53 protein-coding genes (2 of these 53 cut by a window edge) are annotated in these 55649 nt (G+C 69.1%); 21 read left to right on the top strand and 32 right to left on the bottom strand.

Annotated features, from left to right (window positions below):
* Positions 1-1460, top strand: the 3' portion of a protein-coding gene (locus QTI68_RS03225) for a cation:proton antiporter (RefSeq protein WP_286519634.1). The gene continues 526 nt to the left of window position 1, outside the view; the window shows 1460 of its 1986 coding nt (coding positions 527-1986); its start codon lies beyond the left edge, outside the window; the stop codon is at positions 1458-1460.
* A gap of 12 nt (positions 1461-1472) precedes the next feature.
* Here QTI68_RS03225 and QTI68_RS03220 read toward each other — a convergent pair whose 3' ends face one another.
* From QTI68_RS03220 to rpmH, 7 genes are all read right to left on the bottom strand, one after another.
* Positions 1473-2405: a hypothetical protein gene (locus QTI68_RS03220; protein ID WP_286519633.1), complete on the bottom strand. Its 933-nt coding sequence runs from the start codon at positions 2403-2405 to the stop codon at positions 1473-1475.
* A 7-nt stretch (positions 2406-2412) separates the two neighbouring features.
* Positions 2413-2880, bottom strand: coding sequence for a Crp/Fnr family transcriptional regulator (locus QTI68_RS03215; protein WP_286519632.1), 468 nt, complete (start codon positions 2878-2880; stop codon positions 2413-2415).
* A gap of 85 nt (positions 2881-2965) precedes the next feature.
* Positions 2966-4378: a tRNA uridine-5-carboxymethylaminomethyl(34) synthesis GTPase MnmE gene (gene mnmE / locus QTI68_RS03210; protein WP_286519630.1), complete on the bottom strand. Its 1413-nt coding sequence runs from the start codon at positions 4376-4378 to the stop codon at positions 2966-2968.
* Between the two features lie 62 nt (positions 4379-4440).
* Positions 4441-6225, bottom strand: coding sequence for a membrane protein insertase YidC (gene yidC, locus QTI68_RS03205; protein ID WP_286519629.1), 1785 nt, complete (start codon positions 6223-6225; stop codon positions 4441-4443).
* On the bottom strand, positions 6222-6512 hold the full coding sequence (gene yidD, locus QTI68_RS03200; RefSeq protein ID WP_286519627.1) for a membrane protein insertion efficiency factor YidD: 291 nt from the start codon (positions 6510-6512) through the stop codon (positions 6222-6224). Before yidD ends, yidC begins: the two co-directional genes overlap by 4 nt.
* Positions 6509-6895: a ribonuclease P protein component gene (locus tag QTI68_RS03195; RefSeq protein WP_286520209.1), complete on the bottom strand. Its 387-nt coding sequence runs from the start codon at positions 6893-6895 to the stop codon at positions 6509-6511. The genes yidD and QTI68_RS03195 overlap by 4 nt, the downstream gene beginning before the upstream one ends.
* A gap of 81 nt (positions 6896-6976) precedes the next feature.
* The gene (rpmH, locus tag QTI68_RS03190) at positions 6977-7111 is read right to left on the bottom strand and encodes a 50S ribosomal protein L34 (RefSeq protein WP_007834827.1); all 135 of its coding nucleotides are present in this window, start codon (positions 7109-7111) and stop codon (positions 6977-6979) included.
* Positions 7112-7448: 337 nt separating this feature from the next.
* Between rpmH and dnaA the strand changes: the two genes are divergently transcribed.
* From dnaA to gyrB, 3 genes are all read left to right on the top strand, one after another.
* A complete protein-coding gene (gene dnaA / locus QTI68_RS03185; protein WP_286519626.1) occupies positions 7449-8828 on the top strand; it encodes a chromosomal replication initiator protein DnaA in 1380 nt (459 codons plus the stop codon).
* Positions 8829-9096: 268 nt separating this feature from the next.
* Positions 9097-10203, top strand: coding sequence for a DNA polymerase III subunit beta (dnaN, locus tag QTI68_RS03180; RefSeq protein ID WP_286519625.1), 1107 nt, complete (start codon positions 9097-9099; stop codon positions 10201-10203).
* Between the two features lie 137 nt (positions 10204-10340).
* Positions 10341-12962, top strand: coding sequence for a DNA topoisomerase (ATP-hydrolyzing) subunit B (gyrB, locus tag QTI68_RS03175; RefSeq protein ID WP_286519624.1), 2622 nt, complete (start codon positions 10341-10343; stop codon positions 12960-12962).
* 4 nt (positions 12963-12966) lie between these two features.
* Here gyrB and QTI68_RS03170 read toward each other — a convergent pair whose 3' ends face one another.
* Positions 12967-14202, bottom strand: coding sequence for an MFS transporter (locus QTI68_RS03170; RefSeq protein ID WP_286519622.1), 1236 nt, complete (start codon positions 14200-14202; stop codon positions 12967-12969).
* Positions 14203-14446: 244 nt separating this feature from the next.
* On the opposite strand from QTI68_RS03170, the gene QTI68_RS03165 reads away from it, so the two are divergent.
* The 3 genes from QTI68_RS03165 to QTI68_RS03155 all read left to right on the top strand — a co-directional run bounded on the left by QTI68_RS03165 (position 14447) and on the right by QTI68_RS03155 (position 16841).
* The gene (locus QTI68_RS03165) at positions 14447-14941 is read left to right on the top strand and encodes a hypothetical protein (protein ID WP_286519621.1); all 495 of its coding nucleotides are present in this window, start codon (positions 14447-14449) and stop codon (positions 14939-14941) included.
* Positions 14942-15042: 101 nt separating this feature from the next.
* Complete coding sequence (locus tag QTI68_RS03160) at positions 15043-15501, top strand: hypothetical protein (RefSeq protein ID WP_286519619.1); 459 nt, start codon at positions 15043-15045, stop codon at positions 15499-15501.
* 161 nt (positions 15502-15662) lie between these two features.
* Positions 15663-16841, top strand: a complete 1179-nt coding sequence (locus tag QTI68_RS03155) for a metallophosphoesterase (protein ID WP_286519618.1) — start codon at positions 15663-15665, stop codon at positions 16839-16841.
* 3 nt (positions 16842-16844) lie between these two features.
* Here the strand turns inward: QTI68_RS03155 and QTI68_RS03150 are convergent, their stop codons facing one another.
* Positions 16845-17342: a polyhydroxyalkanoate granule-associated phasin gene (locus QTI68_RS03150; RefSeq protein ID WP_286519616.1), complete on the bottom strand. Its 498-nt coding sequence runs from the start codon at positions 17340-17342 to the stop codon at positions 16845-16847.
* Positions 17343-17556: 214 nt separating this feature from the next.
* Between QTI68_RS03150 and QTI68_RS03145 the strand changes: the two genes are divergently transcribed.
* Positions 17557-18057 carry an acyloxyacyl hydrolase gene (locus QTI68_RS03145; protein WP_286519615.1) on the top strand — a complete coding sequence of 167 codons (501 nt, stop codon included), beginning with the start codon at positions 17557-17559 and terminating at the stop codon, positions 18055-18057.
* Here QTI68_RS03145 and QTI68_RS03140 read toward each other — a convergent pair.
* From QTI68_RS03140 to QTI68_RS03125, 4 genes are all read right to left on the bottom strand, one after another.
* Entirely contained in the window at positions 17999-18733 is a 735-nt protein-coding gene (locus QTI68_RS03140) for a TIGR03915 family putative DNA repair protein (protein ID WP_286519614.1), read from the bottom strand. The genes QTI68_RS03145 and QTI68_RS03140 overlap by 59 nt on opposite strands.
* A gap of 95 nt (positions 18734-18828) precedes the next feature.
* Complete coding sequence (locus QTI68_RS03135; RefSeq protein ID WP_286519613.1) at positions 18829-19800, bottom strand: lysylphosphatidylglycerol synthase domain-containing protein; 972 nt, start codon at positions 19798-19800, stop codon at positions 18829-18831.
* Positions 19797-21056: a cardiolipin synthase ClsB gene (gene clsB / locus QTI68_RS03130; RefSeq protein WP_286519612.1), complete on the bottom strand. Its 1260-nt coding sequence runs from the start codon at positions 21054-21056 to the stop codon at positions 19797-19799. Before clsB ends, QTI68_RS03135 begins: the two co-directional genes overlap by 4 nt.
* On the bottom strand, positions 21053-21844 hold the full coding sequence (locus tag QTI68_RS03125) for an endonuclease/exonuclease/phosphatase family protein (protein WP_503011616.1): 792 nt from the start codon (positions 21842-21844) through the stop codon (positions 21053-21055). Before QTI68_RS03125 ends, clsB begins: the two co-directional genes overlap by 4 nt.
* Positions 21845-22045: 201 nt before the next feature.
* Between QTI68_RS03125 and QTI68_RS03120 the strand changes: the two genes are divergently transcribed.
* Entirely contained in the window at positions 22046-22477 is a 432-nt protein-coding gene (locus tag QTI68_RS03120; protein WP_286519610.1) for a serine/threonine protein kinase, read from the top strand.
* 61 nt (positions 22478-22538) lie between these two features.
* On the opposite strand, the gene QTI68_RS03115 is transcribed toward QTI68_RS03120, so the two are convergent.
* The 11 genes from QTI68_RS03115 to QTI68_RS03065 all read right to left on the bottom strand — a co-directional run bounded on the left by QTI68_RS03115 (position 22539) and on the right by QTI68_RS03065 (position 34196).
* Positions 22539-23102, bottom strand: a complete 564-nt coding sequence (locus tag QTI68_RS03115) for a Spy/CpxP family protein refolding chaperone (protein WP_286519609.1) — start codon at positions 23100-23102, stop codon at positions 22539-22541.
* A 149-nt stretch (positions 23103-23251) separates the two neighbouring features.
* Complete coding sequence (locus QTI68_RS03110) at positions 23252-24157, bottom strand: pirin family protein (RefSeq protein ID WP_286519608.1); 906 nt, start codon at positions 24155-24157, stop codon at positions 23252-23254.
* Between the two features lie 48 nt (positions 24158-24205).
* Entirely contained in the window at positions 24206-24937 is a 732-nt protein-coding gene (locus QTI68_RS03105; RefSeq protein WP_286519607.1) for an aspartate/glutamate racemase family protein, read from the bottom strand.
* 15 nt (positions 24938-24952) lie between these two features.
* Entirely contained in the window at positions 24953-25843 is an 891-nt protein-coding gene (locus QTI68_RS03100; protein ID WP_286519606.1) for an ABC transporter permease, read from the bottom strand.
* A gap of 1 nt (position 25844) precedes the next feature.
* Positions 25845-26762, bottom strand: coding sequence for an ABC transporter permease (locus QTI68_RS03095; RefSeq protein WP_286519605.1), 918 nt, complete (start codon positions 26760-26762; stop codon positions 25845-25847).
* A gap of 7 nt (positions 26763-26769) precedes the next feature.
* Complete coding sequence (locus QTI68_RS03090) at positions 26770-28041, bottom strand: ABC transporter substrate-binding protein (protein WP_286519604.1); 1272 nt, start codon at positions 28039-28041, stop codon at positions 26770-26772.
* A gap of 66 nt (positions 28042-28107) precedes the next feature.
* The gene (locus tag QTI68_RS03085) at positions 28108-29220 is read right to left on the bottom strand and encodes an ABC transporter ATP-binding protein (RefSeq protein ID WP_286519603.1); all 1113 of its coding nucleotides are present in this window, start codon (positions 29218-29220) and stop codon (positions 28108-28110) included.
* A gap of 88 nt (positions 29221-29308) precedes the next feature.
* A complete protein-coding gene (locus QTI68_RS03080) occupies positions 29309-30589 on the bottom strand; it encodes a biosynthetic peptidoglycan transglycosylase (protein WP_286519602.1) in 1281 nt (426 codons plus the stop codon).
* 7 nt (positions 30590-30596) lie between these two features.
* Positions 30597-31169 carry an exosortase Q subunit 2 gene (xrtQb, locus tag QTI68_RS03075; RefSeq protein WP_286519601.1) on the bottom strand — a complete coding sequence of 191 codons (573 nt, stop codon included), beginning with the start codon at positions 31167-31169 and terminating at the stop codon, positions 30597-30599.
* Entirely contained in the window at positions 31150-32037 is an 888-nt protein-coding gene (gene xrtQa, locus QTI68_RS03070; RefSeq protein ID WP_286519600.1) for an exosortase Q, read from the bottom strand. Before xrtQa ends, xrtQb begins: the two co-directional genes overlap by 20 nt.
* Before the next feature lie 92 nt (positions 32038-32129).
* Positions 32130-34196 carry a VIT and vWA domain-containing protein gene (locus QTI68_RS03065; RefSeq protein WP_286519599.1) on the bottom strand — a complete coding sequence of 689 codons (2067 nt, stop codon included), beginning with the start codon at positions 34194-34196 and terminating at the stop codon, positions 32130-32132.
* 205 nt (positions 34197-34401) lie between these two features.
* Between QTI68_RS03065 and QTI68_RS03060 the strand changes: the two genes are divergently transcribed.
* Positions 34402-36771: a penicillin-binding protein 1A gene (locus QTI68_RS03060; RefSeq protein WP_286519598.1), complete on the top strand. Its 2370-nt coding sequence runs from the start codon at positions 34402-34404 to the stop codon at positions 36769-36771.
* Positions 36772-37035: 264 nt separating this feature from the next.
* Here QTI68_RS03060 and argE read toward each other — a convergent pair whose 3' ends face one another.
* The 4 genes from argE to QTI68_RS03040 all read right to left on the bottom strand — a co-directional run bounded on the left by argE (position 37036) and on the right by QTI68_RS03040 (position 40351).
* Complete coding sequence (gene argE / locus QTI68_RS03055) at positions 37036-38217, bottom strand: acetylornithine deacetylase (protein WP_286519597.1); 1182 nt, start codon at positions 38215-38217, stop codon at positions 37036-37038.
* Between the two features lie 18 nt (positions 38218-38235).
* A complete protein-coding gene (locus QTI68_RS03050; RefSeq protein WP_286519596.1) occupies positions 38236-39195 on the bottom strand; it encodes a LysR substrate-binding domain-containing protein in 960 nt (319 codons plus the stop codon).
* 65 nt (positions 39196-39260) lie between these two features.
* Entirely contained in the window at positions 39261-39932 is a 672-nt protein-coding gene (locus QTI68_RS03045) for a DUF1028 domain-containing protein (RefSeq protein WP_286369673.1), read from the bottom strand.
* Positions 39933-39937: 5 nt separating this feature from the next.
* Positions 39938-40351 (bottom strand): RidA family protein, encoded by a 414-nt coding sequence (locus tag QTI68_RS03040; protein WP_286369672.1) that lies wholly within the window; start codon positions 40349-40351, stop codon positions 39938-39940.
* Positions 40352-40674: 323 nt separating this feature from the next.
* Here QTI68_RS03040 and QTI68_RS03035 point away from each other — a divergent pair, with 323 nt between their 5' ends.
* Genes QTI68_RS03035 through QTI68_RS03025 form a run of 3 tightly spaced genes read left to right on the top strand, consistent with a single transcriptional unit; the run spans position 40675 to position 43374 of the window.
* Positions 40675-41676, top strand: coding sequence for an ABC transporter substrate-binding protein (locus QTI68_RS03035; protein ID WP_286519595.1), 1002 nt, complete (start codon positions 40675-40677; stop codon positions 41674-41676).
* Between the two features lie 26 nt (positions 41677-41702).
* On the top strand, positions 41703-42551 hold the full coding sequence (locus QTI68_RS03030) for an ABC transporter permease (protein ID WP_286519594.1): 849 nt from the start codon (positions 41703-41705) through the stop codon (positions 42549-42551).
* 1 nt (position 42552) lies between these two features.
* The gene (locus QTI68_RS03025) at positions 42553-43374 is read left to right on the top strand and encodes an ABC transporter permease (RefSeq protein ID WP_286519592.1); all 822 of its coding nucleotides are present in this window, start codon (positions 42553-42555) and stop codon (positions 43372-43374) included.
* A gap of 13 nt (positions 43375-43387) precedes the next feature.
* On the opposite strand, the gene QTI68_RS03020 is transcribed toward QTI68_RS03025, so the two are convergent.
* A complete protein-coding gene (locus QTI68_RS03020; protein WP_286519591.1) occupies positions 43388-43774 on the bottom strand; it encodes a VOC family protein in 387 nt (128 codons plus the stop codon).
* A gap of 177 nt (positions 43775-43951) precedes the next feature.
* On the opposite strand from QTI68_RS03020, the gene QTI68_RS03015 reads away from it, so the two are divergent.
* Positions 43952-45763: a tetratricopeptide repeat protein gene (locus QTI68_RS03015; protein WP_286519589.1), complete on the top strand. Its 1812-nt coding sequence runs from the start codon at positions 43952-43954 to the stop codon at positions 45761-45763.
* Between the two features lie 9 nt (positions 45764-45772).
* On the opposite strand, the gene QTI68_RS03010 is transcribed toward QTI68_RS03015, so the two are convergent.
* The 3 genes from QTI68_RS03010 to QTI68_RS03000 are packed head-to-tail and all read right to left on the bottom strand — an operon-like array spanning position 45773 to position 49178.
* Positions 45773-47401 (bottom strand): rhodanese-like domain-containing protein, encoded by a 1629-nt coding sequence (locus tag QTI68_RS03010; protein ID WP_286519588.1) that lies wholly within the window; start codon positions 47399-47401, stop codon positions 45773-45775.
* Positions 47398-47970, bottom strand: coding sequence for a cysteine dioxygenase family protein (locus QTI68_RS03005; protein ID WP_286519586.1), 573 nt, complete (start codon positions 47968-47970; stop codon positions 47398-47400). Before QTI68_RS03005 ends, QTI68_RS03010 begins: the two co-directional genes overlap by 4 nt.
* The gene (locus tag QTI68_RS03000) at positions 47967-49178 is read right to left on the bottom strand and encodes an acyl-CoA dehydrogenase family protein (RefSeq protein WP_286519585.1); all 1212 of its coding nucleotides are present in this window, start codon (positions 49176-49178) and stop codon (positions 47967-47969) included. Before QTI68_RS03000 ends, QTI68_RS03005 begins: the two co-directional genes overlap by 4 nt.
* A 110-nt stretch (positions 49179-49288) precedes the next feature.
* On the opposite strand from QTI68_RS03000, the gene QTI68_RS02995 reads away from it, so the two are divergent.
* The 7 genes in view from QTI68_RS02995 to QTI68_RS02965 are tightly spaced (at most 38 nt apart) and all read left to right on the top strand, a layout consistent with a single transcriptional unit that may run on beyond the window.
* Positions 49289-50305: an ABC transporter substrate-binding protein gene (locus QTI68_RS02995; RefSeq protein WP_286519583.1), complete on the top strand. Its 1017-nt coding sequence runs from the start codon at positions 49289-49291 to the stop codon at positions 50303-50305.
* 38 nt (positions 50306-50343) lie between these two features.
* A complete protein-coding gene (locus QTI68_RS02990; protein WP_286519582.1) occupies positions 50344-51447 on the top strand; it encodes an LLM class flavin-dependent oxidoreductase in 1104 nt (367 codons plus the stop codon).
* 34 nt (positions 51448-51481) lie between these two features.
* Positions 51482-52315, top strand: coding sequence for a class II aldolase/adducin family protein (locus tag QTI68_RS02985; protein ID WP_286519581.1), 834 nt, complete (start codon positions 51482-51484; stop codon positions 52313-52315).
* A gap of 26 nt (positions 52316-52341) precedes the next feature.
* The gene (locus tag QTI68_RS02980; protein ID WP_286519580.1) at positions 52342-53343 is read left to right on the top strand and encodes an ABC transporter substrate-binding protein; all 1002 of its coding nucleotides are present in this window, start codon (positions 52342-52344) and stop codon (positions 53341-53343) included.
* Positions 53340-54419 carry an ABC transporter permease gene (locus tag QTI68_RS02975; RefSeq protein WP_286519579.1) on the top strand — a complete coding sequence of 360 codons (1080 nt, stop codon included), beginning with the start codon at positions 53340-53342 and terminating at the stop codon, positions 54417-54419. The genes QTI68_RS02980 and QTI68_RS02975 overlap by 4 nt, the downstream gene beginning before the upstream one ends.
* Positions 54413-55198: an ABC transporter ATP-binding protein gene (locus QTI68_RS02970; RefSeq protein WP_286519577.1), complete on the top strand. Its 786-nt coding sequence runs from the start codon at positions 54413-54415 to the stop codon at positions 55196-55198. The genes QTI68_RS02975 and QTI68_RS02970 overlap by 7 nt, the downstream gene beginning before the upstream one ends.
* Positions 55199-55205: 7 nt before the next feature.
* On the top strand, positions 55206-55649 hold the 5' end (the start) of the coding sequence (locus tag QTI68_RS02965) for a c-type cytochrome (RefSeq protein ID WP_286519576.1). 717 nt of this gene lie beyond the right edge of the window; 444 of the gene's 1161 nt are visible here — the first part of the coding sequence; the start codon lies at positions 55206-55208; the stop codon falls past the right edge of the window.

The raw sequence follows: 55649 nt of genomic DNA, 5'->3' as shown, positions 1-55649 counted from the left end.
GCGCCCCGCCCGAGACCTTGCTGAAGGCGCTCAGCTTCGCGCTGCTGAAGGCCGGCTTCCTGATCGGCGTGCTGCTGTATGGCGGGCCGCGCGTGATGCGCTGGTGGCTCACGCTGGTCGCGCGCCGGCGCAGCGAGGAGCTGTTCATGCTCAACCTGCTGCTGGTCACGCTCGGCCTGGCCTGGCTGACCGAGCTCGCCGGCCTGAGCCTGGCGCTGGGTGCCTTCGTCGCCGGCATGCTGGTGTCGGAGACCGAGTTCAAGCACCAGGTCGAGACCGACATCCGGCCGTTCCACGACGTGCTGCTCGGGCTCTTCTTCATCACCATCGGCATGTCGCTCGACTGGCACGTGGTGGTCGAGCGCTGGGCGCTGGTGGCGGTGCTGCTGCTGCTGCCGCTGGCCTTCAAGCTGGTGCTGGTGACGGCGCTGGCGCGGGCCCTGGGCGCCACGGCCGGCGTCTCGCTGCGCACCGGCCTCTACCTGGCGCAGGCCGGCGAGTTCGGCTTCGTGCTGCTGGCGCTGGCCCAGGGCCAGGACCTGCTGCCGGCGTGGCTGGCGAATCCGGTGCTGGCCTCGATGGTGCTGTCGATGCTGTCGACCCCCTTCATCATCATGTACAGCAACCGGATCGTGCGCAAACTGGTGGCCAGCGACTGGCTGCAGCAGTCGCTGCAGATGACCACGATCGCCCGCAAGACGATCAACACGGCACGCCACGTGATCATCTGCGGCTACGGGCGCTGCGGCCAGAACCTGGCGCGCATGCTGGAGCGCGAGGGCATCCCCTACCTGGCGCTGGACCTCGATCCGGACCGGGTCCGGCAGGCGGCCGCGGCCGGCGATTCGGTGGTGTTCGGCGATGCCTCCCGACTGCAGGCGCTGATGGCGGCCGGCCTCGCGCGCGCCAGCGCCCTGGTCGTGACCTACCAGGACGTGCCGGGAGCGCTGAAGGTGCTGGCCAACGCACGCGCCCATGCGCCGCAGGTGCCGGTGATCGTGCGCACCCAGGACGACCGCGACCTCGAGAAGCTGCAGGCGGCCGGCGCGACCGAGGTGGTGCCGGAGGCGATCGAGGGCTCGCTGATGCTGGCCAGCCATGCGCTGGCGCTGGTCGGGGTGCCGATGCGGCGCGTGATCCGCGTCGTCCAGGACCAGCGCGATGCGCGCTACAACCTGTTGCGCGGCTATTTCCACGGCGCCGACGACGACAACGCCGACGAGATCGACCATGAGCGCCTCAACACCTTCACCTTGACGGCCGGCGCACGCGCCATCGGTCAGCCGCTGGCCAGGCTGGCGCTGGCGGGGCTGAACGTGCGCGTGGCGAGCCTGCGCCGCCGCGACGGCAAGGCTGCCGATGCCGACGACGACACGGTGCTGGCCGATGGCGACACGCTGGTGTTGTCGGGCAAGCCCGGCGCGCTGGCGGTGGCGATCGACAAGCTGCAGAAGGGCTGAGCGCGGGGCCGCTCAGTTCAGCAGCGTCGGGTTGCGCTTTTCTTCCTCGATCTGCTGTTGGCGGCGGACTGCGTCGCACTGGGCCGTCGTCCTGAATTCCGCCCTGGCGCACTGCGCGGCCATGCACTGGGCGCGGGCGATGAAGTTCAGGCCGGCGCATTGCGCCTGCGGGTTCGCGGGCGGGGGCGGCGGGGCTGGCGCGGGTTCCGGCTGCGGCGCAGGCGCGGCGGCCGCGGGCGCCGGTGTGGCCGCCGGCGTTGCCGGCTTGCGGGGTTTTGGCGGGCTGGGCCTGGCGGGGGCGGCTGGTGGCGCGACCGCCTGGGCCGATGGCGCCGGCGGCGGCTCTGCAACCGGCGCGCTGGCGACGGGCTCTGGCGCCGGGGCCTCGGCCTGCGGCTGCGGCTGGGGCTGGGGCTGGGGCTGGGGCTGGGGCTGGGGCTGGGGCTGGGGCTCGGCCGGAGGCGTGGGCGCAACGGGCACCGCCGCCTCGACCGGGGCGGGCGCCGGCGTGGCCGGCGTGGCCGCCGGCGAAGCGGGCCCGGACACCGCCAACGGCGTCGACGGCGGCGAACCGGACGAAAACAACCAGGCGGCCAGCGCCGCCGCAAGACCCACGGCCGCCAGGCCAATCACGGCCGTGCGCAGCGGGTTCGGGCGCGGCGGTGCGGTGGCTCGCGACGGATGCTTCCGGGGCGCGGGCGGCGCGTCGCGAGGGCTCGCCTTCCCGCTGGAGGGGGTGGCCGATCGACGGGGACGGGGGGTCGGCAGCGGCGCCGGAAGCTCCACGTCCCTCGCCATGCGCTGGGTGGCGGGCCATTCCGCTTCGGCGCCCGGCAGGGCGGCCGGTTGCGGTGCGGTCAGTGCGACCAGCCTCCGTCCGCAGCCTTTGCAGAACTTGGCGCCGTCACGGTTGTCCGTGCGGCAGTCCGCGCACACCAGGGTCATCGTGCGCTCAGGTCACCGCCACTCGCTTCTGCTTGTTCACCAGACGCTTGGCAATCACGGCGCCGAGCCCCATCGTGAGCTCCAGGGCCAGGTTGGGCTGCCGGTTCGACAGTTCGGCGAAGCGGATCCCGGTCAGTCGCCAGACCCGGGCCGCCCCGGTGGCGACCACGTTGGCCGAACGCGGTGCGCGCGAGAAGAAGGAGCCTTCGCCGACCACCGAGCCCGGATTCAGGATCGCCAGCTGCATCTGGCCCTTGTCGCCGATCAGGTGCACGCTGAGTGCGCCGCTCTCGATGAAGAAGACTGTGCGGTCCTGGGCGCCCTGGTCGATCAGCACCTGGCCCGCGGCGAGGTCGAAGGGCTGCAGATAAGCAGCCACCGTTTCCCATTGCAGCGAATTGAGCGCCGGCGCAAAGGCGTCGTAGCTGGTGTTCTGGGTGATCGCGCGGCAAAGATCCTGAATGCTGGATGACATCGTTCGTTTGTCCTGCTGTGCGTCGGAAGTATCTGCGAAAGGTCAAATCTGCGGTGACAGATGTCACAGAATGACACACTCTCGCTCACTTGCCGATGCAGAAGCGGGAAAAGATCACGCCGAGCAGGTCGTCGGCGCCGAACTCGCCGGTGATTTCGTTCAGTGCGTTCTGCGCCAGCCGCAGCTCTTCGGCCAACAGGTCGAGCAACTGGGCATGGGCTGCCAGGTGGGCGGTCGCCAGGCCGATGTGTTCCTCGACCCGCGACAGCGCCTGCACGTGGCGGGCCCGCGCCAGGTAGACGCCTTCCGGAACCGCCTGCCAGCCGGCGACCTCGAGCAGCCGGCGACGCAGGGTTTCGATGCCGGCCCCGGTGCGCGCCGACAGGCTGACGCCGCTGTCGGGCGGCGGCTGCGCGGCGGGCAGCGCGTCGAGCTTGCTCCAGACATCGATCACCGGCACGCTGGCGGGCAGCCGGCTGGCCAGCAGCACGGCGATTTCGGCATCGGCCTGTGCATAGGCAGGGGCGGCACTGCGGGTCAGGTCGTGCAGGAACAGCACCGCGTCGGCCCCTTCGATCTGGCTCCAGGCGCGGGCGATGCCGATCTGCTCGACCTCGTCGACGCTGTCGCGCAGGCCCGCGGTGTCGACGACATGCAGCGGAACGCCCTGGATCTGGATGGTTTGCGAGACCACGTCGCGGGTGGTGCCCGCGACCGCGCTGACGATCGCCAGTTCGGCGCCCGCCAGCGCATTCAGCAGCGAGCTCTTGCCGGCATTCGGCTGGCCGGCGATCACGACCTTGATTCCCTCGCGCAGCAGGGCGCCCTGGCGGGCCCGCTGCTGCACCGCGGCCAGCTGGGATTGCAGCGCCACCAGCTGGCCCGCGGCGTCGGCCTCCTGCAGGAAGTCGATCTCCTCGTCGGGAAAGTCGAGCGTCGCCTCGACCAGCATGCGCAGGCGCACCAGGGCCTCGAGCAAGGTGTGGATCTCGTCGGAGAAGGCGCCCGACAGCGACCGGCTGGCGCTGCGCGCCGCGGCTTCGGTGCTGGCGTCGATCAGGTCGGCGATCGCCTCGGCCTGCGCCAGGTCGATCTTGCCGTTGAGGAAGGCGCGCTGACTGAATTCGCCGGGCTCGGCCACCCGCAGGCCCGCCAGGCGCGGCCGGCCGGTCGCCGGGTCGGACTCGGCGGCCGCCGCCAGGCAGCGCGCCAGCAGCAGCTGCAGCACCACCGTGCCGCCATGGGCCTGGAGTTCGAACACGTCTTCGCCGGTGAAGGAATGCGGGGCCGGGAAGTGCAGGGCCAGGCCGCGATCGATCGGCGAGCCGTCGGCATCGCAGAAGGGAAGGTAGCTGGCCTCCCGCGGCTTCAGCGCGCGGCCGCAGAGGGCGTCGATCAGCGGCGCCAGTTCGCGGCCGGAGACCCGCACGATCCCGACCGACCCGCGGCCTGAGGCGGTGGCGATGGCAACGATCGGATCGGCGGTGCGGGCGAGCATGGGAACGATTCTTCCAGTAAAAAGGGCCGCTTTCGCGGCCCTGCGGGTCGATGGCCGAAGCCTTACTTGCCCGGCTTCGCCAGGGTCGGCACCTTCGGCTTCTTGGGCGGATTGCCCAGCACACCCAGCCGCTTGTTGATGAACCACTGCTGCGCGATCGACAGCACGTTGTTGGTGATCCAGTAGAGCACCAGGCCGGCCGGGAAGAAGATGAACATCACGCTGAAAGCCAGCGGCATGATCCACATCAGCTTGGCCTGCATCGGGTCCGGCGGCGTCGGGTTGAGCCAGGTCTGGAACAGCGAGGTGGCGGTCATGACCACCGGCAGGATGAACCACGGGTCCGGTGCCGAGAGGTCATGGATCCAGAGGATCCACGGGGCGTGGCGCATCTCGACCGACGACAGCAGCACCCAGTAGAGCGCGATGAACACCGGGATCTGGATCACGATCGGGAAGCAGCCACCCATCGGGTTGACCTTCTCCTCGCGGTAGATGCGCATCATCTCCTGCTGCATCTCCTGCGGCTTGTCCTTGAGCCGCTCGCGCATCTCCATGATCTTCGGATTGATGGCCTTCATCTTGGCCATGCTCGCGTAGGCCTTGGCGTTGAGCCAGTAGAACGCGGCCTTCAGCAGCACCACCAGCGCGACGATCGACCAGCCCCAGTTGCCGAGGATGCCGTGCAGCTTGTTGAGCAGCCAGTAGAGCGGCTTGGAGATGATCGCGAAGATGCCGTAGTCCTTGACCAGGTCGAGGCCGGTGGCGATCGCCTCGAGCTTCTTCTCTTCCTCGGGGCCGGCGAACAGGTTGCTGTCGATCGCCTGCGAGGCGCCCGGTGCGAGCTCGGGCAGCTTCAGCACCATCGCGACCGAGAACAGGTTGTTGCCGAGGTCGGCGACCCGGAACTCGCGCTTGATGGTGTCGCTGCCGGGCACGTTGAGCAGCCAGGCCGAGACGAAGTAGTGCTGGACCATCGCCACCCAGCCGTTGTCGGCCGGCGCGGGCAGTTCGACCTTGCCCTTGGTGATGGCGCTGAAGTCGATCTTCTGGAACTTCTTCTGCTCGGTGTAGATGGCCGGGCCGGTGAAGGTGTTGGTGCCGAACATGGTGCCGGCGGCGACCGTGCCGTGGCGCGTGAACTGCAGGTAGAGCTGGGCGTCGCGCGGCTTGTCGCTGACGTTGACGACCTGGTGATTGACGCGGATCGTGTAGTCGCCGCGCTGGAACACGTAGGTCTTGACGTACTTGATGCCGCCCACGGGCTGCGACTCGAACACCACTTCGAGCTTGTTCTGGCCTTCGGCCAGTTCGCGCGGGCCGGGGCGCGCGGTCATCAGGCTCAGGTGGTTCGGGAAGCGGTCGCCGGTGTCCACCGTGTTCAGCAGGCCGGTCTGGGCCACGTAGCGGGTGGCGGGCGAGCCGTTCTCCATCAGCATCACCGGGTGGACCTCGTTCTGCGGCACCGGCAGGCCGACCAGGCGGCGGGCCCATTCGACCAGGCCGCCATGGTTGGTCTGGTCGAGGAACTGGAGCAGCTGCAGTTCGGACAGCGTGCCGCCTTCACCGTCGATGGTCGCCTTGAAGACGTCGGTGGACACCGTGACCTTCTCGCCGATGGCGGGCGCCGAGCCCTGCACCGGGACCGCACCGGCCGCCGGTGCGGCAGCCGCCGGGACGCCGCTGGCGCTGGCCGCGGGCGGCGCCGACGAATCGGCGGGGGCGGCGGTCTTGGCCGAGGGCAGGAAGGTCGGCTTGTGGCCGTTGTAGACCTGCCATTGGTCCCACAGCAACACCAGCGAGAAACCAAAAATCACCCACAAGATGGTGCGGCGGATATCGTTCATGAAGAAGACTTCTTGTCGTCGGGGGAGAGAAAGGCGAACAGCGACCCGCGCCTAGGCGCCGGTCGCTGTGTCTTTGGAGGCACCGGATCGTGGCCGCCCTGGCACCAGGGCTGGCAGCGCGCGATGCGGTGCAGTGTCAGGTAGCTGCCCTTGGCGGCGCCGTGCTGCTCGAGCGCGCCGATCGCGTAGACGGAGCAGGTCGGCTCGAAGCGGCACGACTGGCCGAGCCAGGGGCTCAGCAGCAGCCGGTAGCCCTTGACCAGGGCGATCAGCAGGCGCCGCATCATGGGCGCGCCGCCCCGGCCCGCGCCAGCAGCTGCTGGAGTTCGGTGCGGACGGCGGCCTTGAGCGCGTCGGACGACGCGCTGACGAATTGCTTGCGATCGAAGGCCGCACGCAGGCGCACCACGTGTGCCGCGCGCGGCAGCGACTCGGCGACGGCAGCGCTCACGGTGTAGATCTGGCGTTTGATCGCGTTGCGGGTGACCGCCCGACGGGCCCAGCGCTTGGGAACCATGGCGCCCAGCCAGACGTCGTCGGAAGCGAACAGCGGCGCAGCCCCGCCCGGCGCGTCGAGCGCGCAGCGGTGCAGTGCGAAGTGGGCTGTGCGCGCCACGGTGGCACCTGCGAGGACGGCCTGGAACTGCGCGCGGGTCTTGAGCCGCTGCATGGAAGCCAACCGCGGGACGCCGTCGAACGGTGAGGGCGGCAGCGGGTCGACTGGCAACGGAGCCGGCGAAAGTGTCTGGCCTTAGACGGCCAGGCGCTTGCGGCCCTTGGCGCGGCGTGCGTTGATCACGGCGCGGCCACCGCGGGTCTTCATGCGGACCAGGAAGCCGTGGGTACGGGCGCGGCGGACTTTCGATGCTTGATACGTGCGTTTCATGATGATTTCCTGATTCACCGGCTGGGCCGGCGTTTTTGAGCCTCCGGGCCTCGAGGGGCCGGGGACTGTTCTCTACCGCGCAACCGGAAGGGCCCGGCGAGGCGCGATGATGCGAATACCCCGAAACACACAAAGAAGGTTTTCAGGGAAACCCGCGATTATCGCAAAGTTTCGGTTGCGCCACAATGGCCGGTTGGTTCGCAGGCGTTTCCGCGACCGTCCAGACCATGTGGATAAGGTTTTGACAAGTTAGAATCCAGGGCGCATCGCGGGTGCGACTATCCACAATACCAAGACGAGAGAATGGCTGAGGGACAAACCACTTTTCAGAGCGCCCATGCCGGGTGAAGGCATCGGTGACAGCCTCTGGCAGGCCTGTGTCGACCAGCTCGCACAGGAACTGTCCGAACAGCAGTTCAACACCTGGATCAAGCCGCTGACCGCGAAGGTCACGGACGATCTGTCGCGGGTCACGGTGTTCGTGGCCAACCGCTTCAAACTCGACTGGATCCGGGCCCAGTACGCCGGCAAGATCGCCTCGATGGCCGAGAAGCTCTATGGCCAGCCAGTCATCATTGAGTTAGCGCTCGCTCCTCGTGAAATCGCCAGCCGGCCGGCATCGATGGCGATCGTGTCTGAAACCGACGTGCCGCGCGAGATGGTGCCTTCGGGCGAGGACCTGGCCGCCGCCGCTTTCAAGAACCGGCTCAATTCGGGCCTCACTTTCGACACCCTGGTCGAAGGCACGGCGAACCGCATGGCGCGTGCCGCGGCGATGCACGTGGCCGGCATGCCGGGCCACCTCTACAACCCGCTTTTCATCTATGGCGGGGTCGGCCTCGGCAAGACCCACCTGATGCACGCGGTGGGCAACCGCCTGCTGGCCGACCGCCCCGAATCCAAAGTTCTCTACATCCACGCCGAGCAATTCGTCTCGGATGTGGTCAAAGCGTATCAGCGCAAGACTTTCGACGAGTTCAAGGAACGCTACCACTCGCTCGACCTGCTGCTGATCGACGACGTCCAGTTCTTCGCCAACAAGGACCGCACGCAGGAAGAGTTCTTCAATGCCTTCGAGGCGCTGCTGGCCAAGAAGTCGCACATCGTGATGACCAGCGACACCTATCCCAAGGGCCTGGCGGACATCCACGAGCGGCTGGTCTCGCGCTTCGACTCGGGCCTGACGGTCGCGATCGAGCCGCCCGAGCTCGAGATGCGTGTCGCGATTCTCATCAACAAGGCGCGCGCCGAGAGCGCCGAGATGCCCGAAGAGGTCGCCTTCTTCGTCGCCAAGAACGTGCGCTCCAACGTGCGCGAACTCGAAGGCGCGCTGCGCAAGATCCTCGCTTACTCGCGCTTCAACCAGAAAGAGATCTCGATCGCCCTGGCGCGCGAGGCGCTGCGCGACCTGCTGTCGATCCAGAACCGGCAGATCTCGGTCGAGAACATCCAGAAGACGGTGGCCGACTACTACAAGATCAAGGTCGCCGACATGTACTCGAAGAAGCGGCCGGCCTCGATCGCCCGGCCGCGCCAGATCGCGATGTACCTGGCCAAGGAGCTGACCCAGAAGAGCCTGCCCGAGATCGGCGAGCTGTTCGGTGGCCGCGACCACACCACGGTGCTGCATGCGGTGCGCAAGATCTCGGGCGAGCGGCAGCAGCTCACCGAGCTCAACCAGCAGTTGCACGTGCTGGAGCAGACCCTGAAGGGCTGAGCGATGAGCGCTGTACTGCCATCATCGACCCCTGTCAAAGGACAACTCTGGGGACAGTTCCGGCACAAGAAAGGGCTTGTCCACAGGCGGGCGCTGCGCGCCGAAGTTGTGCGCCCTGGCGCGACAGCCCCGAAGCAGGGCTGCGCACAGCCGGCCGGCAGCGCCAAGTGCCTGTCACGAAAGCGGAAAACGACGCTGTCCACAGCACAGTGCGTCCCTTATCTACTACTACTAATTTGAATTAAAGAAATAAGGAAGAGGTAAGACAATGATCGTTTTGAAGGCTACCCAGGACAAAGTCCTCGCCGCGCTGCAGTCGGTGGCGGGCATCGTCGAGCGCCGCCACACGCTGCCGATCCTGGCCAACGTGCTGATCCGCAAGACCGGCGGCCAGCTGCAGCTCACCACCAGCGACCTCGAGATCCAGATCCGCACCCATGCCGAACTCGGCGGCGACGAAGGCAACTTCACGACCACCATCGGCGCCCGCAAGCTGATCGACATCCTGCGCACCATGCCGGCCGACCAGACCGTGAGCCTCGAGTCGAGCGCCAGCAAGCTGGTGCTCAAGGGCGGCAAGAGCCGCTTCACGCTGCAGTCGCTTCCGGCCGAAGACTTCCCGCTGGTGCAGGAGTCGGCCAATTTCGGCCCGGTGTTCAGCGTGCCGCAGAAGACCTTGAAGGACCTGCTGGGCCAGGTGTCGTTCGCGATGGCGGTGCATGACATCCGCTACTACCTCAACGGCATCCTGTTCGTCGCCGAAGGCAAGCAGCTGAGCCTGGTCGCCACCGATGGCCACCGGCTGGCCTTCGCCTCGGCCACCCTCGACGTCGAGGTGCCGCGCCAGGAAGTGATCCTGCCGCGCAAGACCGTGCTCGAGATGCAGCGCCTCCTGTCCGACGCCGAAGGCGCGATCGAGATGCAGTTCGCCAACAACCAGGCCAAGTTCAGCTTCGGCGGCATGGAGTTCGTCACCAAGCTGGTCGAGGGCAAGTTCCCCGACTACAACCGCGTGATCCCCAAGACCCACAAGAACACGGTCACGCTGGGCCGCGCACCGCTCTTGGCCAGCCTGCAGCGCACCGCGATCCTGACCAGCGAGAAGTTCAAGGGCGTGCGGCTCAACATCGAGCCCGGCACCCTGCGCATCGCGTCGAACAACGCCGAGCAGGAAGAGGCGCAGGACGAGCTCGACATCGACTACGGCGGCGACGCGATCGAGATCGGCTTCAACGTGACCTACCTGATCGATGCCCTGGCCAACATGAGCCAGGACATGGTGAAGCTGGACCTGGCGGACTCCAACAGCTCGGTGCTGATGACGATTCCCGAGAACGCGTCGTTCAAGTACGTCGTCATGCCGATGCGCATTTAGCGCACCCCCAGGTTGGCTCACTTCGTGTAGCCGCCCACCCCCTTGCAGGGGGCGATACCAGCGGCCCGGCAAAGCCGGTTCCGCGGTATCTCCCGAACAGAAGGCGCCCAGCCCGGTGCCGAGAGAGAAAGAGTCAGATGAGCGAAGAAAACAAGCCGGAAGTGCCGCACACCGAGCCGGTTTACACCCCTGAAATCGACAGCGCGATTCCGATCGAGGTGACACCGGCCGGCGACACCTCCTATGGCGAAGGCTCCATCACGATCCTCGAAGGGCTGGAGGCGGTGCGCAAGCGCCCGGGCATGTACATCGGCGACACCTCGGACGGCACCGGCCTGCACCACCTGGTGTTCGAGGTGGTCGACAACTCGATCGACGAGGCGCTGGCGGGCTACTGCGACGACATCGTGGTCACGATCCACACCGACAACTCGGTGTCCGTGACCGACAACGGCCGAGGCATCCCGACCGGCGTCAAGATGGACGACAAGCACGAGCCGAAGCGCTCGGCGGCCGAGATCGCACTGACCGAACTGCACGCCGGCGGCAAGTTCAACCAGAACAGCTACAAGGTGTCGGGCGGCCTGCACGGGGTCGGCGTGAGCTGCGTCAACGCGCTCAGCAAGATGCTGCGCCTGACGGTGCGGCGCGAGGGCAAGGTCCACACGCTCGAGTTCAGCAAGGGCTTCGTGCAGAACCGCATCGTCGAGACGGTGAGCGGCGTCGAGGTGTCGCCGATGAAGGTCATCGGCGAGACCGAGAAGCGCGGCACCGAGGTGCACTTCCTGCCCGACAACGAGATCTTCAAGGAAAACGCCGACTTCCACTACGAGATCCTCAGCAAGCGGCTGCGCGAGCTCAGTTTCCTGAACAACGGCGTGCGGATCCGGCTGATCGACGAACGCACCGGCAAGGAAGACGACTTTTCGGGCGCCGGCGGCGTCAAGGGTTTCGTCGAGTTCATCAACAAGGGCAAGACGGTGCTGCACCCGAACGTGTTCTACGCGATGGGCGAGAAGCCGGCCGACACCTACGGCGGCATTCCGGGCACGCACATCGGCGTCGAGGTTGCGATGCAGTGGAACAGCGGCTACAACGAGCAGGTGCTGTGCTTCACCAACAACATCCCGCAGCGTGACGGCGGCACCCACCTGACCGGCCTGCGGGCCGCGATGACCCGGGTCATCAACAAGTACATCGAAGAGAACGAGTTCGCCAAGAAGGCCAAGGTCGAGGTCACCGGCGACGACATGCGCGAAGGCCTGTGCTGCGTGCTGAGCGTCAAGGTGCCCGAGCCCAAGTTCTCGAGCCAGACCAAGGACAAGCTGGTGTCGAGCGAAGTGCGCGCGCCGGTCGAGGACATCGTCGGCCGCCTGCTGACCGACTACCTGCAGGAGCGCCCGAACGACGCCAAGATCATCTGCGGCAAGATCGTCGAGGCGGCGCGCGCGCGCGAAGCCGCCCGCAAGGCGCGCGAGATGACGCGCCGCAAGGGCGTGCTCGACGGCATGGGCCTGCCGGGCAAGCTGGCCGACTGCCAGGAGAAGGACCCGGCGTTGTGCGAGGTCTACCTGGTGGAGGGCGACTCCGCCGGCGGCTCCGCCAAGCAGGGCCGCGACCGGAAGTTCCAGGCCATCCTGCCGCTGCGCGGCAAGATCCTGAACGTCGAGAAGGCGCGCTACGAGAAGCTGCTGACCAGCAACGAAATCCTGACCATGATCACCGCGCTGGGCACCGGCATCGGCCGCGCCGGCGCGACGACCGCGGGCGGCGGCGCCGACGACTTCAACGTCGCCAAGCTGCGCTACCACCGCATCATCATCATGACCGACGCCGACGTCGACGGCGCTCACATCCGCACCTTGCTGCTGACTTTCTTCTACCGGCAGATGCCCGAGCTGGTCGAGCGCGGCCACATCTACATCGCGCAGCCGCCGCTCTACAAGGTGAAGGTCGGCAAGGAAGAGCAGTACCTCAAGGACGGTCCGGCGCTCGACGCCTTCCTGCTGAAGGTGGCGTTGAAGGATGCGAGCGTGTCCACCGGCGGCGCGAGTCCGACCCTGCTCAGCGGCGACACCCTGGCCGAACTGGCGCGCAAGCACCAGTTGGCCGAGGCCGTGATCGCCCGGCTCGGCGTGTTCCTCGATGCGGCGGCGCTGCGCGCGATCGCCGACGGCGTGTCGCTCGACCTCGACACCACGGCCAGCGCCGAGGCCTCGGCCGTGGCACTGCAGAACAAGCTGCGCGAACTCAACACCACCGGCGCGCCGGCGGACGTGTCGAGCGAGTTCGACGCCCGCACCGACAAGCCGCTGCTGCGCATCAGCCGCCGCCATCACGGCAACATCAAGAGCAGCGTGCTGACGCAGGACTTCGTCCACGGCGCCGACTACGCGGCCTTGTCCGAGGCGGCCAAGACCTTCCGCGACCTGCTGGGCGAAGGCGCGGTGGTCAAGCGCGGCGAGGGCGAGCGCGCCAAGGAAGAAAAGGTGGCCGACTTCCGCGAGGCGATGCGCTGGCTGATCGGCCAGGCCGAGAACGCCACGGCGCGCCAGCGCTACAAGGGGCTGGGCGAGATGAACCCCGAACAGCTGTGGGAAACCACGATGGACCCGGCGGTGCGCCGCCTGCTGCGGGTGCAGATCGACGACGCGATCGAGGCCGATCGCGTGTTCACGATGCTGATGGGCGACGAGGTCGAGCCGCGGCGCGAGTTCATCGAGCAGAACGCGCTGCGGGCGGCGAATATCGACGTTTGAGCGTTCAGCCGCGCTCGGCCGACGCAGTCAGCGCTGCACGACCGGGCGCCCGCCCCAGCCCGCCCACGACAACGGCGGCCACCAGCACCAGCGCACCGCTCAGCAGCATCGCGCTCGAGATGCCCCAGCCGTCGACCACCAGGCCGCCGAGCAGGGCGCCCGAAGCGATCGCGACCTGAAAGCCGCTCACCAGCAAGGCCTGGCCGGCTTCGGGCGCATCCGGAACGGCCTCCATCATCCAGCCGGTCAGGGCGACCGGGATCATGCCGAAGGCGATGCCCCAGGTGACCACCACCGCGGCGCCGGCCAGGAAGCCGCTGCCCACCACCGTCGACAGCAGCAGCGCGGCCGCGAGCAGAACGGCCGCCAGCAGCGCCGCCGCGCGCACGCTGCGCGCGACCAGCGTGCCGCCGACGAAGGTGCCGAAGAAGCCGACCGCGCCGTAGGCCAGCAGCAATGTCGTGACGCCATTGGCGTCGAGCCCGAAGACCTGCTGCAGCAGCGGCTTGAGGTAGGTGTAGGCGGCGAAATGGCCGGCCACCAGGAACAGCACCGCCAGCAGGCCGACCTGCGCCATGCGCCGTGTCAGCGGCGTCAGCAGGTCGCGCGGCCGGATGGCGCGGGCCGGCGGCATTGCGGGCAGCAGCCAGACCTGGATCGCCAGCACGACCGCCGCCAGCGCGCCCGTGAGCCCGAAGGCTGCGCGCCAGCCAGCCAAAGTGCCGACCAGCGCGCCGGCGGGCACGCCGAGCACGGTGGCCGCCGAGACGCCGGCCAGCACCAGCGACATGGCGCGCGCCTGCGAACCGGATGCCACCAGCTGGGTGGCGGCGCTCGGCGCGAAGGTCCAGAAGCCGCCGATGCACAGGCCCAGCAGCAGGCGGGCCACGAGCATCGTCGCGAAATTCGGTGCGAAGGCGGCCAGCAGGTTCGACGCCACCAGCATGCCGGTCAGCGTCACCATGACGGTGCGGCGGTCCAGGCGGCCGGAGGCGACGATCAGCGCCGGCCCGGCGAAGGCCGCCAGCACGCCCGGCATCGTGACCATCAGGCCGGCGGTGCCGTCGCTGACCTGCAGGCCGGCACCGATGTCGGTCAGCAGGCCGATCGGCAGGAATTCGGTCGTGACCATCGCGAAGGTGCCGACGGCGATCGAGCCGACGGCCAGCCAGGCGGACCGGGAGGTGTCCGGAGCGGCTTCGGAAAGGGCATCGGTGCAGGGGGAGCAGGGGGCGTTCATGTGTGGCAATCCACCGTCTGTTGTGGGCTGTCGAGTCTGGCGGCGTCGAGGCGGCCCTCGCAGCGCCGTGCGGAACATCTCTATTTCCGGGACGCCAACAATGAAAACCGTCGGACCTCATGCGTTTTTTCGTCTTGGCGCGTGGCACGGGCGCGACTGCGCGTAAACGCTATTCCTAGCCCGACTCTTGCTAAGGAAAATTGCCGGCGACCCGCCGCCATTTCTCAGCAAGGAAATCACAGCAATGAACCCGACCCGCTTCTGGCACTCCGCCGCGGCCCTGGCGATCTTCGGCATGTTCACCTCGGCGCAGGCGCTGACCAATCCGCCGATCCGCATGGCCCAGGGCATCGAGTACATGTGCGGCGGCAAGAGCAGCGCCGAAGCGGCCTTCATGGAGACGGTGGCGCCCCGCTGGGCCGCGACCCTCGAATTCGCGGTCAGCCGAGGCAAGCCCGGCCAGTTCCCGAGCGACGTCAAGGTGGTGGTGCGCGACCGCTATTCGGGCCGGCTGGTGATGGAGACCGCCACCGGCTCGCCGTTCATGCTGGCCCGGCTCGAACCCGGCGCCTACGAAGTCGAGGCCACGCTGGCCGGGATCACGCTGCAACAGCCCCTGACCGTGTTCAACGGCCTGAGCGCCAAGGCGCAGTTCGTCTGGCCGTCGAACGTCGATTTCGCCGCCGCGATGGGATTGCCGCGGGCCGAGCAGCAGGCCTCGGTGCGCACCGGCAACTGAGCCCCGGCGCCCCGGCGCTGAAATCAGGTTCGCTTAAGGCGCTTTGCCGACAGTGGTGGCGTGAAGCTCCCTTCACGCCAACCCGAGCAAAGGATTCCGCGATGAACACAGGTCGATCCTGGCGGCCGCTGGCTGCCCTGGCATTGGGCGCCGCGGCGCTGTCCGGTGCGCTGGCGGCGCATGCGGTCTACAACCCGCCGATCCGCATGGCCAACGGCATCGAGTACATGGGCGGCGGCGCCAGCAGCGAAGAGGCGGCGCTGATGCAGAGCGTCGAGCCTCGCTGGCCGGCCAGCTTCGAGTTCGCGGTCAAGGAGGGGACGCGGCAGGTCTCGGCCGCCGATGTCGTCGTGACGGTGCGCGATGCATCGGGCCGCGAGTTGCTGAGCCAGGTCGAAGCGGGTGGCCCGTTCCTAGTGGCGCGGCTCGAGCCGGGCCGCTACCAGGTCGAGGCCACGCGGGGAGGCCAGACCCTCACGCAGGAGATCGAGCTGCTGCCCTGGCAGCCGAAGCGGACCGTGTTCGTCTGGCCCGCCGGCGTGCAAGCCCCGCGTTCCTGAAGTCCGGGTGCGCCCGGGCGCTCTTTCAGAAGATGCTCAAGGCGGCGCAAGGCCGGCCATGGGAAAATTCAAGGTTGCCCGCGCATGGCACGCACCTTGAATGTGGGTCGTGTCGCTCGCACATGGTGTGTCCGGGCCCAGTCCCGTCTTCCTAGGCCCCGATGCCGCTTCGTCCCCTCGTTCTCCTCACCACGCTGCTGCACGCCTATATCGGGTTGCGGCTGCTGCCCGCGCTGGCGGGCCTGCCCTTGGCGTGGCCGCTGCTGGGATTGGCACTGCTCGTGTCGGCCGTCACCATGCCCCTGCCCTTCGTCGGGATGCGGTCCCGGCGGCGCCAGTTCGCGGACGTCTGGAAATGGATCGGGCTCATCAGCATGGGCTGGTTCTCGTCGTTGCTGGTGCTCACCGTGGTGCGCGATGCCGGCCTGCTGCTCGGCTGGCTCGGTGCGTCCGTGTCCGGGGTGACGCTCGATGGGGCGCGCTGGCAGCTGTGGAGCGCGGCCGCCGTGCCGCTGATGGCCAGCGCGACTTCGCTGGTCGGCTTGCTGAACGCGCGCCGGACGGCGGGCGTGGTGCGCATCGACGTGCCGATCCGCGACCTGCCTTCGGCGCTGAGCGGCTTCACGATCGCGCAGCTCAGCGATATCCATGTCGGGCCGACCATCAAGCGCGGCTACATCCAGCGCATCGTCAATGCGGTCAACGGACTCGGCGCCGACATGATCGCGATCACCGGCGACCTGGTCGACGGCACGGTGGCCGAATTGCGCGATCACATCGCGCCGCTGCAGCAGCTCAAGGCGCGCCACGGGACCTTCGTCGTCACCGGCAACCACGAGTACTACGCCGGGGCGCATGCATGGATCGACGAACTCCGGCGCCTCGGCCTGCGCGTGCTGCTCAACGAGCACGTGGTGCTCCAGACCCGCAACGTGAAGGGCGCGCAGACCGACGAGGAAGTGCTCGAAAGCGCGCTGCTGGTGGCCGGGGTGACCGACTACACCGCCGGCCATTTCGATGCCGCCCACGCCAGCGATCCGCACGGCGCGCTGGCCGATGCGCCCCCGCTGGTGCACACCCGGGTGCTGCTGGCGCACCAGCCGCGCAGCGCGCCCGAGGCCGCTGAAGCGGGCTACCACCTGCAGCTGTCGGGCCACACGCACGGCGGCCAGTTCTTTCCGTGGAACCTGTTCGTGCCGTTGCAGCAGCCGTTCACGGCGGGGCTGCACAAGCTGCACGAGATGTGGGTCTACACCAGCCGCGGGACTGGCTACTGGGGGCCGCCGAAGCGCTTCGGCGCGCCCTCCGAAATCACCTTGCTGCGCCTGCTGCGGGCCTGAGCGTCAGGCCTGCTCGATCGACAGCCGGCGGGCGTTCGAGGTGGTCTTCGCGTGAATCGGCTTGAGGCCGCGCTGGACGATCCGGGCACTCGCGCTCGACAGGTGGTTCACGGCTTCGGCCGAGCGGGTGGCCGCATTGCCGAAGGCTTCGGCATGGCTTACGGCCTGCGCCGGGGTGGTGCTGGTGGCCAGGGAGAACAAGGCCAGGCCGCTGCCCAGCCAGTGCTTCACGGCGCGGTTCACCAGCGCGAACTGGGTGGTGTGAAGCTGGTTGGCCATCGCAGCGCCGGATTCGCTGGCCGCCGCCAGTTTTTCGTGGCCCATGAGCTGGAATTCGGCCAGGTCGACCTCGTTGGGGGACAGGCCCGCCTTGGCCATGCGTTCTGTGCGCATCTGGATCACCGAGCCGGCCGACAGCAGCATCTCGTTGGTCGTCAAGGCCACGTCGACCCACAGCATGAGCGGGTTGAAGAAACGCGTCGAGGAGAAGCTGGGGTTCATGGCTCCACTATAGACCTAGCCGCGCCTTTTTGCTGCAGTGCAGCATCGATTGGGCATGTCTTCCTACAGAGAGAAATGCCACTTATGGGCGAGCACGGGTCTTGCGTTGCTTGTTACATTCGCAATGCAACTCATACTCATACGAATGACTCACTCATCGCGCTGCGTCAGGGCCCTGCTGTGTGCTGCGAGCCTGGCTTTCCCCCTGGCCTCCATGGCCGCTCCCGCAGACGGCACGCCCGGCATCTACATCGATCTCGGGCGCGGCGACGCGGACACGGATTCACTGACCCTCGGCTACGCCATGCCATGGTCATGGCGCGGGTCGCCGGCACCGGGCGGTCCGCTGTCGTTCTATTGGGATTTCTTTATCAGTCAGTGGCGTGCGCCGCTGCCCCCCAATGGGGCGGACAAGCGCAGCTACACGCAGCTCGGTGCGATCGCCAACTGGCGCTGGCGTTTCAATCAGGGCGAGTCGCCGTGGTTCGTCGAGGCCGGCATCGGCGCCACCGTGATGGACCAGCTCTACCGCACGCCCGACCAGGAGTTCAGCACCGCCTTCCAGTTCACGGAGCAACTCGGCGTCGGCCTGAGCCTCGGCGCGCAGGGCGCGCACGAGGTGTCGCTGCGCGTCCAGCACTTCTCGAACGCCGGCATCAAGGAGCCGAACCCGGGCGAGAATTTTGTGCGGGTGCGCTACCTCTATCGCTATTGATGACGGGCTGGCGACGCGCCGCGCGGGCCTCGAAGACGTCGCGGTAGCGGTCCAGGCCGTCGGCCGCCGCGTTCGGTGGCGCGCCGGGCCCGAACTCGAGCATCTGCCCTTGCCAGCGGACGCTGCGTTCGGGCGTCAGGATGGCCCAGCGAAGCTGCGCGAAGCGGCGCGCAAAAAATGGCGCCACGGCTTCCACCACATGGTGGTCGGGATCGAACCAGGCCAGGTAGAGCGCCTCGGCGCCCGGTGCGTCGGCGACGACGCTGAAGTGGATCAGCGTCTTCATCTTGCGCATGTCGCGTCGCACGGCCTGGGCCATGTGCAGCGCCTGGACCCGGTCGCGGTCACGCGGGTCGTGCTGCAGGCCGGGTTCATGCACCAGTCGCCACAGCAGCCGGTAGAGCAGGCCGAAGCGCAGCGGTGCGTTGTGCAGGATGACGGTCTCGCACATCGACATGAAGGAGCGCGGAACCAGCGGATGCGTGATGCCGGCGCTCGCCGCACCGCGCGTGGCGGCGGGGCCGGCCGGCCTCGAGAAGCGCTGCGTCGCGGCCCCGGCGTCGATGACCCAGTCGACCTGGTCGGGCGCGACCAGGGCCGCCAGCAGCGAGCGGGCCTCGCGCCGGAAGCCGTCGGAGTCGATGTTGCCGGCGAGGGTGATGGTGTGCGGGGCCATGGCATCAACTTAGGGCCGCCCCGAGGCTGCACCTGTAGGCGTTCAGGCGTAAAGCGCAGAGGCCTGCGCTGGCGCGGCCGTGGCGCGCCGGACGCTCAGGAAGAGGCGCTCGGCAGCCGCCGCCGGAGCTGCCGGGCCCGCAGCTCGGTGGCCACGTAGGTGAGGGCGGCGAGGATCAGGGGCAGCAGGTAGTAGATCGCCCGGTAGGCCAGCAGCGCGCCGAGCAGCGTGCCCTGCGGCGCCCGGTGGCCGAGCAGCGCGAGGAACACGGCCTCCAGCACACCGAGGCCGCCGGGCACGTGGGTGATGACGCCGGCGACCGCGGCGACCAGCGCCACGGCCAGCACCTCGTGGTAGGGCAGCTGGCGCTGCAGCAGGAGCCAGATCATGCCGCCGATCAGCGACCAGTTCAGCATCGACATCGCGAGCTGGAGCAGCGCCATGCGCAGCGACGGCGTGTCCAGTTCGTGGCCGCGCAGCCGCCAGGTGTGCTGCCGCGCGATCGCGCACAGGCCGAGGTAGGCCGCGCCCCCGGCCAGCAGCAGAGCGCCAAGGATGCGCAGCCCTTCGCCGTCCATCTTCCAGTCGGGCGGCAGCACCATCGGAAAGAAGCAGAACACCGCGCCAGCCAGCACCAGGTACCCCAGCCAGTTGGTCAGCATGCTGAAACCGAGCACCCGCGTGATCGTCAGGTTGTCCAGGCCCAGCCGCGAGTAGAGCCGGTACCTGAAGGCGACGCCGCCGACCAGGGCGCCGAGGTTCAGGTTGAAGGCATAGCTGATGAAGGTGACGCGCATCACGATGCGGGTGCCGAGCCGGTGGCCGGTCATGCGGCGGCCCAGCAGGTCGAAGGTGCTGTAGAGCAGGTGGCTGCAGGCTGCAAGCGCCGCGGCCGCCAGCAGCGCCGGCCGTGGAATGGCGCGCAGCGCGTCGAGCACCTCGTTCCAGTCGATCGTGCGGGCCTGTCGCACGACCAGCGCCAGCACCGCCGCGAAGAACAGCCAGGCCCCGACGCGTTTCACCAGCCGCCAGCCGCCGGCGGCCGGTGCCTGTACCTGGGCCTTCATGCCGCGTCCGTCCGCGTGGCGCCGCCGCCCTGGGGCAGGGGTGTGTCGAGCGGCTCCAGCTTCGGCGCGTGGCGCGGCAGCCAGCCGACCCAGGAGGGGTACCAGCGCAGCAGGTGGAAGATGAAGAAGCTGCGCACCAGCCGCCAGCTGCTCCACTCGTCGAGATCGGAGGCCTCGATCCGCTTGCAGCTGTTCTGCATCAGCGCGTCGAGCCGCTCCCACAGCGTCTGGTTGAAGCCCCGGTCGCGCACGATCACGTTGGCTTCGAGGTTGAGCGACAGGCTCAGCGGGTCGAGGTTGCTCGAGCCGACGGTGCTCCAGCGCTCGTCCACCAGCGCCACCTTGCCGTGCAGCGGGCGCTCGCAATATTCGTAGATCCGCACGCCGGCATGCAGCAGGTGGTGATAGAGCATGCTGGCCGCCACCTTGACGATCGGCATGTCGGGCTCGCCCTGAAGGATCAGCCGCACGTCGACGCCGCGCCGGGCGGCACGGCGCAGCTCCTTGATGAGGCGGTAGCCGGGAAAGAAATAGGCGTTGGCGATCACGATGCGTTGGCGGGCGCTGCGGATGGCCGCGAGGTAGTGGCGCTCGATGTCGTTGGTGTGGCGCCGATTGTCGCGGGTGACGAATTGCGCCGCGGCCTCGCCCGTGGGCGCGTTGTCGTCTTGCGCGGAGGCTCGGATGCGGCGCCGGAACCAGCCTGCGCCCTTGCCGCCGACCGCGATCGCCTGCAGCACGAAGCGATGGATCTCGGAGACGATCGGGCCGGTCAGCTCGACCGCGTAGTCCTGCTTCGCCTTGGGGCCGAAGTCGAGCAGGTGGTCGGCCGAATAGTTGATGCCGCCGACGAAGGCCAGCGTGCCGTCGACCACCACGATCTTGCGGTGCATGCGCCGGAAGACGTTGAGCCGCTGGCCGAAGATGCGCTTGCCGGGATCGAACACCCGCACCTTGACGCCCGCCGCGATCAGGCCGGCGATGAAGCCGGGCGACAGCGAGGGCGAGCCGAAGCCGTCGATCATCAGGTCGACCTTGACGCCGCGCCGGGCCGCCGCGCTCAGCGCCGCGTGCAGCTGCTCGCCGACCTTGTCCTCGAACAGGATGAAGGTCTCGACGATCACCTCGCGCCGGGCTTCGCCGATGGCCTCGAACACGCGCGGAAAGAACTGCTCGCCGTTTTCCAGCAGCGCGACGCGGTTGCCGTCGGTCCAGCGCCGGCCGGCGGCGGCCGTGTCGGGGGTGTCGCTGCTCACAGCGCGATCTCCGCCACCAGCGGGGCATGGTCCGACAGGTGCGACCAAGGCCGGCGCGGCAGCACCACCGGTGAATGGACGCGGGCGTTGCGCACGTAGATGCGGTCCAGCGACAGCAGCGGGAAGCGGGCGGGAAAGGTTCGCGCCGCGCTGCCATGGGCCTGCACGAAGACCTCGCTCAGCGAAGCCCCCTGGGCGAGGATCTGGTGGGCGCGGCCGCGCCAGTCGTTGAAATCGCCGGCGACGATCAGGGGTGCATCGGCCGGCACCTCGTCGCGCACGATGTGGCACAGCAGCTCGAGCTGCTGCAGGCGGTGGGTCTCGGCCAGCCCCAGGTGGGCGCAGATCACGTGGACGTCGATCGGCCGCGCCGGCAGCCGCAGCACGCAGTGCAGCAGGCCCCGCTTCTCGGGCCCGACGATCGAGACGTCGTGGTTGCGATAGTGGACGATCGGGAACTTCGACAGCACGGCGTTGCCGTGGTGTCCCTTGGGATACACCGCGTTGCGGCCGTAGGCGAACTGCGGCCACATGGTGTCGGCCAGGAATTCGTAGTGCGGTGCCTCGGGCCAGTTGTCGACCTTGCGCGAGTGGCGCGAGTGGGTGCCCAGCACCTCCTGCAGGAACACCACGTCGGCGCCCACCGTGCGCACCGCATCGCGCAGCTCCGGCAGGATGAACTTGCGGTTCAGCGCCGTGAAGCCCTTGTGGGTGTTCACGGTCATGACCTTGAGCGAGGTCGCCGGCGCGGCGGTGGCGCCCGTATGCAGGGGAGGCTTCACAAGCATGGTTGTAAGCCGGGCCAGGCGCCGTGGCTGTAGGAACGGACCACCTCCTGCGACGGCCTTCGCTCAAGGGGGCATGGCGCCTACAGGCAGCCCGGCCGCAGCCCCACATGGCGGCCGCCCGTGCCCTTCTACGGTGCATCCAGAGCTTGAAGCAAAGGGCTCGACTTGTTCAACGAACGACCCAGAGAGACAGGAGCCATCATGAAGCAACGAATCGTCGCCACCACCGTCCTCGCCGGCCTGATGGGCATGGCGGGCCTCGCCATGGCCCAGGGCACCACCGTGGTCCCGGCCCAGCCCGACCCCGCGGTGGCGGGCCAGGCCAGCACCAGGACCCCGGCGGGGGTCGCCAATCCGACCCAACGGCCGGACGGCAGCAACCCGGCCTCGCGCGAGGTGGTGAAGTCGGAAGCCCGGATCCACAACCGCAGCAACGCCACCAACAACGTGCCCAAGGGCGAGGCGACGACCACGGTGAATCACCAGCCCAACGCGATTCCGGCGCCGACCGGCGAGAGGTCTCGCATCGAAGTGAGCCAGACAGGCCGGAAGGTGAAGCCGCATTTCGGCGAAAAGGGCGAGCGGCCTGAAGTGCCCACCAACCCGACCGACAAGACCGGCACGCCGAAGTAGGCGGCCGAATGAAAAAAGCCCCGGCACGTGGGTGCCGGGGGCTTTGCCGCGGAGGACAGGATCAGCCCTTGGCGGGCGGCGGGGCCGGGTGGTGGTGGTGGTCGCCAGGACCGCCCGCACCGCGGGGGCCGAAGCGTTGCATCGATTCGGCATCGAAGGTCTTCTGCTGCTCCGGCGACAAGGCGGCATAGAAGCTGCGCGTGGCATCGGCGCGCTTGGCGAACATCGCGCTGCGCTCGGCCTGGCGCGCCTGCATCTTGTCGAGGCGCTGGGGCGTCGTCAGCTTGGCGAACTCGGCGCGATCGGCATCCGGCTGGCCTGCCGGGCGGGCCGGGGGCTGCTGGGCGGTGGTGAAGCTGTTCCAGGCGCCTTCCTGGGCCGGGGTCAGCTTGAGCTTTTCCTTCAGGGCCGCCAGCCGCTGGGCCCGGTGGGCCTGCATGCGCTCGAAGCGTTCGGCGCGGTCGGCCTCATGGCGCTGCGGCTTGGCCGGCGCCTGGGCCCCTGGCTGGGCGGCGGCGGCCGGCGGGGGAGCCGTCAGCGGCGCCTGTGCGAAGGCACCGGACGAGGCGAAGGTGGCCGAGGCCAGCAGACCGGCCCAGAGAAGGCTTTTGCGAGACGGGATCATGAGAGTGCTTCCTTTCGAAGAAGCCTGCCGCCGATGGGCAGCAGGTGAGAGGAAGTCTGGCGCCGCCATGTATCGCGATCGTGAGCCCGGGGTGAGGTCTGGTAAAGAAGCATGAACCGCGGGCGCTCGCGACTCGCCCTCCCGTGCGGTCAGCCGAGCTTGCCGTTCTGGAAGTCGTGCACCGCCTGGGTGACCTGCTCGCGCGTGTTCATGACGAACGGCCCGTACTGGGCGATCGGCTCGTGCAGCGGCTTGCCGGCGATGAGCAGCGCGCGCGCCGGGCTGTGGTTCGAGGCCGGCGCCCGCAGCACCACGCCATCGCTGCCGGGCTCGTTGGCCAGGATCGCCATGCGCTTGGTCGGGATCTCGGCGCTGCCGATGTAGAGCGACTCGCGGAACACGTAGACCAGCGCGTTGCGGTCGTCCAGCAGCGGCTGGGCGAACTCGGCCCCGGGCGGCAGCGTGATGTCGAGGTAGAGCGGCTCGGTGTGTTCCCGCTGGACCGCGCCATGGACGGCGTGGCTGACGCCCGCGATGACGCGCACGTGGACGCCGGCCGGGGTGATGAACTCCGGGATCTCGGGACTCTGGATGTCGCGATACCAGGGCTCGCGCATCTTGTCCTTGGCCGGCAGGTTGAGCCACAGCTGGAAGCCTTCCATGAGGCCTTCCTCCTGCTCGGGCAGCTCGCTGTGCACCAGGCCACTTCCGGCGGTCATCCACTGCACGCCGCCGTTCGACAGCAGGCCTTCGTGGCCGGCGCTGTCGCGGTGGCGCATGCGCCCGGAGATCATGTAGGTCACGGTCTCGAAGCCGCGGTGGGGGTGGCTCGGGAAGCCGCCGATGTAGTCGCCCGGGTTGTCGCTGCTGAACGCATCGAGCATCAGGTAGGGATCGAGCCGCTGCTGCAGCGGCTGGTGCAGCACGCGCGTGAGCTTGACGCCGTCGCCGTCGCTGGTCGAGACGCCGGCGACGATCTGGTCGATGCCGCGCGGCTGGGAGAGCGACAGCGGCTCGACCGCGGGGGACGGATGGGCGTGGGAGGTGGTGCTCATCCTGGCATGGTGGCACGGTCGGGGCGACCGCGCTGGCGGTGGGGCCAGTCAGCCCAGCGACTCGAGCTCCCAGGACACGTTCTGCCAAGCCACGCCGAAACCCGGGGGCATGGCCGCCGTCTCGCCGCCGCGGACGGCCTCGAGCGCCCACTCGCCGCCGGCGCTGACGCTGTCGATCAGCGGCACCGGCACCGAAGCGGCGAAATCGACCGCCATGCCCGCCAGGCCGGCACCGCCGAGGATCACCGCCTGGGCCTGGAAGCGGGTCGCGGCCTCGCGGCAAGCCTCGGCCAGCAGGCGGCGGGCGCCGACCGGGTCCTGGGCCAACTGGGCGCCGCTGGGCGCCACCGTGTGGATGCCGGCCAGCGACGCCGCGAAGCCGAGCGAGGACGCCAGCCGATCGAGCATCGGCCGCCAGCGTTCGCCGCCGGTCACGATGGCGAAGCGGCCGTGCCGGGCGGCCGCTGCGAAGGCTGCCTCGGCCAGCCCCCCGACCGGTACGCCGGCGCCGTCGCGCAGGGCAAACAGGCCCGGGTCGCCGAAGCAGCCGATCAGGATCGCGTCGGGCCGCTCGCCGTGCGCATGGGCGCTGGCCCAGGCATCGAGGACCGCATGCTGCGCCACCGCGTAGGTGGCCTCGCTGGCGATGTACGGCGCGCCGAACCGCGCGGTGAGCGTGTGCACCGCCAGGGCCCCCTCCAGTTGCTCCTGCAGGTGCTGCTGGAGCAGCGCGCTCACCGAGGCCGAGGTGTTCGGGTTGATGACCAGCAGCCGCTTCATGGTGGACCGCGGGCGTCAGCGGCGCCGCGTCGAACGCCGCCCCAGCAGCGCCGCCGACCCCAGCGCGATCGCCATCACGGCGAACGACACGACGGTGGTCACCGTGCCGAGTGCGTAGATCGATGGCGTGGTCACGGTCGAGGTCAGCGCCTGCAGCTCGAGCGGCAGCGTGTTGACGTCGCCGATGGCTTGCGAGGTGCGCGCGATCTCGTCCCAGCTCAGCGTGAAGCCGAACATGCCGATGCCGACCACCGACGGCCCGATCAGCGGCAGCACCACGTGCAGGAAGCTCTGCCAGGGCGTGGCGCCGAGGTCGCGCGCGGCTTCTTCGTAGGCCGGATTGAAGCGGTTGAAGACCGCGAACATGATCAGGAGGCCGAAGGGCAGCGTCCAGGTCAGGTGGGCGCCGAGGGCCGAGGTGAGCAGCCCGAGCGCGGTGCCGTAGTTCTCGAGCAGGCCCTCGGCGCCGATCGCGCCGAGCGCGCACTTGAGGCCGGTGTCGAGCAGGCGGAACTGCAGCCCGATGCCCAGCGACACGATGATCGACGGCATGATCAGGCTCGCCACCGTGACGAAGAAGAGGGCGTTGCCGCCCTTGAGCCGCTTGCGGAACGCCAGCCCGGCCAGCACCGACAGCACCACCGTGAAGCCCATCACCACCGCGCCGAGCATCAGCGAGCGGCCGAAGGCGGCGCCGATGTCGACCGTGCCCAGGCCCTCGGCGAGCTTGCGGAACCAGTGCAGCGAGACGCCGCGCAGCGGAAAGGTGAGGCCGCCCTCGGGGCCCTGGAAGCTCAGCACGAAGATGGTGATCATCGGGCCGTAGAGGAAGACCACGAACAGCGCGAAGACCAGGGCCAGGGGCCAGAAGCCGGCGCTGCGCTGTTCACCAATCCGATGGCTCAACTCAGAGCTCCTTCCGGATGTCGACCAGCCGCGTGAGGCCCCAGATGATCATCAGCACCACCGCCAGCAGGATCATCGCGTTGGCGGCTGCCAGCGGGAACTGCAGGTAGGAGGTCTGGACCTGGATGATCTTGCCGACCGAGGCGATCTGCTGGCCGCCCATCACGCCGATGGTGACGAAGTCGCCCATCACGATCGTGATGACGAAGATCGAGCCGATCAGAATGCCGGTGCGCGACAGCGGCACGATCACGTTCCACAGCGTCTGCCAACCCGAGGCGCCGGAGTCGTTGGCGGCTTCGAGCAGCGAGCGGTCGATGCGCATCATCGAGTTGAAGATCGGCACGATCATGAACATCGTGTAGAGGTGCACGAAGGCCAGCACCACCGAGAAGTCCGAGAACAGCAGCCACTCGACCGGCGCGTCGACCAGGCCCAGGCCCATGAGCCCCTTGTTCACCAGCCCGTTGCGGCCCAGCAGCGGCACCCACGAGATCATGCGGATCACGTTGGAGGTCCAGAACGGCACCGTGCACAGCACGAACAGCAGCGTCTGCATGCCCGGCGAGCGCACGTGGAAAGCCAGGAAGTAGGCCACCGAGAAACCGATCAGGAGCGTGATGCCCCAGACCAGCAGGCAGAACTTGAGCGTGCTGAGGTAGGTCGACAAGGTGACGCAGAGGTCGCCGTTGTCGGTGAGGTGCGAACAGCCCTCGAAGATCGCGAAGTAGTTGCGCGGCGAGATCGCCGGAATCAACTCGTACTCGTTGAAGTTCCACAGGCTGACCATCGCGATCAGCGCCAGCGGGATCAGGAAGAACAACAGGAACACCAGCGCGAACGGCGCCGCCTGCCACCAGGCCTTGACGGCGTGGGCAGGCAGCAAGGTCGCGTGGCTGGTGGTCGAGGGCGCGCTCATCCTGTCGTCATGCAGCCACGAACTCGTTCCACTTTCGCACCATGTATTCGTTCTCGTCCATCACGGCGTTCCAGCAGGCGATGCCGCCCATGCGCTCCTCGTAGCTGCCGCCGTCGCGCACCGCGCCGACCTTGGCGATGACGTCGCCCTGCGGGCTCTTGATGTCCTGCGCGGCGGGCTTGCCTTCCATCCAGTAGGCCCACTCGTAGGGTTCCATCTTGGCCTTGGCGGTTTCCAGCACGGCGCTGTAGTAGCCCTGGCGGTTCAGGTAGGCACCGGCCCAGCCGTCGAGGAACCAGTTGATGAATTCGTAGGCGCCGTCGAGCTTCTTGCCCGACAGGGTGGCCGGCAGGCCGAAGCCCGAGGCCCAGGCGCGATAGCCTTCCTTGAGCGGCTGGAAGGTGCAGGCGATGCCCTTGCTGCGCACTGCGGTCACGGCCGGCGACCACATCGACTGGATCACCACCTCGCCCGAGGACATCAGGTTGACCGACTCGTTGAAGTCCTTCCACAAGGCCCGGAACTGCCCGGCCTTCTTGGCCTCGATCAAGGTCTTGATCGTCAGGTCGATCTCGGCCTTGGTCATGTTGCCCTTGTCGGCGTACTTGTGGATGCCCTTGGCCTCGACCACCATCGCCGCGTCCATGATGCCGATCGACGGGATGTTCAAGATTGCCGCCTTGCCCTTGAACTCGGGGTTCAACAGCTCGGCCCAGGAGCCGATCGGCCGCTTGATGAGGTCGGGCCGGATGCCCAGCGTGTCGGCGTTGTAGGTGGTCGGGATCAGCGACATGAACTGCGTCGGCGTCTTCGAGAAGGCCTTGCTCTTCTCGCCCTCGAGGAAGATCACCTTGATCGGCGCCGTGCCCTGGTCGCCGACTTTCTTGCCGGCGACCTCGCCCTTGGTGAACAGCGATGTGATCTTGTCGGCGTTCTTGACGCGCTTGGTGTCGATGCCCTTGAGGTTGCCGGTCGGCACGATCTTCTTCAGCGAGAAGTACTCGGTGTCGATCAGGTCGAAGCTGTTCGGCGCGGTCACGGCGCGCTTGGTGACGTCGTCGGTGGTGACGGCCACGTACTGGATCTCGATGCCGGTGTCGGCCTTGAACTTCTCGGCGATCGCCTTGTCCTGGTTGACCGCGGTGCCGAGGTAGCGCAGCACGATCTTCTCCTGCGCATGGATGGCCGGGAAGACACCCGCCGCGAGGATGCCCGCCGTGCCCTGCAGCAGCGTGCGGCGCTGTACGCCGAGGGTCGGGGTTTCGATTTTTTTGGACATGGGAGGTCTCCTGAGAGGCGGTGGTGAAGAAAAGGGGGGAGAGGCCGGGGCCGGTCGCGGGCGCTGTCAGGCCGCCATCGCCGCCAGGGCCGCCAGCGGCGCGCGTCGCGGCGGCGACGTACCGCCGCCGCGTGCTTCGGGGCGCGTGGCGCCGGGGCCCAGCGTCCGGGCATCGGACTCGGCCCACGAGACGCGCACGCTGTCGCCGACCTCGTAGCTGCGGCCGGCGAATTCCTGCTCGGACAGCAGCACCGAGATGCCGCTCTGCTCCGGCTGCACGCCGGTCAGGCGCAGGCCGAGCAGCACGTAGGTGCCCTGGTATTCGACGTCGGTGACCTGCGCGGCCAGCCCCGGCTCGCCCGCCGCGCCGGTGGCCGGCGCGATCCGCGTGTGGTCGTTGCGCACCGCAACCTTGCCGTCGTCCAGCGCGAACACGTTGTGGCCGCCCATGAAGCGCGCCACGAACTCGCTCGCCGGATGGTTGTAGACCTCGTGCGGCGAGCCGACCTGCTCGATCAGGCCGTTGTTCATCACCACCATGGTGTCGGCCAGCGCCATCGCCTCTTCCTGCGAATGGGTGACGTGGATGAAGGTCAGGCCCAGCTCCTTCTGCCAGCGCCGCAGCTCGGCGCGCATCTGGATCCGCAGGAAGGGGTCGAGCGCCGACAGCGGCTCGTCGAGCAGCAGCACGCGCGGCTCGGTGATCAGGGCCCGCGCCAGCGCCACGCGCTGCTGCTGGCCGCCCGACAGCTCGCCCGGCTTGCGCCCGGCCAGGTGGCCCATCGCGACCCGCTCGAGCAGGTTGCCGGCGCGCTTGTGGCGCTCGCTCTTGGAGACGCCCTTCATCTTGAGGCTGAAGGCGACGTTGTCGAGCGCCGACAGGTGCGGAAACAGCGCGAAGCTCTGGAACATCATCGCCGTGCCGCGCGCCGCGGCCGGCAGGTTGGTGATGTTGCGGTTGTCCAGCAGGATGTCGCCGCCGGAGGCCGATTCGTGGCCCGCCACCATCCGCAGCGTCGTGCTCTTGCCGCAGCCGGACGGACCGAGCAGGCAGCAGTAGCTGCCGCTGGCGATCCGCAGGTCGATCTGGTCGACGGCGGGCGGCGTGCCGGCGGCGTAGCGCTTGCTCAGCGCGACGATTTCAACAGCTGCGGGCGGGGGGGCGGTGACAGCATCCATTGGGGATGCCATCGCAAGACATGTGCCAGCGAAGAAGCGGGTGGCGGGCCCTCTCGCTGCGCCGACTTGGTGCGCGGCGCCGGTTGCGTCAAGGTGGTGCGAAGCGGGCCGTGGCGACGCTGCGCAACAGGGCATCGCGCTGCGCCTTGCTGATGCCGCGCACCCCGTCGGCCACCCATTTGGCCCGGTCGAGGTTGATGTTGCCCTCTTGCTGCCACTTGCGCACGGCCAGGGCCGGGTTGTTGAGCATGGCCGCCAGCCAGACCGCCTGCACCGGCTCGAGGTTGCGCGCCGGGCGCTTGAAATAGGTGCGCGCCGCGGCATCGGCGCCGCAAATCCGGGCGCCCCAGGGGGCGTTGTCGAGGTAGAGCTGGAGGATCCGCGCCTTGCCCAGCGTCTGTTCCATCTCGACCGCATACAGCAGCTCGCGCAGCTTGCGGTCGGCGCTCTGTTCGCCGCCGGTCACGAGGATCTTGGCCAGCTGCTGGCTCAGGGTGCTGCCCCCGCGTTCGGCCTTGGAGGCCTTCTGATTGACCTCCAGCGAGGCCGCCAGCTCGGTCATGTCGTAGCCCGGATGGGTGAAGAAGCGCTGGTCCTCGGCCGCGATCACCGCGCGCGCCAGCCAGCTGTCGGTGCCGAGCCGGCTCGGGGCGCCGCAGGTGGTGCGTGCGTTGGCGAGGGTCTCGGTGCCCAGCCCGTCGACCGTGAAGTCGGCGATGCGCGGCTGCACCGCGAAGGTGCCGGCGGGCAGGCCGACCTGGGCGCCCAGCGCCAGCGTGCCGCCGATCCGGGCGCGCTGCAGTTCGGCCAGATCGGGCGCCAGCACGGTGTACCAGCGCGCGATCGGCGTCTCGGGGACCTGGATGTCGATGTGCAGGGCTTGCTGCGTCAGCCGCCCGGTCCAGCGTCCGCGCAGGATGCCGTCGTCGGTGCGGCCGTCGACCGCCAGCGGCCGGGCCGGCGGCGCGGCTTCGAGCGTGCCGCTCAGCATGCCGGCGTCGCGGCGCACCGTCGCGCGCAGGCTGTCGAGCCGGATCGGCGCCTTGCCCAGGGCCGGGACCGTGGCGCTGCAGGGCGCGCAGTCGAGCTCCAGGGTCTCGCTGGCGGCGTTCCAGCCGAAGCGGACCGGGCCGTGGGCGGTGTCCAGCGTGCGGCCGGCCAGCCAGGGGGCGAACCAGGAGGAGGTGGCCAGGCGGATCGCGGTCGGCACGCCGACGTCGACGGCCACCGGGCCGGCCTGGAAGCGGGCCGGCCATTCGTCGCGGCCCGGTGCCAGCGCCAGCTTCAGGATCAGGAACACCGCGACCGCCGCCGTCAAAACCAGGGCCAGGGTCGCGAACAGCAGGTAAACCAGCGCTTTCTTCAGCAAATCACTCTCACTCGATCGGTTTCGCCAAGGTGACGGCTTGCCAGGGGCCGTTCGAGCGGCCACTGGCCGCCGCCCAGTACCAGGCTGAAGTGTCGGTGAAAGCGCCGCCCTCGGCGTCGACGATACGCTCGCAGACCCGGATTTTTCGACCGCCGGTGCGCTCGGCGACGAAACAGCGCCACAGTCGCTCGTGCAGGTCGCGCTCCAGCCGGGCCTGGGCGATGCTGTAGCCCAGCGCGCGGTAGCAGTCGGCGGCCGGATGCAGCATGCGCGTCGGCGCGTTCACCTGGCGCAGCACCAGCACCTGCTGGCCGTCGGTCAGGCGCGCCATGCTGCCCGGGAAGCGCTCGGCAAAGCGGTGTTCGACCTCGCTCAGGGCCAGCGGGCGCAGCGGCGCGCCGTCCCATTCGCTCGGCCATTCGTGGAAGACCGAGGCGGCCGTGGCCGGCGGCGCCCGATGCAGCGCCGCGCTGCCCGACCAGGCCAGGCAGAGCAGCATGGCGAAGCCGAACAGGGCCTTGTGCAGCATGCGATGCACCAGGCGGTTGGCGAAGCAGCGGTCAAGCACGGTGATCGCCATGGCGGTCTCCCCGGGAATGGTTCATGACCCAGGCGATGCCGCCGCAGACCGCCGCCAGCAAGGCCAGGCCGAAGGCGTCGTGCAACCACGGCGGCGGCGCCTGGCCGGCCGCCTCCAGGGCCACCAGCAGGCTGTTGCGCACGATGTTGCCGGCCAGCACCAGCAGGCCGACCGCCGGCAGCCGGGCCAGGAATGCGCGGTTGTCGCGCAGCGCCCAGAGCGCGACCACGCAGGCCGTGAAGTAGCCGAACCAGGCCATCTGGACGCCCGAGCAGGGCGCGTCGACGATCACCAGCCGGCCATCGATCCAGAGGCTGCTGCCCTCGCGCGCGACCTCGAAGCCCGGCGCCAGCAGCCAGCGGCTGGCCTCGGCCGTGACGACGCGCAGCGGGTAGCCGGCATAGAACTGCAGCGAAGAGAGCAGCGGCAGCGCCAGCACCGCCAGCCCGGCGACCGGCGCCGCAGGCACCTCGCGCGGCAGGAAGGCCAGCAGCGCGCAGGCCAGCGCGGCCATGGCCAGCAGCGCGGCGGCAAGTGGCGGCAGCGGCGGCACCGGGCCGATCCCGGTGCGGCCCAGGGTGGCGGCCAGGGTCGCCAGGGCGGCCAGCGCCAGCCAGCCGAGGCGCGGCGCCGCGCGCAGTCCGTGCCGCAGCATGAACACCAGCAGCGCCAGCGCCGCGATCGCCAGCAGGCCGAGCGGATCGTCGGAGCGGTCCAGCATGCGCCGCGCCATCCAGGCCCAGGTGGGGGCCAGGGCAGCGGCCTGGAGCGCGAGCCAGGCGAGGGCGGGCAGGCGGTCGAGTTGGATGCCGGCTTCGAAGAGGCGGGGGTGGCGGGTGGCTAGGGAGGTTGGGGAGGTCAGGGTCATGGTGGTGCTTTTTCTGATCAGTTGAGGACAGAGCAAAACTGCTTCGCAGTTCTTGGTCTGTCCCGCAAGGTCTCAGGAGGTCCCGCAAGGTCTCAGGAAGTCAACCTCCGCCTGTCGTTGCGCCGCGCACGGCGCCTCAGCATCGCCAGCATCGACAGCACCACCGCGATCGCGCCCAGCGTCTCGGGCTCGGGTGTGCTCGGCACTTCGGCGCCCAGGCCCTGGCCGAGCGCGCTCTCGGCTACACCCTGGGGCAATGGCTGCGGCTGGTCGACACCGGCGGCGTTCTGCGGCGCCGGGTTGCGCACCACGCGGTCGATGGCGATGAAGCTGGTGTATTGCGTGAGCAGGCCGTAGCGCAGGCCCAGCTCGGTGATGCGCTGGCGCAGCGCGTCGCCGCCTTCGAGCGCCTCCTGGTCGGACAGGCTGGCGATGCGATGCCGCGCCCACAGGCTGCGCAGGGCGGCCGCGTCGCGGCGCGCCTCCGGGTCGATCTTCAGCGCCTGCCGGTAGGGGCCCTCGGCGCCGCGGCCCTCGACCACGAGCCGGCCGCGGGCTTCGCCGCGCCACTTGCCGAACACGATCACCGGGCGTTCGCCGAGCACGTCGGGCAGCACCGCCGGCTCGACGTCGTAGACGTCGAGGCCCTCGAAGCGCGCCTTCACCTGGGTCAGCACCGGCGACTCCACCATGCGGCGGAAGCGCGCGGCCTGCTCGGGCGCCTGGACCGGATCGGTGATCACGAAGGGCTCGCCCATGCCGGCGCGTGCCAGGCCTTCCATCAGGTGGCGATTGACCGAGGAGCCGATGCCGAAGGCGAACAGGTTGGCGTGGCCCAGGTTCTTGCGCACCAGCTCGAAGGCCTCGCGCTCGACCGTGACATAGCCGTCGGTCACCACCACCAGCGTGCGCGAGACGCCCTCGGCCTTCGGCTCGGCATAGGCGCGCTGCAGGGCCGGGATCAGCTCGGTGCTGCCGCTGCCGCCGTAGTTCTGGATCGTCGCCAGGGCCTGCGCGATGTTGGCGCGGGTGGCCGGCACCGAGTGCGGCGACAGCATGCGGTTGCTGCCCGAGAACAGCAGCACGTTGAAGGTGTCGCTGGGCCGCAGGCCGCCGATCAGGCGCTCCAGCATGGCCTTCGCAGTGTCGAGCGGAAAGCCGTGCATCGAGCCCGAGATATCGACCACGAAGATGTAGTCGCGTGGCGAGATGGCGTTCGCTGCCACCGATTTCGGCGGCTCGACCATGGCGAGGAAGAAGTTCTCGGCGCCGTCGCCCTGGCCCTGGTAGAGCATCAGCCCGGACTGGACCCGATCGCCGGCGAGCCGGTAGTCGAGCACGAAGTCGCGGTTGTCCGCGGCGCCGCTGCCGGGCGCCAGCGTGACGTCGGCATGGGCGTCGCCGTCGCGCCGTGCAAGCGAGATCGCGTGCGTCTGCGAGCGCACCTCCTGCAGCGCCATCGGCATGTCGAGCGCGACCTTCAGCTTGAAGGCGGTGCTCGGCGCAACCCCCGCGCGCAGCGTGGGCTGCGCCACCCAGCGCGCCTGCGCGTTCTCCGACTGCGGGCTGTTGTAGCGCGGCCCGACCACTGTCGGATAGACGAACTGGTAGTTGCCGCCCTGCGGCACCAGCAGCTCGGTGTAGCGCAGCGCCACCCGGACCTCGTCGCCCGGAAGGATGTTGGCGACATTCATCTGGAACACGTTGGGCAGGTGCTGCTCGAGCAGCGCGGCGGTCTTGCCTTCCTTCTTCGCGGCGTCGTAGTCGATGCGCGCCTGCGCCTTCTCGCGGATCTGCGCCGTGATCAGGCGCTCGCCGATGCGCACCTGAAGCGCGCCGACCGCGGCCCGGGTCGAGCCCGGGAACACATAGCGCGCCTCGATCGCCCGCTGGCCTTCGTTGCGGTAGGTCTGCGTGACCGTGACGTCGGCGATCACCCCGGAGATCCTGACGTCCACCTCGGTCCCCTTGAGCGGCAGGCGATCGAGCTCGGGGTCGTCGCTCTTGACGAAGAAATACGGGCTCTCGGTCCTGGCGCGCGGGCCCGGCGCTTCCTGCGCATGCAGCGGCCGCACGCTCAGCGCGAGGAAGCTGGCGACGGCCAGTGTCAGGGTGACGAGCCAGAGCCGTCGGCCGGGGCGGTAGAGGGGGGCGTCCATGGTGTTTTTCCTTCTCCTTCTCGTGCGAACTTGCACGGGAGCCACTGTCCGGAGCGAGCGAGAAGCCAGTGGGAAGGCCGTTCGAAGTCCGGCGGCGCGAAAACAGCCTTGTGTGAAGCCTGTGTGAAGTCCTGCGAACAGGGGCTTCACACGGGCATCGCCCGGATGGGGAACCATCGCGCCCTGTTCCTGCTCCCTCCTTGCCATGACTTCTCCGTCCGAAACCCCCTCCCGCGCACCCGGCTGGCGCCGTCCGGTCGCCTGGATCGCCGCGCTGTCGGCCGGCACCGTGGTCGTGCTGGCGATCGCCGGCGGCATCGCGGTGGCCACCATCTACCCGCGGCTGCCCGACATCTCCGAGCTGTCGGACTACCAGCCCAAGCAGCCGCTGCGGGTCTATTCGGCCGACGGCGCGCTGATCGGCGAGTTCGGCGAGGAGCGCCGCAACCTGACACCCTTCGCGCAGATTCCGCAGGTCATGAAGGACGCCGTGCTGGCGGTCGAGGACGCGCGCTTCTACGAACACGGAGGGGTCGACTACAAGGGCTTCGCGCGCGCCGCGCTGGCCAGCCTGCAGGGCGGCCGCAAGCAGGGCGCCTCGACCATCACGATGCAGGTCGCGCGCAACGTCTACCTGAGCTCGGAGCGCACCGTGCAGCGCAAGACCTGGGAGATCCTGCTGGCGATGCGCATGGAGCGCCAGCTCACGAAGGACCAGATCCTCGAGATCTACCTGAACCAGATCTACCTGGGCAACCGCGCCTACGGCTTCGCGGCGGCCGCCGAGACCTATTTCGGCAAGCCGCTGGCGGACATCACCGTGGCCGAGGCCGCCATGCTGGCCGGCCTGCCGAAGGCGCCGGGCACCAACAACCCGGTGGCGAATCCGCGCCGCGCGCGGGCCCGCCAGCTCTACGTGATCGACCGCATGCAGGAGACCGGCTTCATCACCGCCGCGCAGGCCGATGCGGCGCGCCGCGAACCGCTGCAGCTGCGCGACGCCGCGGACCCGTCGCGGCTGCATGCCGAGTACGTGGCCGAGACCGTGCGCCAGATGATGCATGCGCAGTACGGCGACAGCATCTACACCAGCGGGCTCAAGGTGACGACCTCGCTGGTCGCGGCCGAGCAGCAGGCGGCCTACCGGTCGCTGCGCCGCGGCATCATGGACTACGAGCGGCGCCAGCCCTATCGCGGGCCCGAGGCCTTCGTCGACCTGCCCGACGACCCGAAGGCACTCGACGACGCGGTCGACGATGCGCTGGCCGAGCACCCGGACAACGGCGATCTGGTGGCCGCCGTGGTGCTGCAGGCGAGCGCCCGCGAGGTCCGTGCAGTGCGCGCCAACGGCGAGACGCTGCAGATCGCCGGCGAGGGGCTCAGGCCCGCGCAGTCGGGGCTGGCCGAAAAGGCGGCGCGCAACATCCGGATCCGGCCGGGCGCGGTGATCCGCGTGGCGCGCACGCCGAAGAACGCCTGGGAGATCACGCAGCTGCCCGAGGTCGAGGGCGCCTTCGTGGCGCTGGACCCGCGCAGCGGCGCGATCCAGGCGCTGGTGGGCGGCTTCGACTACGGCAAGAACAAGTTCAACCACGTGACGCAGGCCTGGCGCCAGCCGGGCTCGAGCTTCAAGCCCTTCATTTATTCGGCCGCGCTCGAGAAGGGCTTCACGCCGGCCACGGTGGTCAACGATGCGCCGCTGTTCTTCGAGGCCGGCGCCGGCGGCACGGCCTGGGAGCCGAAGAACTACGACGGCGGCTACGACGGCCCGATCACCTTGCGGCGCGCGCTGCAGCAGTCGAAGAACCTGGTCACGCTGCGCGTCATGCAGTCGATCGGCGCCGGCTATGCGCAGGACTGGGTCACGCGCTTCGGCTTCGAGCGCGAGAAGCAGCCTGCCAACCTGCCGATGGCGCTGGGTGCCGGCTCGGTGACGCCGATGCAGATGGCTGCCGGCTATGCGGTGTTCGCCAACGGTGGCTTTCGCGTCAATCCCTACCTGGTGACGCGGGTCACCGACGCCCGCGGCAAGATCCTGATGGAGACCGAGCCGCCGGTGCTCGACGAGGCCCGGCGCGCGATCCCCGAGCGCAATGCGTTCATGATGGATTCGCTGCTGCAGAGCGTGGTGAAGGGCGGCACCGCGTCGCGCGCCTACCAGGCGATCCGGCGCGACGACCTGTACGGCAAGACCGGCACCACCAACGATTCGTTCGACACCTGGTTCGCCGGTTTCCAGCCGACCCGCGTGGGCATCGCCTGGGTCGGCTATGACACGCCGCGCCAGCTCGGCGTGCGCGGCGAGACCGGCGGCAGCCTGAGCCTGCCGATCTGGACCGGCTACATGCAGGCGGCGCTCAAGGGCGTGCCGGTGGCTCCGCTGAAGGCGCCCGACGGCGTGCTGCAGGTCGACGGCGAGTGGTACTTCGACGACTATGCGCCGGGGCACGGCGTGGCCAGCCTGGGGCTCGACCCCGCGCTGGCGCCGCTGCCGGCCGAGGACCTGGCCGGCGCGCAGGTGGCGCCCCCGGCGGCGCCGGCGGAGCGCAACCGCATCCTCGACTTCTTCAGGTAGGGCCTGTTCACACTACTTCCGGGGATCGCGTTGTCGAGCAAAGGGGCTGGATGCAAGGCGCCCGCGCGCAGCAAGGCTTGCGCCTTGCAAGCGCGGGCAACGCCGCAGACGGCCCCTTTGCTCGGCAACCCGAAGGGAAGGTATGCCAGGGCGCGCCACTCCGCGTTGCGCTCCTTGCATGTGCCAACGCACATGCGGCGTCGCGCGCCTTGATTGGCCCGCCCTGGCATACCTTCGCGACCCCGGAAGTAGGGTGAACAGGCCCTAGCGGCAGAGGAAGTCGACGAGCGCGGCCATCATCCGGTCGCAGGCCTCGATCTGCGACAGTTCCACGTACTCGTCGGCCTTGTGCGCCACCTCGATGCTGCCGGGGCCGCAGATCAGCACCGGGGTTTCGTGCCAGCTCTGCTTGAACAAGCCGCCTTCGCTGCCGAAATCGACCTTGGTGCAGCGGGTGCCGGGAGGCAGCAAGCCGCTGAGCAGGCGCACTGCCTCCGAGTCCTCGGGCGTGCTCAGGCTGGGATAGCTGTTGGTCAGCTGGATGCCCGGCAGGGGGGCCTCGGGATGCACCGCATCGGCCGCCACGCGTTCGACCAGGCGCTGCAGCACGCGCGCCAGGATCTCCTCGGGCTGGTCCTCGGAGACATGGCGGATCTCGAAGCTGAGCTCGCATTCGCTGGGCACGATGTTCAGCGCCCGGCCGCCCTGGATCACGCCGACGTGGACCGTGGAGTAGGGCACGCCGTAGCCCTCCTCGCGCGGGCCGGTTTCGGAGAGTTCGCGCTGCACCTCGCGCACCGACGCGACCAGGTCGCTCGCCATGTGGATGGCGTTGACGAACCGGGGCGCCAGGCCCGAATGGCCGGCCTGGCCGCAGCAGACCGCCCGGTAGGCGGCCTTGCCCTTGTGACCGGTGCCGATGCGCATCAGCGTGGGCTCGCCGACGATGCAAAGGTGGGGCGCGGGAAGCTGCTTCTCGAGCCGGCGCAGCAGGTGGCGAACGCCGACGCAGCCGATCTCCTCGTCGAAGGACAGGGCCAGCTGCAGGGGCCGCGTCAGCGGCCTGCGGGCAGCCGCCACCATGGCGACGACCGCGCAGGCGACGAAGCCCTTCATGTCGGCCGCGCCGCGACCGTAGATGCGGCCGTCCTTGTGCGTGGCTTCGAAGGGCGGCGAGGTCCAGGGCTGGCCGTCCACCGGCACCACGTCGGTGTGGCCGGAGAGCAGCACGCCGGGCACGCCTTGCGGGCCCACCGTGGCGAACAGGTTGGTCCGGCTGGCGTCCTGCGGGTCGGGCGCAAGGATCGATTCGATGCCGGCCTGCGCCAGGATCTCCTGCACCTTGTGGATGAGCCCGATGTTCGGTTTCAGGGACACCGAGGGGAAGGCGATCAGGGTTTCCAGCAGCGAGATGCTGGAGATGCTTGCAGAACTTGCTTGATCCATGGCGATGTGTGGGGCGCTTCAGGGCGCCGTGATGTGGGGGTCGAAGAAGCTCGCCGCGCTCATGCCGGGGATGTACTGGTCGGAGATGTAGGCACGGCAGCGCTCCATGAAGACGCGGGTCAGTCGCGACTGCTTCATCGGCTTGTAGGTCGCCAGGCCCAACTGCATCGGGCGATGGGTGCCGGCCAGGCGCACGCGCACCATGCGCTTGCCGTCGAGCGCCTGGTTCGATTTGGGCCGCACGTTGAACAGGGCATAGCCGATGCCGTTGGCCACCATGGACCGCACCACTTCCTCGGAGCGCGAGCGCGCCACGATATTCGGCGTGACGCCGGACTTGGCGAACAGCGAGGTGAAATACTCCCGGCTCATCGGCAGATCCAGCAGCACGTAGGGCTGGCCCGCCAGGTCCTCGAAGGTGACGGCCTTCTCCTGCGCCAGGGGATGCAGTTCGCTCACCAGCACATAGGGCGGCAGCGTCGCCAGGGTTTCGAACTCGATGTCCTCGCCCAGGTGCAGGTCGTAGGTGATCGCCAGGTCGATCTCGAGCGCGCGCAGCTTGTTCATCAGGACCACCTGGTCGCCTTCGACCAGCTCCACGTCCACCGACTCGAACGCGCGCGAAAACCCGAAGATGACCTCGGGTGCGATCATGGCGGTGAGCGACTGGAAGCTGCCCACCCGCAAGGCGCCCTGCATGACATCGCTCGAGTCCGAGGCGATTTCATACAGGCGGGAGGACTGGTCGAGCACGTCCTCGCACTGCTTCAGCACCAGGGTGCCGATGGCGGTCAGGCCCAGCCCCTTGGAAGGATGGCGGACGAACAACTGCACGTTCAGTTCGGATTCGAGATGCGCAATGGCCGCGGAGATCGAGGGCGAGGAGATATGGATCTGCGCCGACGCGGCGGCGATGCTGCCATGCGTCGCGGTGGCGACGAAATACTCCATCTGACGCAGGGAAACGCGGTTGAGCATGTCGAGGAAGAGAAGAGGCCGTGGGGCGGCACATGACGTTAAAAGTCCAGTGTACCGGCGGCCCTTCAGAGGTTCCCAGGCACCCCGAAGCTCGGGGCGGCGCGCGGGTCGAGTGCCCGCGTGATGTAGGCCTGCAGCTGCGGCTCGTAGACCTTCCAGGTCGCGTAGAGGGCCTGCACCGGGTCGAGCTCCACCCAGTCCAGCCGCAGGTCCACGATCGGCCAGTTCTGCTCCCCGTAGACCAGCAGGCCGGCCGAATGCACGGGGCCTTCCTCGCCGCCGGCCGCCTGGCCGGCGAGCATGGCCTGCATCAGGCGTTCGGCCAGCGAGCCTTCGGCGCTCTCGAAGGCAGAGAGCATCGCCTGGGGCACTTCGCGGGTGAGCAGCATGTTGCCGGCGCAGGCGGCATGCGTGCCGACCACGCTGGCCAGCGTGCCGAGCGCCTTGGCGCCCGTGAAGACCACCGGCGGGTTCGACGCATCGATGGCCATCACCTGGCGGTAGTCGATGAAGGGGCGCTTCTGCAACTCGGCCACTGCCTGCGCCGGCGTCAGTCCGCTGGCGAGCAGGTCCAGGGCGAGCGGGCCCAGATCCGGATCGGTGATGTTCTGGCTGGCGGCAGCGCCCACGCCCTTGCGGCCGCGGATGCAGCGCGCCGCGACCGCGGGGGAGGACGAGGCCACGGCGGCACCGAACTGCCCGGTGGCGGGGCAGCGCGCGATGATGGAGAAGGTCATGGGGCTCAGTCGGGGATCATCGCGGTGGCATCGATTTCCACCAGCCATTCCGGACGGGCGAGGGCAGACACCACGATGCCTGTAGACACCGGGAAAACCCCCTTCAGCCAGCGGCCCACGACGAGGTACACGGCCTCGCGGTAGCGCGGATCGATGATGTAGATCGTGATCTTGCAGATGTCCTGGAGCTCGCCGCCGGCCTCCTCGAGCAGCATCGCGATGTTCGCCATGGCCTGCTCCGCTTGTCCGCTGACATCGCCGATGCAGACGCTCTCGGAGGTCTCGAGGTTCTGTCCGATCTGTCCGCGCAGGAAGACCATGCTGCCGCGGGCGACGACGGCCTGGCAAAGGTCGTTGTCGAGCTTCTGTTCGGGGTAGGTGGCCTTGGTGTTGAAAGGCCGGATGCGGGTGTGTTTCATGTTGCTCGGGGCTGATGACGGGAATGGCGATCCTCATCTGCGCTGGCCCCTGGAGCCATTTGTATTTTCCGGGCGACCGTTTAGGAATTTCCGAGCGTTGCCCGCCGACCCGCGCCCATCAGGAAAATTGAGGCACCTCTAAGTAAAAGGCGACTTGGCCGCAAGTCGCGAGTTCCACATCATCCGGTCGCTGAAGTGAGTGGACCGGGTGCTGGCGTAATGCTTGCATCGTCAGGCCACTCGCCGACGGATGGCAGCTCCGACCAACGTTCAACTTTTCGATTTGAGGGTTTTCAATGATTCGCAAGCTTTTGACACTGTGCATGCTTTCCGCCACGCTGGCCGCCACATCGGCGTACGCGCAGGACAACGCCCTGGTGGTGAGCACATGGGGCGGCAGTTTCCGCGACCTGATCGACGAGAACATCGGCCGCGAGTTCACCAAGCAGACCGGCGTGCCGGTGAAGTACGTGACCGGCGGCACCATCGACCGCCTGAACAAGGCCAAGCTCGCCTCCAAGCCCGAGAGCGACATCACGTTCACGACCTCGCATGTCGGCTGGCTCTACGTCAACGGCGATCTGTTCGAGCAGCTCGACACCAGCAAGATCCCGAACGCCAGCCGCCTGGTCGACCGCGCCAAGATCAGCCCGTACCACATCGGCAGCTGGGCCTATGTGTACTCCATCGGCTATCGCCCCGACCTGCTGCCGCCGAGCGTCAAGTTCGACAGCTGGAACGACCTGTGGAATCCGGCCCTCAAGGGCAAGATCAGCGCTCCCGACTTCGACCCCAGCCACTTGATCGCGGTGTCGGCCATGCTGTCGGGCGGCGATGCCAAGTCGTGGGAAAAAGGCCAGGACAAGCTCAAGGCGCTCAAGCCCAACTTCAAGGCCTTCTATACCAATGACGCCAATGCGCAGCAGCTGATCGCCACCGGCGAAACGCCCGTGGAAGTCATCCTCTCGATGAATGCGTACCACATGGCAAGCCAGGGCGTGCCGATCAAGGTGGTCATGCCCAAGGAAGGTGCGGTGCTCGGCGTCGACACCATGGCCATCATGAAGGGCAGCACCAAGACCGACCTGGCCTACAAGTTCCTGAACATCGCGCTGTCGCCCGAAGTGCAGTCGAAGATCGTCGCTTCGAAGAAGGCCAGCCCGGTGGTCGACAACGCGACGGTCTCGGCCGAAGACGCGAAGCTGCCGGGCGTGTTCACGACCAAGGCACAGTGGGATACCCAGACCATCGTCATCGACAACAAGCTGCGCGCCGAGAAGACGGCCGAGTGGCGCAAGTGGTTCACCGAAAACGTGATGAACTGACCCGGTCCCAGGAACAAGGCTAAGGAATGCGCTCCGATCTACGGGCCTGGCTGGTCTCTCCGGCCGTCATTGTGGCGATGGGCATCGCCGTGTCGCTGGCCGCGGTGTTCCAGTTCAGCTTCAGGACCTTCGTTCCTGGCTCGCTGGATGTCGGAGGGCTGACCTTCGCCAATTTCACCGGCATGGGCAAGTCGATCTATCTCGATGCCTTTGCCAACACCTTGCTGCTGAGCGTGGAGACCACGGTCTTCTCGCTGCTCGCCGCTTATCCCCTGGCCTACGCCCTGGTCCGCGTGAAGAACCGGGCGCTGAAGTCCTTCATCCTGATCGTTTCGATCACGCCGCTGTTCCTGGGTGAGATCGTCCGGACCTACTCGTGGATCGCCGTGCTGGGCAGCAACGGCTTCATCAACGGCACCCTGCGCAAGCTCGGCCTGATCGAATGGCCGTTCGAGCTCATGTTCACGCACCTGGGCGTGCTGGTCGCGCTGGTGCACGTGACGATCCCGGTGGTGGTGCTGATGCTCGCCACGGCGATCTCGCACATCAACCGCGACTATGAGAAGGCCGCGCAAAGCCTGGGCGCCGGCCCGGTCCGGACCTTCATCACGGTCACGCTGCCGCTGTCGATGCCGGGCATCCTGGCCAGCATCACGACTGCCTTCGCCTGGACCTTCAGTGCCTTTGCGACGCCGCAGATGATCGGCGGCGGCCGCGTGCCCACGGTGTCGACACTGGTCTACCAACTCGGGTTCTCTTCGATGAATTTTCCGCTGGCGGCCAGCCTGAGCGTGATGGGGCTGATGTTGACGGTCGCGGCGCTTTTTGCCTTGGGACTTTTGACGAAGCGCCTGAAGGCCTTTGGAGGACACTGACATGAGAATCCGAAGTTCCCTGCCTCTGCCGCTGCGGGTGGCCGGGCCGCTGCTGATCGCCATCCTGCTGGGCTTCGTGCTGCTGCCGGTGGTGGTGGTGACGATCGCCGCCTTCAACGAGAAGGCGATCCTTGCCTTTCCGCCCGAATCGTATTCGCTCAAGTGGTTCGCGCGGGTGTTCAGCTATCCGGATTTCCGGGATGGCTTTCGATCGAGCATGGTCGTCACCGGATGGTCTTCGTTCCTGGCGCTGGTGATCGGGACCTGCCTCTCCATTGCCGTGAAGCGCCTGGAGTTCAAGGGCAAGCAGCTGCTCCTCGCGATCCTGCATTCGCCGCTGGTGGTGCCGCATTTCACCTTGGGGCTGGGCCTGCTGATCCTGGTGTCGCAGACCTCGGTGCAGCGCGGATTCGGCATCGTCATCCTGTGCCACGTGATGCTGGTGCTTCCCTTCGTGCTGCGCAGCGTCTATGTGTCCATGGAGAACCTGGACCAACGGCTGGAGCAGGCGGCGGCCAGCCTGGGCGCATCGCCGGTGAAGGTGCTCTTCACGGTCACGGTTCCGTTGCTGGCGCCCGGCCTCTTCGGTGGATGGCTGTTCGCGGCCATCATGTCGTTCAGCGAATTCACCGCATCGCTCTTCGTGACGACCCAGGACACGCAGACGCTGCCGGTGGCCATGTACAACTATGTCCGCGAGTTTGCCGATCCGACCCTGGCGGCGCTGTCGGCGGTCTATATCGCGGTGACGGCGGCGCTGCTGGCGTTTGCCAACTACTTCCTGGGGTTGGGGAAGGTCCTCAACATCGAGGACAGCCACTAGGCCACCAGGGCGCTCAGTCCAGGTCCTCGTGCAAGCAGAGGATGTTGCCTTCGGGGTCCTCGAACCAGGCCGCCTTCTCGGAGCCCAGCACGCAGACGTGGTCCACGGTCTTCAGCCCGGGCAGGTCGTAGTCCGCGAAGCGCACGCCGCGCTGCGACAGCGCGGCCACCGCCTGATCGATCCGAGCCACCCGGAAGCTCAGGGCCGTGTGTTCGGCCTTGGTGCCCTCGGGCTTCGGGAACAGGGCCAGTTCGGTGCCGCCGCAGCGGTAGATGAACTTGCCGTCCGGCTTGGCGCCGAGGGGCTCCAGGCCGAGCGCCTGTTCGTAGAACTGGCGGGCACGCGCCAGATCCTTCACGGGCAACATGCAGGTCACGCTGCTGGCGGCAAGCGGGTTCATGGCGCGCTCCTCGGGAGTTGACGCATGGGTTGTACGCCGGTTGATTTGCATTGCCAATGGGCTATTGCACCGCGTGCGGCCGGCTGCCAGAATTTTTGCTTCGATCCGGCTCTTCCACCGACGGGGCCAGCCGAGCACGCATCGCAGGTCCCGCCTCTTTTCCAGAGGGGAAATGCCATGCCATCGCACCACCGCTTCGTGATCCGTCGCCGCTTGTTGCCGGCGGTTGCCGTCGTCGTCGCGGGCACCGGCTTGCTGCTGCCCGACGGGGTCGACGCCGGGCGGCAGCAGGCGCCGCCTCTCGATCCCCTGCTGTCGGGTGGCATCTGCGGCCCGGTGGTCAGCGCGCCGCCGGCGCTGCTCAAGGCCCTGGTCCGGGTCAAGAGCGAGACCGCCCCGTTCCAGCCGGTGCCGATGCAGGCGGCCGGCGGCACCGTGCCGCTGTACGCCAACCTCGGCACGCTGTCGTTTCCGATCAGCACCCGCAACCCCAAGGCCCAGGCCTATTTCAACCAGGGACTGCGGTTGTCCTTCGGCTTCAACCATGCCGAGGCGCAGCGCGCGTTCCAGGCGGCGCAGCAGCTCGATCCCGATTGCGCCATGTGCTTCTGGGGCGAGGCGCTGGTGCTGGGCCCGAACATCAATGTCCCGATGATGCCCGAGGCCAATGCGCCGGCACTGGCCGCGCTGGCGAGGGCGGTGGCGCTCAAGGGACGGGCGAGCGAACTGGAGCAGATGCTGATCGGCGCGCTCGAGAAACGCTACGCCGCCGATGCCCCGCCCGACCGCAGCGCGCTGGATGGCGCCTACGCCGACGCCATGAAGGCCGTGGCGGCGAGATTCCCGACCGACGACACGCTGCAGGTGCTGTATGCCGAAGCCGCCATGGACACGCAGCCGTGGGACTACTGGCAGGCCGGCGGCACCGAGCCCAAGGGACGCGGCGCCGACATCGTCGCCACCCTGGAGACAGTGCTGAAGCGCAACAGCACCCACCCGGGCGCCATCCACCTGTACATCCACGCGGTGGAGGCGTCGGCCCAGCCGGACCGCGCGCTGCCCTACGCGAAGCGGCTGGGCGCGCTGGTGCCCGGTGCCGGCCACCTGGTCCACATGCCCGCGCACATCTACTACCGCGTGGGGCTGTACCGTGATTCGCTGGAGGCCAATCGCCGCGCGATCCAGGTCGACGAGGCCTATTTCAAGACTTCGCCGTCGGACCCGCTCTACAAGGCCGCCTACTACCCGCACAACATCCACTTCGTGATGGTCTCGGCGCAGATGGGCGGCGACGGCGGCACGGCGGTCGATGCCGCCGCGAAACTGGATGCCTCGGTGCCGGCCGAACTGGTGAAGATGTTCCCGATCCTGCAGCCGATCAAGGCGGCGCACTACACGACGCGTGCCCAGTTCAGCGACCCGGACACGATCCTCAAGCTGGCGCCGCCGGCCGACGACGTGGTGCTGGTGTCGACCATGTACCACTATGCGCGCGCCATCGCCTACGCGCAGCGCAAGGACAAGGCCGGGGCGCAGCGCGAGATCGACGCCATCGCCGCGATCGAACGCACGGCGGACTTCAAGCCCTTCGAGCCCTGGGGACTGCCGGCCAAGGAGATCGTGCGCACCGCGGGACTGGTCGCCACCGGCCGGCTGGCCGATGCCACGGGTGACCTCGACGCTGCCGCCAAGGCCTACACCGAGGCCGTCGCCATCGAAGACGCGCTGGCCTACACCGAGCCGCCCTACTGGTACTACCCGGTGCGGCAATCGCTGGGCTCGGTCCGGCTGCGCCAGGGCAAGCTCGACGAGGCCGAGCAGGCGTTCAGGGACTCGCTGGCGAGGGTCCGGAACAACGGCTGGGCGCTGGCCGGCCTGGCCGAGGTCGAGCGCCGCAAGGGCGACGCCAACGCCGAGCGCGCGGCCCGGGAAGCCTATCGCCGCGCCTGGTTCGGCCCCAAGGACGGGCCCGACCTGGCGCGACTCTGACGCTCCGGTTCAGAGCACGCGGAACCCGTGCGTGCCGTCGGCGCCCAGTTGCGCGACCAGGCCGAACTCCCAGTCCAGATAGGCCTGCATCGCCTCGGCGGGCGCATCGGTGCCTTCGTAGGGCCGGCGGTAGCGATCGGTGGGCGGCGTCGCGGCGCGCGGCAGGCCGCTCTCGGCCGGCAGGCCGGCCGCGAACCATGCGGCATTGCCGCCCGCGAGCACGGCCGTCTCGGCAGTGCTGCCGCGGGCGTCGAGCGCTGCCCGCAGGTCGGCGGCGGCGAAACGGGCCAGCAGGCTGCTGCCGCAGGTCAGCACGTAGTGGCGCGCCGGCGGGGTCGCGTCCAGGGCCTGCGCGAGCTGGGCGCGGATCGCGAACCAGGCGCCCGGGATGTGGCGCTTCGTGTGCTGGACGCTGCCGGTGACATCGATCACCGCGGTGTCGCCCGGTGCGGCCCGCAGTGCCTGCGCCAGATCGGCCGGCGAGACTTCCTCCACCGGCGGCGCGGCCGGGTGCGCCGCCGGCGCCGCACCGATGGCGCTCCGCGCCGCCTCGGGTTGCGGCTCGGTGACGTAGACCTCCCATCCCATCTGCGCCAGCCACGAGGCCGTCATCGGCGCCCGCACGCCGTCGTCGTCGGCCAGCACGATGCGCGCTCCGCGCACCGGCACCTGATGGTCGGTCTCTTGCACCAGCTGGCCACCGGGCGCGCTGGCGAAGCCCGGCAGATGGCCGGCTTCGTATTCCTCCGGCGTGCGGACGTCGAAGCGGTAGACGCTGCGGTCCGGCGCATCGAGGGTGGGCAGGGCGTCGAGGGCGACCCAACGCACGCCCGCGCGCCGGGCCACGTCCTGCGCACTGGCCTGGGCGAGGGCGCGATTCGCCTCGCCCGGCGCGGGCGCCTGGCGCGCGGCCTCGTGGTCCAGCACCTGCCCGGCGAGCTTCCAGCCGATGGTGCCGTTGCGCAGGGCCGCGACCGGATTGGGGATGCCCGCGTTGACCAGCGACTGCGTGCCGATGATGCTGCGGGTGCGACCCGCGCAGTTGACGATCACCCGCGTGGCCGGGTCGGGCGCCAGCTCGCGCACCCGCAGCACCAGTTCGGCGCCGGGCACGCTGGTCGCGGTCGGAATGCTCATGGTCCGGTACTCGTCGAAACGCCGCGCATCGAGCACCACGACATCGGCGCGCGCATCGATCAGCGCCTTGACCTCCTGCGCCGAGAGGGAGGGCGTGTGGCGCTCGTGCTCGACCAGTTCGCCGAAGGCCTTGCTCGGCACGTTGACGTCGCGGAACAGCTCGCCGCCCGCGCGGCGCCAGCCATCGAGGCCGCCTTCGAGCAGATGGACGCGGCTGTAGCCCAGCGCGGCGAGCCGGCCGGCGGCCAGCGGTGCGAGGTCGGCCCCGGCGTGCTCCCCGTAGAGGACGATGAGGGTGTCGCGGCGCGGGATGCGCCGCCAGGCGTCGATCTCGATCCGGGACAGCGGCAGATTCGCGGCCCACAGCGGATGGGCCTGCGCGAAGGGGTCTTCCTCGCGCACGTCGAGCAGCGCGATCTCGCGCTGCGCGAGGAGCTGCGCCCGCACGTCGGCGAAGGACAGGGTGGGGAATCCGGTGGCTTGGGCGATGGCGGCGGTCATGTTCTGCGGAGATCGGGAGGCTGGGTGTTGGCGTAGCCCGAGACGAAGGGCTTGCGCCCGCCGCCGGCTGGATAAGTATGGCGCTGCACGGCGCCGATGTCGGCGCCATAGACATGGATGCTGATCGACACCCGGTCGTCGAAGGCGTTGTGCACGCGGTGCACGTCGCCCACCGTGGGCGACACCGCCCCGACGTCGCCCGGCTCGAGCCGCACCGGCGGTCCGTCGGCCGCCATCAGGCCGTCGTGCTCGCGATAGGGCTGGCTGTATTCGGCGCCACGCAGCATGCCGATGAGGCCCCACACCGTGTGGTCGTGCACCGGCGTGGCCTGTCCGGGTCCCCAGACGAAGCTCACGACCGAGAAGCGTCCGGTCGAATCGGCATGCAGCAGGTACTGCTGGTAGCGCACGGGATCGGGTTGCGCGAAGTCCTCGGGCAGCCAGTCGTCGCGCGACACCAGTTGGCGCAGCAGGCTGCCGCCGGCTTCGAGGATGTCGGCTTCGCCCGGGCGCCGGTCGAGCAGGCGGGCGAAGCCGGCGACGAAATCGCGCAGCGGCGCCGCGCTCATCGGGCGGTCGCGGCGCCCAGCGCGCCCTTGCCCGCGGCCACCAGGATCGCGTCGTTCTGCGGTGTGTGGATGCGGCTGCACAGCACGTCGCGGTAGTGGCGCTCGAGCGGGTTGTGGCGCGTCAGGCCGTGGTTGCCGCTCGATTGCAGCGCGAGTTCGACGGCGCGGATCGCCTGGGTCGTGACCGTGTACTTCAGCAGGCCGCTGTCGGCCGCCGAAGGCGCATGGCCGGCGTCGACTTCGGCGGCCGCCTCGTCGAGCAGCACGCGGTTGGTGCGCAGCAGGGCCTCGATCTCGCCGACCGTCTCCTGCACCCGCGGCAGGCTGGCCAGCGGCGCACCCAGGCCGCTGGGGGCCCGCTGGTTGAGAAAGCCGAGCAGCCAGTCGCGCGCGGCCCGCGCCACCGCGTCGTAGAGCGTGCCCAGCAGCACCACCATCCAGGCCTGCTGCGTCGCATGGGCATCGACGTCGGTCTGGCTGCCGGCGTCGGGCGCCCATTCGGCCGGCGCCCGCAGGTCGACCGCATGGTCGAGCGGGATCGCGACGTCTTCGAAAATCACCTCGTGGCTGCCGGATGCGCGCAGGCCCAGGTGGTCCCAGCTCGCGACCACGCGAACGCCCGGCGCGTCGCGCGGCACCAGGAAGACGCCGACCCGCGGAGACGGTTCGTCCGTGCGGCCCCACACCGAAAGCCAGCGCAGCCCCTCGATGCCGGTGGTGTAGAGCTTGTGGCCGCCCAGCTTCCATTGGTCGCCGTCGCGGCGCGCGGTGGTGGCGGGCAGGCCGCCGCGTGCGGGCGATCCCAGCGCGGGCTCCACGCGCAGGGCGTTGATCAATGCGCCATCGCGCACGGCGTCGCGCAGCACGCGTTCGCGCAGGTGGGCGGGCCAGCGGCTGTCGCTGCGGCCGATCGCGTGATGCTGCAGCCAGGTCATCGTCAGGATGAGCGCGGTCGCGGGCTCGCCGTACGCGACCGCGGCGAGCACGCGGCGCGCCGCATCGAGCGAGGCGCCGCCGCCGCCGTGCACACGCGGCGCGACCCATGCGATCAGCCCGTGCGCGTGCAGCGCGGCGAAGTTGTCGCGCGGGAAGCTGCCGTCGCGGTCGTGGTCGGCCGCGGTCTCGGCGAAGCGGGCGGACAGGCGCGCGAGCAGCGCGGCGTCCTCGTGGGGGGGCACCGGCAGGCGGCGCAAAGCTTGGGAACTCATGGCTTCGGACCTTAGCGGCCGAGGCGCGCGGGGCCAACGACGGAAGCCGCATATCCAAACTCGGATTCATGCGTTCGCTTTCGAGCGCCCGGGCCTTACGGTCTGGGTCCATGACATTTCCACCCCACGCCTCTTCCACCGCCTGGTCGCGCCGCCGCTGGCTGCAGTCGGCGGGCGCCGCCACCGCCCTCGGCGCCGCCGGCACGCTGGTCCGTGCCGCTGCGCCGGACCTTTCGGGGCTCACGCTGCGCATCGGCACCTACAAGGGCCTCTGGCGCCCGCTGATCGAGGCCTCGGGCCAGGGCCGCACGCCCTACAAGATCGACTGGCGCGAGCTCAACAACGGCGTGCTGCACATCGAGGCCATCCAGGGCGACGCGCTCGACCTGGGCTCGGGCAGCGAGATCCCCGCCGTCTTCGCTGCGCGGCAGAAGGCCAGGGTGCGCTTCATCGCCGTGATCCACGAGGACCTGAACAACCAGGCGACCCTGGCGCGCAAGGACGCGCCGATCAGGACCATCGCCGACTTCAAGGGCAAGCGCGTGGGCTACGTGCGGGCCACCACCGCCCATTACTACCTGAGCAAGCAGCTCGCGGAGGCGGGGCTTTCATTCGGCGACATCCAGCCTATCAACCTGAGTCCGGCCGACGGGCTCTCGGCCTTCGCCCGCGGCGATCTCGATGCCTGGGCCATCTACGGCTACAACGGCCAGCTGGCGCGCACCCAGCACGGGGCCCGGGTCATCAAGACCGGCAAGGGCTATCTGTCGGGCAACTTCCCGGTCTATGCCAATCCGCGCGCGGTGGACGACCCGTTGCGCCATGCCGCGATCGCCGACTTCCTGCTGCGGCTGCAGCGCGCCTACGCCTGGGCCAACGAGAACTACCTCGACTACGCGAAGGCGCAGTCGGCCGAGACCCGGGTGCCGGTGGGCGACATCATCGAGCTCTTCAACGGCCGCAGCAACGACTACGCACTGGGCCCGGTCACCCAGGCCGCGGTGCGCAGCCACCAGGAGGTGGCCGACACCTTCCAGAAGCTCGGCGTGCTCGACGGCCCGGCCGACGTGGCGCCGCTGTGGGACCGCAGCTTCGACGCCGCCCTCTCCCGCGCCAATCCAGCATGACCAGCCCCCACTCTCCCTCCATCCAAGGACGCGACACCATGAGCGACATCGAATTCATCGGCATGATCCAGGCCCAGAAGGTCTCCGAGATCCATCCCGCGCGCGGCCCCGCCATCGACCGCGACTACGTGCGCGCCTTCGCCCAGGCGCACGAGCAGGCCGGCTTCGACCGGGTCCTGGTGCCGCACCATTCGACCAGCCCCGACGCCACCCTGACCGTGGCCTACGCCGCCTCGGTGACCGAGCGCATCCATTTCATGCTGGCGCATCGCCCCGGCTTCGTGAGTCCGACGCTGGCCGCGCGCCAGTTCGCCTCGCTCGACCAGTTCAGCGGCGGCCGGCTCGGCGTGCACTACATCTCGGGCGGCTCCGACGATGAGCAGAAGCGCGACGGCGACTGGCTCGACCACGACCAGCGCTATGCGCGCACCGACGAATACCTCGAGGTGCTGCGCAAGGTCTGGACCGCCGACAAGCCCTTCGACCATGAAGGCGCGCACTACCGCTTCAAGGACGCCTTCTCGGAGGTCAAGCCGGTGCAGACGCTGAACGGCAGGCCGCATGTGCCGGTGTATTTCGGCGGCGCTTCGGAGGCCGCGATCCCGGTGGCCGGCAAGCATGCGGACGTGTACGCGCTGTGGGGCGAGTCGCTGGCCCAGGCGCGCGAGCTCACCGGCCGCGTGCGCGCCGAGGCCGCCCGGCACGGGCGCCAGGTGCGCTTCTCGGTCTCGTTCCGTCCCATCCTGGCCGAGACCGAGGCCAAGGCCTGGGAGCGCGCCGACGGCATCCTGGCCGAGACCCGCCGCCTGCGCGTGGTGCAAGGCTTCGGTCGCGGCGGCCCGCTGCAGAGCGAAGGCGCCAAGCGCCTGCTGGCCGCCGCGGAGCAAGGGACGCGGCTCGACAAGCGGCTGTGGACCGCCGTCGCCCAGGAGATCGGCGGCCGCTCGAACAGCACCGCGCTGGTCGGCACGCCGGAGCAGGTGGCCGATGCGCTGCTCGACTACCACGCGCTCGGCGTGACCACCTTCCTGATCCGCGGCTTCGACCCGCTCGAGGATGCGATCGACTACGGCCGCGAGCTGATCCCGCGCACCCGCGAACTGGTGGCCCAGCGTGTCGCCGCGCAGCGCGAGGCCGCTTGACCGCGCCGTGCATCCACGTGCCCGAAGGAACCGCATGAGCGCCGTACTCGACATCGACCGCAGCGGGGAGCGCGCCCGCACCCGGCTGGCCCTGAACCCGAACCCGCAGCGCAAGTACTGGTTCGATCCGCCGGCACCGCGCAGCGGCGTGGAAGCCGAGCGCCGCCACCGGCAGGAGCGGCTGGCGGGGGCCTTCCGCCTGTTCGCCCGCTTCGGTTTCGCGCAGGGCCTGGCGGGCCACATCACGGCGCGCGACCCTGAGCTGACGGACCACTTCTGGGTCAATCCGCTGGGTGTGCATTTCTCGCGCATCAAGGTGTCGGACCTGCTGCTGGTCAATGCGGCCGGCGAGACCGTGGTCGGCGAACGCCCGCTCAACAAGGCGGCCTTCGCGATCCATGCCGCGATCCACGAACACGACCCGCAGGTCATCGCGGCCGCGCACACGCATTCGACCTACGGCAAGGCCTGGTCGACCCTGGGCCGCAAGCTCGACACGCTGACCCAGGACGCCTGCGTGTTCCACGACGACCATGCGCTGTTCGACGACTTCACCGGCATGGTGGTCGACGAGAGCGAGGGGCTGCGCATCGCCAGGGCGCTGGGCGGGCGCAAGGGCGCGATCCTCAAGAACCACGGCATCCTGAGCGCCGGCCCGAGCGTGGAAGCCGCCGCCTGGTGGTACATCGCGCTCGACAACGCCTGCCACACGCAGCTGCTGGCCGAGGCGGCCGGCACGCCGCAGCCGATCGACGATGCGGTGGCGCGCCACACCCACCAGCAGATCGGAGGCCCCGAGGGCGCGCTGCATGCCTTCGAGAGCCTGTACGAAGGGCTGGTCGAGGCCGAGCCCGAACTGCTTGACTGAACCGGAACCAGAGAGTCCACAACGCCATGAACAACCCTTCCTTGTCCCGTCGCCGCGTGCTGCGTGCCGGCGGTGCCGCTGCCGTCGTCGCCTCCAGCGGCCTGATCGCCACCCGCGCCTGGTCGCAGCAGCGCAAGCTGACCTTCGCGTGGAACGCCTCCGCCTTCTGCCTCTCGCCCGTGGTGGTGGCGCAGGAGCGCGGCATCTTCGAGAAGAACGGGCTGCAGGTCGACCTGATCAACTACACGGGATCGACCGACCAGCTGCTCGAATCGCTCGCCACCGCCAAGGCCGATGCGGCGGTCGGCATGATCCACCGCTGGCTCAAGCCGCTCGAATCGGGCTTCGACGTCAAGATCGTCGGCAGTTCGCACGGCGGCTGCGTGCGCCTGGTGGGCGTCAAGGAGGCCGGCGTCACCGACCTGCAGAAGCTCAAGGGCAAGACCATCGGCGTGTCGGACATCGCGAGCCCGGGCAAGAACTTCTTCTCGATCCTGCTCAAGAAGAACGGCATCGATGCCGACAAGGACGTGACCTGGCGCCAGTACCCGGCCGACCTGCTCGACATCGCGGTCAACAAGGGCGAGATCCAGGCGATCGCGGACGGCGACCCGACGCTCTACCTGATCGAGAAGCGCAACAAGGGGCGCTACCAGGAGCTCGCATCGAACCTCTCCGGCGAATACAAGGACAAGGTCTGCTGCATCGTCGGCGCCCGCGGCGAGCTGGTGCGCAAGGAGAAGCCGGTGGTGGCGGCGCTGGTGCGCGCCATCGTGCAGGCTTCTGACTTCGTGGCCGAGAACCCGAACGAGTCGGCCAGGCTGTTCGCGAAGTATTCGCCGAAGGTGCCGGTCGAGGACCTGCAGGCGCTGCTCGGCACGCTGACGCACGCGCACCACCCGGTCGGCAAGAACCTGCGCGACGAGGTCGAGTTCTATGCCCGCGACTTCCGCTCGGTCGGCGTGCTGAAGTCGAGCACCGATCCGGCGCGGCTCGCCAACCACGTGTCGGTGGACGTGCTGGCATGACGACGGCCGACAACATCCTCGGCGCGCCGCCGCGGCAGCAGCCGGCGCCGGCGCGCGTGCCGGTCCGGCGCGACGCGCGGCCTGCCGCCACGCCCGCGGTGCTCGACGAGCCCGCCGTGACCGGCGTCTGGCGCACCGGCCTCGTCGCGGCGGCCGCATGGCTGGCGCTCGGTGTGCTGACCGTCTGGTGGCCCAACCGCGAAGTCGGCTTCAGCGACTGGAACTTCACGCAGGAGTTCGGCATCGGGGCGATCGCCGTCGCCATCGCACTCGGGGTGGTGGCCTTGCTCGGCGCCCGCGCCGGCCGGCTCGGCCGCAAGCTGCGCCCGGCCGGCCAGTGGCTCGTCGCCGCGCCGCTCCTGCTGGCGCTCTGGGAAGCGCTGACGGCCAAGCTGGGCCTGCTGCCGCCGCCCTTCTTCGCGCCGCCGCAGAGCCTGCTCGACGTCGCCGTCGAAGACTGGGCGCGGCTCGGCCTGTCGACCGCGCATTCGCTGCGGCTGCTCGCGCATGGCTTCGTGCTGGGGGCGCTGGTCGGTTTCGCCACCGGCGTGTGGATCGGCTGGTCGCGCATCGCCGGCTACTGGGTGCATCCGTTGCTGCGCTTCCTCGGTCCGGTGCCGGCCTCGGCGCTGCTGCCGCTGGCCTTCTTCTTCGCGCCGTCGAGCTATGCCGCGGCCGTGTTCCTGGTCGGGCTCGCCACCTTCTTCCCGGTGGCGGTGCTGACCTGGTCGGGGGTGGCCTCGGTGAACAAGAGCTACTACGACGTCGCGCGCACGCTGGGCGCGACCGAATGGTTCCTGGTGCTGCGGGTGGCGGTGCCGGCGGCGCTGCCACAGGTCTTCGTCGGCCTGTTCATGGGGCTGGGGGCTTCCTTCTCGGTGCTGGTGACGGCCGAGATGATGGGCGTCAAGGCCGGTCTCGGCTGGTATCTGCAGTGGGCCCAGGGCTGGGCCGCCTATCCGAACATGTACGCGGCGCTGCTGGTGATGGCGGTGCTGTGCTCGGGCCTGATCACGCTGCTGTTCAAGGTGCGCGACCGCGCGCTATCCTGGCAGAAGGGGACGGTCAAATGGTGAGCGCGGCCAGCGTCGCGCAGGCCGGCGCGCGCATCGACATCCAGGCGGTCAGCCACTGGTTCAGGCAGCAGCAGGGCGGCGTGCTGCAGGTCCTCGACGGCATCGACCTGCAGGTGCGCGCGGGCGAGTTCGTCGCCTTGCTCGGCCCCAGCGGCTGCGGCAAGTCGACACTGCTGCGGCTGGTGGCCGGGCTCGAGCCGGCGACCACTGGCCGCATCACGCAGGACGACCTGCCGATCGCGCGGCCCGATCCCTCGCGCATCGTCGTCTTCCAGGACCCGACGCTCTATCCCTGGCGCAGTGTCTGGGACAACGTGGCGCTGGGCCTGCAGGCACGCGGGCTGCTGAAGTCGCAGCGCGGGCGCGTCGACGACGCGCTGGCGCTGGTCGGGCTCAGCGACTTCGCGAAGAGCTTCCCGCACCAGCTCTCGGGCGGCATGGCGCAGCGGGTGGCGCTGGCGCGCGCGCTGGTCAACGATCCGCAGCTGCTGGTGCTGGACGAGCCGCTGGGCAAGCTGGACTCGCTGACGCGCATCGCGATGCAGAGCGAGCTGGTGAACCTGTGGCAGCGGGCCGGCTTCTCGGCGCTGCTGGTCACGCACGACGTGGAAGAGGCCCTCTTCCTCGCCAACCGCGTGATCGTGCTGAGCGACCGGCCGGCGCGCATCACGGCGGAGCTGGTGGTCGACCTGCCGTACCCGCGGCATCGCGGCCACCCGCGGCTGGCGGCGCTGCGCCACGAGGCGCTGCAGCACCTCGGCCTCGACGCGACCTGGTGACGCCGCGGTGATCCGCACGCCGGATGCCGGGTGGCTGGACCCACTGGTCGCGGGGCTGCAGAAGGCGCAGGAAGGCCTGCTTGGGCTGCTGGCCTGGGCCGGCTTCGCCGGAACCAGCCATGGCCAGGCCGCATGGCCCTGGGCGCTGCGGCTGTCGGGCGAGAACCTGCTGATCGACGCGGGGCAGGCCAGGCGCCTGGCCCTGACCCTGCTCGTGCTGGCGCTCGCGGCGCTGGCGCTGTTGCTTGCGGCGCTTTGGCGCAAGCCGCGCTGGTTCTTGATTGCGGCCGTGCCGCTGCTGCTCGTCGCTGCGCCGTGGCCGCAGGCCGCGGTGCTGTTCGTGCCGGCGGTTCCGACCAGCTTCCATCGCTCGCCGACCGGATTCGACGTGACTTCGATCGCGCGCGGCGGCGCGCTCCATGCGCAGCACTGCGCCGCCTGCCATGGCGTC

It is taken from the genome of Variovorax sp. J31P207, from assembly GCF_030316965.1.
GTDB lineage: Bacteria > Pseudomonadota > Gammaproteobacteria > Burkholderiales > Burkholderiaceae_C > Variovorax > Variovorax ginsengisoli_B.
Note: the sequence above shows the minus strand (reverse complement) of the source record. Positions and strands in the feature narration are given on the sequence as shown.

Coding starts and splice junctions, on each gene's coding strand:
- QTI68_RS03220 (WP_286519633.1), bottom strand. CDS start 2,405: ATGACCCTGGTGTGCGCGGACTGCCGCACGGACAACCGTGACGGCGCC.
- QTI68_RS03215 (WP_286519632.1), bottom strand. CDS start 2,880: ATGTCATCCAGCATTCAGGATCTTTGCCGCGCGATCACCCAGAACACC.
- mnmE (WP_286519630.1), bottom strand. CDS start 4,378: ATGCTCGCCCGCACCGCCGATCCGATCGTTGCCATCGCCACCGCCTCA.
- yidC (WP_286519629.1), bottom strand. CDS start 6,225: ATGAACGATATCCGCCGCACCATCTTGTGGGTGATTTTTGGTTTCTCG.
- yidD (WP_286519627.1), bottom strand. CDS start 6,512: ATGATGCGGCGCCTGCTGATCGCCCTGGTCAAGGGCTACCGGCTGCTG.
- QTI68_RS03195 (WP_286520209.1), bottom strand. CDS start 6,895: ATGCAGCGGCTCAAGACCCGCGCGCAGTTCCAGGCCGTCCTCGCAGGT.
- rpmH (WP_007834827.1), bottom strand. CDS start 7,111: ATGAAACGCACGTATCAAGCATCGAAAGTCCGCCGCGCCCGTACCCAC.
- dnaA (WP_286519626.1), top strand. CDS start 7,449: ATGCCGGGTGAAGGCATCGGTGACAGCCTCTGGCAGGCCTGTGTCGAC.
- dnaN (WP_286519625.1), top strand. CDS start 9,097: ATGATCGTTTTGAAGGCTACCCAGGACAAAGTCCTCGCCGCGCTGCAG.
- gyrB (WP_286519624.1), top strand. CDS start 10,341: ATGAGCGAAGAAAACAAGCCGGAAGTGCCGCACACCGAGCCGGTTTAC.
- QTI68_RS03170 (WP_286519622.1), bottom strand. CDS start 14,202: ATGAACGCCCCCTGCTCCCCCTGCACCGATGCCCTTTCCGAAGCCGCT.
- QTI68_RS03165 (WP_286519621.1), top strand. CDS start 14,447: ATGAACCCGACCCGCTTCTGGCACTCCGCCGCGGCCCTGGCGATCTTC.
- QTI68_RS03160 (WP_286519619.1), top strand. CDS start 15,043: ATGAACACAGGTCGATCCTGGCGGCCGCTGGCTGCCCTGGCATTGGGC.
- QTI68_RS03155 (WP_286519618.1), top strand. CDS start 15,663: ATGCCGCTTCGTCCCCTCGTTCTCCTCACCACGCTGCTGCACGCCTAT.
- QTI68_RS03150 (WP_286519616.1), bottom strand. CDS start 17,342: ATGAACCCCAGCTTCTCCTCGACGCGTTTCTTCAACCCGCTCATGCTG.
- QTI68_RS03145 (WP_286519615.1), top strand. CDS start 17,557: ATGGCCGCTCCCGCAGACGGCACGCCCGGCATCTACATCGATCTCGGG.
- QTI68_RS03140 (WP_286519614.1), bottom strand. CDS start 18,733: ATGGCCCCGCACACCATCACCCTCGCCGGCAACATCGACTCCGACGGC.
- QTI68_RS03135 (WP_286519613.1), bottom strand. CDS start 19,800: ATGAAGGCCCAGGTACAGGCACCGGCCGCCGGCGGCTGGCGGCTGGTG.
- QTI68_RS03125 (WP_503011616.1), bottom strand. CDS start 21,844: ATGCTTGTGAAGCCTCCCCTGCATACGGGCGCCACCGCCGCGCCGGCG.
- QTI68_RS03120 (WP_286519610.1), top strand. CDS start 22,046: ATGAAGCAACGAATCGTCGCCACCACCGTCCTCGCCGGCCTGATGGGC.
- QTI68_RS03115 (WP_286519609.1), bottom strand. CDS start 23,102: ATGATCCCGTCTCGCAAAAGCCTTCTCTGGGCCGGTCTGCTGGCCTCG.
- QTI68_RS03110 (WP_286519608.1), bottom strand. CDS start 24,157: ATGAGCACCACCTCCCACGCCCATCCGTCCCCCGCGGTCGAGCCGCTG.
- QTI68_RS03105 (WP_286519607.1), bottom strand. CDS start 24,937: ATGAAGCGGCTGCTGGTCATCAACCCGAACACCTCGGCCTCGGTGAGC.
- QTI68_RS03095 (WP_286519605.1), bottom strand. CDS start 26,762: ATGAGCGCGCCCTCGACCACCAGCCACGCGACCTTGCTGCCTGCCCAC.
- QTI68_RS03090 (WP_286519604.1), bottom strand. CDS start 28,041: ATGTCCAAAAAAATCGAAACCCCGACCCTCGGCGTACAGCGCCGCACG.
- QTI68_RS03085 (WP_286519603.1), bottom strand. CDS start 29,220: ATGGATGCTGTCACCGCCCCCCCGCCCGCAGCTGTTGAAATCGTCGCG.
- xrtQb (WP_286519601.1), bottom strand. CDS start 31,169: ATGGCGATCACCGTGCTTGACCGCTGCTTCGCCAACCGCCTGGTGCAT.
- xrtQa (WP_286519600.1), bottom strand. CDS start 32,037: ATGACCCTGACCTCCCCAACCTCCCTAGCCACCCGCCACCCCCGCCTC.
- QTI68_RS03065 (WP_286519599.1), bottom strand. CDS start 34,196: ATGGACGCCCCCCTCTACCGCCCCGGCCGACGGCTCTGGCTCGTCACC.
- QTI68_RS03060 (WP_286519598.1), top strand. CDS start 34,402: ATGACTTCTCCGTCCGAAACCCCCTCCCGCGCACCCGGCTGGCGCCGT.
- argE (WP_286519597.1), bottom strand. CDS start 38,217: ATGGATCAAGCAAGTTCTGCAAGCATCTCCAGCATCTCGCTGCTGGAA.
- QTI68_RS03050 (WP_286519596.1), bottom strand. CDS start 39,195: ATGCTCAACCGCGTTTCCCTGCGTCAGATGGAGTATTTCGTCGCCACC.
- QTI68_RS03045 (WP_286369673.1), bottom strand. CDS start 39,932: ATGACCTTCTCCATCATCGCGCGCTGCCCCGCCACCGGGCAGTTCGGT.
- QTI68_RS03040 (WP_286369672.1), bottom strand. CDS start 40,351: ATGAAACACACCCGCATCCGGCCTTTCAACACCAAGGCCACCTACCCC.
- QTI68_RS03035 (WP_286519595.1), top strand. CDS start 40,675: ATGCTTTCCGCCACGCTGGCCGCCACATCGGCGTACGCGCAGGACAAC.
- QTI68_RS03030 (WP_286519594.1), top strand. CDS start 41,703: ATGCGCTCCGATCTACGGGCCTGGCTGGTCTCTCCGGCCGTCATTGTG.
- QTI68_RS03025 (WP_286519592.1), top strand. CDS start 42,553: ATGAGAATCCGAAGTTCCCTGCCTCTGCCGCTGCGGGTGGCCGGGCCG.
- QTI68_RS03020 (WP_286519591.1), bottom strand. CDS start 43,774: ATGAACCCGCTTGCCGCCAGCAGCGTGACCTGCATGTTGCCCGTGAAG.
- QTI68_RS03015 (WP_286519589.1), top strand. CDS start 43,952: ATGCCATCGCACCACCGCTTCGTGATCCGTCGCCGCTTGTTGCCGGCG.
- QTI68_RS03010 (WP_286519588.1), bottom strand. CDS start 47,401: ATGACCGCCGCCATCGCCCAAGCCACCGGATTCCCCACCCTGTCCTTC.
- QTI68_RS03005 (WP_286519586.1), bottom strand. CDS start 47,970: ATGAGCGCGGCGCCGCTGCGCGATTTCGTCGCCGGCTTCGCCCGCCTG.
- QTI68_RS03000 (WP_286519585.1), bottom strand. CDS start 49,178: ATGAGTTCCCAAGCTTTGCGCCGCCTGCCGGTGCCCCCCCACGAGGAC.
- QTI68_RS02995 (WP_286519583.1), top strand. CDS start 49,289: ATGACATTTCCACCCCACGCCTCTTCCACCGCCTGGTCGCGCCGCCGC.
- QTI68_RS02990 (WP_286519582.1), top strand. CDS start 50,344: ATGAGCGACATCGAATTCATCGGCATGATCCAGGCCCAGAAGGTCTCC.
- QTI68_RS02985 (WP_286519581.1), top strand. CDS start 51,482: ATGAGCGCCGTACTCGACATCGACCGCAGCGGGGAGCGCGCCCGCACC.
- QTI68_RS02980 (WP_286519580.1), top strand. CDS start 52,342: ATGAACAACCCTTCCTTGTCCCGTCGCCGCGTGCTGCGTGCCGGCGGT.
- QTI68_RS02975 (WP_286519579.1), top strand. CDS start 53,340: ATGACGACGGCCGACAACATCCTCGGCGCGCCGCCGCGGCAGCAGCCG.
- QTI68_RS02970 (WP_286519577.1), top strand. CDS start 54,413: ATGGTGAGCGCGGCCAGCGTCGCGCAGGCCGGCGCGCGCATCGACATC.